This is a genomic window from Cedecea sp. NFIX57 (assembly GCF_900177785.1).
Classification (GTDB): Bacteria; Pseudomonadota; Gammaproteobacteria; order Enterobacterales; family Enterobacteriaceae; genus Cedecea; species Cedecea neteri_C.
Map to the genome: position 1 here is coordinate 1 of NZ_FXAS01000013.1, position 56974 is coordinate 56974.

The window sequence follows — 56974 nt, forward strand, 5'->3', positions numbered from 1 at the left end:
GCTGGTGACCATCCTGAATGCAATGCTTCGGGATAATAAAGAATGGGTGACGACATAGCGCCACCCTTGACTTTAAACACAGCTGCTCTCCCTTTTAGGGTTAGGGTGAGGGTAAAAACCAGAAGCGACGCTGCGGTTACAGTCAGTGCTGAACATAAAGCGAGGCACGGTTCCGGCTTAAATCCGCAGCCATACGGAACGTCCATTCGCTTCAGGTCTAACAGCCACGCCCTTGTCCCCGGCTCTCATCGCCCCCGGTTATGACCCAACTCAGGCGGGGTTGAGCTGTCGGGAACAGCGAAAGAGAGCGATCGTCGGGAACGAATCGCGAACGACCCCGAATGTTTGGGTGATAGCCGGTGAGTTTACCGCTTCAGCGGCGATGAGCTCGCCGGGCGCCGGGGGTTGTCAGGGGGCATGGCGTAATGCCCCCTGACACGTTCACTGTCTCTGGACATGTAGGGAAAACAGAGATACGGGTGAACGGAACTTAAGCCAAAGCTTCACAGAGGACCTCTGCCGTCCTGAAAGCAAACCCCGCCCCCAAGTTTTCATCACTTTATCGCATTGGATATATCGTATATTTATATGCAAAGCGCAATTTTGACTTTGTGAATTGAGATAACTCACCTAACGTAAATACACAGAGAAAAGTCGATAAAAAACACAATTACAGGGTACACACATGCAAAAAAAAGTTCTGCCATTACTGCTGCTGGCGGCGCTGTCTGCCGCTTCCCACGCTGCCACGCCGCCGGATACCCTGGTGGTTGCTCAAGGGCTGGATGACATCGTCAGCCTTGACCCGGCTGAAGCCAACGAACTCTCAAGTATTCAGACAGTACCAAGCCTTTATCAGCGCCTGGTGCAGGCAGACCGCACGGACCCGGCCAAAGTCGTGCCGATTCTGGCGGCAAGCTGGCAGGGTGATGCGGCCAATAAGAAGCTGACCATCAAGCTGCGCCCGGATGCTAAATTTGCCTCCGGTAACCCGCTGCGCCCGGAAGATGTGATCTTCTCCTACACCCGCGCGGTCACACTGAACAAATCCCCGGCCTTTATCCTGAACGTGCTGGGCTGGCAGCCGGACAACATCGCCAGCCAGTTGAAGAAAGTGGATGACCACACGCTGGAAGTGCACTGGACCGCGGACGTCAGCCCGGCGGTTGCACTGAATATTCTTTCCACGCCTATCGCATCTATCGTGGATGAAAAAGCGGTTGAGCCAAACGTGAAAGCCGGTGACTTCGGCAACGAATGGCTGAAAATGCACTCTGCCGGCAGCGGCCCGTTCAAAATGCGCGTTTATCAGCCGCACCAGGCTATCGTGCTGGATGCCAACCCGACTTCTCCGGGCGACGCGCCAAAAGTGAAAAACATTATTATTAAAAACGTGCCCGATCCAGCCGCTCGCCGCCTGCTGATTCAGCAGGGTGACGCCGATATCGCCCGCGATTTAGGGTCTGACCAGACCAGCGCCCTGGAAGGTAAACCGGGCGTGAAGGTGCTGAGCATCCCTTCCGCCGAGCAGAACTATCTGGTGTTTAACGTCGGCAACAACGCCAACCCGCTGCTGAAAAACCCGGCGCTGTGGGAAGCGGCTCGCTACCTGGTGGATTACCAGGGCATTACCAAGGATCTGCTGAAAGGCCAGTACTTCGTTCACCAGAGCTTCCTGCCGGTCGGCTTCGCGGGTGCGCTGGAAAACACCCCGTTCAAATTCGACCCGGCGAAAGCGAAAGAAATTCTGGCGAAAGCGGGCATCAAAGACGCGCATTTCTCGCTGGATGTGGAAAACAAACCGCCGTTTATCACCATCGCTCAGTCCATGCAGGCAAGCTTTGCCCAGGGCGGCGTGAAGGTGGATCTGCTGCCAGCTGCCGGTAGCCAGGTGTATGCCCGCGTGCGCGCGAAACAGCACCAGGCCGCCATTCGCCTGTGGATCCCGGATTACTTCGACGCCCACTCCAACGCCAGCGCGTTCTCCTATAACGACGGCAAAGCCAGCACCGTGGCCGGGCTGAACGGTTGGCAGATCCCGGAACTGAATAAACAAACGCTGGCTGCCGTCGCAGAAGCTGACCCGGCTAAACGCAAAGATCTCTATACCAAACTGCAGGAAGAGCTGCAGCGTAGCTCCCCGTATGTGTTTATTGACCAGGGTAAAACTCAGGTTGTGGTGCGCGATAACATCAAAGGCTACCAGCAGGGCCTGAATGCGGATATGGTGTATTACGATAACGTCACGAAATAACTGAACGGCCCCTCGCCCCGCCCTTTCCGTCGTGAAAGAGGCCGGTCGGGGGGTTAATCACCATTAGCGCATAAAAGAGTTACCCATGTCCGAAGTCTCGCCTTCGTCGCAGCGTCTGCGGCGTCCGCTGCTCACCCTGCTTCAGGGAATATTTACCCTTGCCCTGACCCTGATTGGCCTGCTGCTGATTACCTTTGCTTTGTCTGCGCTTTCTCCGGTGGACAGAGTGCTGCAAATCGTCGGCGACCACGCCAGCCAGTCAACTTACGATCAGGTTCGCCATCAGCTCGGGCTGGATCAGTCGCTGCCGGTGCAGTTCTGGCATTATCTGGTCAATCTCGCCCACGGCGATTTGGGCATAGCCAGCTCAACCGGCCAGCCGGTGCTGCATGATTTGCTTTCAGCTTTCCCCGCCACCCTGGAACTAGCCACCCTCGCGCTCATCGTCGGCAGCGTACTTGGCGTACTTTTTGGTGTGCTTTGCGCCCGGTTCGCCGGTTCGCCGCTGGATCTCGTGGTGCGCACTTTCACTCTGCTGGGCAACTCCGTGCCTATTTTCTGGCTAGGTTTGCTGATGCTGGCGCTTTTTTATGCTCGCCTGCAGTGGAGCGCCGGGCCTGGGCGGCTCGACGATATTTACCAGTACAGCGTCGAGGCTAAAACCGGCTTCGTGCTGATCGATACCTGGCTTTCCGGCGATAAAGGCGCGTTTCTCAACGCCATTAACCACCTGATTCTGCCGGTATTGCTGCTGGCCTATTATTCTCTCGCCAGCATCACCCGCCTGACCCGCACGGCCTGCCTGAGCGAAATGAACAAAGAGTACATCACGCTTGCCCGCGCGAAAGGCGCAGGCGACATGGCGATTCTGCTGCGCCATGTGTTGCCCAATATTCGCGGCACGCTGTTCACCGTGATCGCCCTGGCCTACACCAGTATGCTCGAAGGTGCCGTGCTGACAGAAACCGTCTTCTCCTGGCCGGGCATTGGCCGCTATCTCACTACCGCGCTGTTTGCCGGGGATACCACCGCAATCATGGGCGGTACGCTGTTGATTGGCGTGTCGTTTGTACTGATCAATAACCTGACCGACATACTGGTGCGTGCCACCGACCCGAGGATCCGCTGATGCCGTCTTCTCTTTTTCTGCGACGCATGCTGCGCTCCCCGGCGGCCCTTAGCGGGCTGATTATCATTGCCGGGCTGGTGCTTATCGCGCTGTTTGCGCCGTTGCTGGCTCCATTCGATCCTAACTGGCAGGATGCCGCCGCGCGCCTGCAGGCGCCCAACGCCCAACATCTGCTGGGCACCGACAGCTATGGTCGCGACCTGCTTTCTCGCCTGCTCTACGGCACTCGCCCGGCGCTGGGCCTTGTGCTGCTGGTGACCATCATTACCCTGCCGGTTGGGCTGCTGATTGGCATTCTGTCCGGCTATTACGGCGGCTGGCTGGAGCGTATTCTGATGCGCTTTACCGACGTGGTGATGTCGATGCCACGCCTGATCCTGGCCTTTGCCTTTGTGGCAATGCTCGGCCCAGGGCTGGTTAACGGCGCGCTGGCGCTGGCACTGACCACGTGGCCCGCCTACGCTCGCCAGGCAAGAAGTGAAATACAGCGCCTGCGCCACAGCGATTATCTCGCCGCCGCAGAAATGATGGGCATCAAAGGCTTGCGGCTGCTGGTCGGCCATATTCTGCCGCTGTGCCTGCCTTCCGCCATCGTGCGCCTGGCGTTGGATCTGGCCGGGATTATTCTTGCCGCCGCCGGTCTGGGTTTCCTCGGCTTAGGCGCCCGCCCGCCGATGTCCGAATGGGGTGCGATGATTGCCGACGGAATGCAGGTCATTTTCGACCAATGGTGGATTGCCGCCATTCCGGGCACCGCCATTCTGCTGAGCAGCCTGGCCTTTAACCTGCTGGGCGATGGCCTGCGCGACGTGCTGGAGCCGCAACATGACTAACAGAATTACCGTGTCCGGGCTGAATATCGACTACCCAGGCAGCCGCGTAGTCAGCAACCTCTCCTTCACGCTGGGCAATGAACGCCTGGCGCTGGTCGGCGAATCCGGCTCAGGAAAATCCATGACGGCTCGCGCGCTGATGGGGCTGGTGCGTAAACCAGGCAAAGTGAGCGCAGAGCAGCTCAGCGTGATGGGGCACGACCTGCTCGACATGAATGCCCGAAGCTGGAACCAGCTGCGCGGCAGCGATATCGCCATGGTGTTGCAGGACCCGCGCTATGCGCTGAACCCGGTCAAAAGCGTACAGCAGCAAATTGACGAAGCACTACGATTGCACCAGAAGCTCTCCTCAGCCGAACGCCGCGATCGCTGCCATGAACTGGTGCAATCCGTTGGTTTACCGGGCGCTGTGCTGCAGCGTTACCCTGGCGAGCTGTCCGGCGGTATGGGTCAGCGAGTGATGATCGCCATTGCGCTCGCCAATAATCCCAAAGTGCTGATCGCCGACGAACCCACGTCGGCGCTCGACGCCCGCCTGCGCAACCAAATCCTTGAACTGCTGGTAGCCCAGTGCGAAAAGCGGCAAATGGCGCTGCTGTTGATCAGCCACGATCTGCCGCTGGTAGCCGAACACTGCCACCGCGTGCTGGTGATGTACCAGGGCCAAAAAGTCGACGAAATGGCGGCAAGCGAGCTGCCGCAGGCCACGCATCCTTACACGCGCACTCTCTGGACATGCCGTCCAAATGCCGATACCTACGGGCAGATGCTGCCGACGCTGAACCGCAGTGAATTTCAGCCAGGAGAAACCTATGGCGATCGTTAAGGTTGATAATCTGAGCGTACAGTTTGCCGCCAAAGGCGGGATCAAAACCGCCGTCGCCGGGGCCAGTTTCGCCCTTGAACAGGGCGAAACGTTTAGCCTGATTGGCGCTTCCGGCTGCGGGAAATCTACCATTCTGCGCGTGCTGGCCGGGCTACAGCGTGACTGGAAAGGTGACGTAGAGCTGCTGGACAACCGCATTGCGGCAGGGAAGCGCTTCCAGGGCGCGCTGCGCCGCGAAGTGCAGATGGTGTTTCAGGATCCGTATGCCTCGCTGCACCCCAATCACACGATTTGGCGCACGCTGGCCGAGCCGTTGAAAATCCACGGTGAAAGCGAGATTGAAGCCCGCGTAGCGGAAGCATTAGAGCAGGTTGGACTGCCTGCAGACGCCGCAAAACGCTATCCGCACCAGCTTTCCGGCGGCCAGCGCCAGCGCGTGGCTATTGCTCGTGCGCTGCTGTTACGCCCGAAAATCCTGCTGCTCGACGAACCGACTTCCGCGCTGGATATGTCGGTCCAGGCTGAGATCCTCAACCTGCTCAACCGCCTGAAGCAGCAGCACGGCATGACCTATCTGCTGGTCAGCCACGATGCCGACGTGATTGCGCATATGTCCGACCGCGCGGCGTTTATGGCCAACGGGGTGATTGAGCGCAGCTTCGATCGCGCTGCGCTGGTGAATGGCGAACACAGGATGGCGCACGCGTAACGCGTTATGCCAGCGTGACCATTTCTTCGTCAGACAAAGCCAGAATGCAACGATTGCGGCCGGTGTTTTTGCCGTAATACATGGCTTTGTCTGCGCGACCAATCGCGCTGTGCAGGGAATCATCCGCGCTGACAAGCGTTAGTCCCCCGGTTACCGTCACGCGGATTGCCTGGTCGTCCACGCTGACGGGGTGGCTGGCTAAGTGCTGGCAAATGCGCTGCCCGGCCTGCCCGGCTTGCTCACGGCTGGTTGCTTCCAGCAGCATAATAAACTCCTCGCCGCCAAAGCGATAAATGCGCTCCTCATTGCGCGTAGCCCCTTTAAGAATGGACGCGACGCTGCGCAGGACATCGTCCCCCGCGTTGTGCCCCCAGGTGTCATTGATCGTTTTAAAACGATCGATATCCATAATCAGTAAATAAAGGCTGCGCTCCGCACGTTCGCAGCGAGAGCGTATCAGCGGAAATTCCTGATACATTAAATGGCGTAACGGCAGGCCGGTTAAAGCGTCATACAAATTACGGTAGGAAAAAAGGTACTCTTTATATTGGTCGATACTGGAAATAAACTTTTGCTGCGCTTCATTGTAATGATTCAGTAATTCTTCGCTAACCTGTCTGGCGATAATAGATAACATTAATGCCCGAGCGGCGTCGTGCATAGCGGTATGGTGCTTATCAATCAGCAGAATCAGCTCCCGGTCCAGGCTCACACCTTGTAAACGCTGGCCCAGCCAGCGGCTGAAACGGCAATGATGATGGGAATGCCGATCGTTGATTTCTTTATCGGGTTCACCGCCCAGCAGGCTGAGGCGCAGGCATTTATTTGCCCAATTATAATGATCGCGGATGGCAATATTCAGCTCTGATAAAGAGCTATCGATGTCCTTTATATTGATAGTCACGCTGTGCACACCTTGTGTTTAACGGGTCAAATTAATATCCACCACCTGATGATAACGAATATCGCGGGTTAATTTTCACGCCGAATCATAACTTAAACAAAGCCTAAACGATGAATCCATATTAAAAACTTTACGAATAAGGACATTTATTGTCATACGGTATTTCAGAATAAATAAGCATCTATTAACCATTAAGAAATGCTAAACAATAATAAGCCTCGTCTTTATTTTCCTTTTTGCGCCATACGGAAACATGCCGCCCCAAAATGGTGCAAATCTCTTCTCTCAAGGTCATGATCGCTCACTCGGCCTTCAGCATTAAAACACGCAAAATGTAATCTATTGTGATTAATTATTGCACAAACACACTCCTGCGGGCGTTTATCCCGATTTCACTTACGGCGCGCTACCTGGCGCAATCCCTGCAATACTTATTTTGTGTATCGCGTGATACGCCACACCCAGGAGCACATTTTGAACAGGTTACCTTCCAGCGCCTCGGCCCTTGCCTGTACGGCGCACGCACTGAACATTATCGAAAAGAAGTCACTTAGCCATGAGGAGATGAAGGCGCTAAACCGGGAGGTGATTGATAGCTTCCAGCAGCATGTTAATCCGGGTTTTCTTGAATACCGCAAGTCCGTTACCGCCGGCGGGGATTACGGAGCCGTAGAGTGGCAAGCGAGCAGTCTGAATACGCTTGTCGACACCCAGGGCAAAGAGTATATCGACTGTCTGGGTGGGTTCGGCATCTTTAACGTGGGGCACCGTAATCCAGTCGTTGTTTCCGCCGTCCAGCATCAGCTTGAAAAGCAGCCCCTGCACAGCCAGGAACTGCTCGACCCTCTGAGGGCGATGCTTGCCAAAACGCTTGCCACACTGACTCCGGGCAAACTCAAATACAGCTTCTTTAGCAACAGCGGTACCGAATCCGTGGAAGCCGCGATAAAACTGGCCAAAGCGTACCAGTCACCGCGAGGCAAATTTACCTTTATTGCCACCAGCGGCGCGTTTCACGGTAAATCGCTGGGTGCGCTTTCCGCCACGGCGAAATCCACTTTCCGCAAACCGTTTATGCCGCTGCTGCCGGGCTTCCGCCATGTACCATTTGGCAATATCGAGGCATTACGCACGCAGTTCAGCGAATGCCGTAAAACCGGCGATGATGTGGCCGCACTGATCCTGGAGCCAATTCAGGGCGAAGGCGGCGTGATCCTGCCGCCGCCGGGCTACCTGCCTGCGGTACGCCAGCTTTGCGACGAGTACGGCGTGCTGCTGATTCTGGATGAAGTACAAACCGGGATGGGCCGCACCGGCAAAATGTTTGCCTGCGAGCACGAAAACGTGCAGCCGGATATTCTCTGCCTTGCGAAAGCGCTGGGTGGCGGCGTGATGCCGATTGGCGCCACGGTTGCGACGGAAGAGGTGTTTTCCGTCCTGTTCGATAACCCGTTCCTGCACACCACCACGTTTGGCGGCAACCCGCTGGCCTGCGCTGCGGCGCTGGCGACGATTCACTATCTGCTGGAAGAAAATCTGCCTGCTCAGGCGGCGCAAAAAGGCCAACTGTTGCTGGATGGCTTCCGGGCGCTGGCCCGTGAGTTCCCGGATCTGGTTGTTGAGGCGCGCGGCCAGGGGCTGTTAATGGCGATTGAGTTCCGCGACAACGACATCGGCTACGACTTTGCCAGCCAGATGTTCCGCCAGCAGGTGCTGGTGGCCGGCACGCTGAATAACTCAAAAACCATTCGGGTAGAGCCGCCGCTGACGCTGACTATTGAGCAGTGCGAGCATGTGCTTGAGTGCGCGAAGCGCGCGCTTTACAGGCTAAGAGTGACACAGGATGAGACGGCAGAGGCGCAGGAAAGCTGATTGACCCTCACGCCAACCCTCTCCCTGGAAGGGAGAGGGAGCTATCCGTGTTTGCTGATCGCTTTTTTATCCCCTCGCCCCCGTGGGGAGAGGGTCAGGGTGAGGGGCATACCCTACGGCAGCAGCCCAATAAAACTCTGCTTCTTACGCGGCTCAGACATCATCTCATCCAGCTTCTCAACGCAGGCGAGATAGTGCGGGGTCTTCTTGTGCGCCAGCACCGCAGCCTCATCCTGATAAGCCTCGTAGATATAAAATCGCGTTGAAACCTCCGGGTCCTGCAGCACGTCAAAGCGTAAGTTACCGGGCTCTTTGATGGCACCTTCGTGATTCGACCGAAACACGTCCAGAAACTCGTCGACGCGCTCTGGCTTGATGTTGATCTCCACCAGCGTGACGTTCATGCCTTACCTCCCTGATGCTTCGCCTCAAGCCAGAACTGATAGGCTTCGCGGGCAGATGCTTTCTCGTGCACCACCTTCTTGACCGCCTGCAGCATCGCCAGTGGCGCTTCAGACTGGAAGATATTGCGCCCCATATCTACGCCGGATGCGCCCTGGTCTATCGCTTTAAAGCACATCTCCAGCGCCTCCTGCTCGGGCAGCTTTTTACCTCCGGCAATAACAATCGGCACCGGGCAGCTGGCGGCAACTTTCTCAAAACCTTCCTCAACGAAGTAGGTTTTTACAAACTGCGCCCCAAGCTCGGCGGCAATGCGGCTTGCCAGCGAGAAATAGCGCGCGTCACGGGCCATTTCTTTGCCTACGCCGGTGACGGCAAGCGTAGGAATACCGTAGCGCGTCCCCTCATCCACCAGCTTGATGATGTTGTTGATCGACTGGTGCTCATACTCGCTACCGATATATATCTGCGCGGCCACCGCGCAGGCGTTGAGGCGCAAAGCATCCTCCATCGTCACGGCGACGCTTTCGCGCGAGAGTTCGCTGAGGATCGAATTGCCGCCGGAGGCGCGCAGCACAACAGGTTTGTTGGTCGCAGGCGGGACCACGCTGCGCAAGATACCGCGGGTACACATCAGCACGTCGGTTTCAGGGAACAGCGGCGCAATGGAGAGGTCAATACGCTCCAGCCCGGTGGTCGGCCCCTGAAAATAGCCGTGATCGAAGGCCAGCATCACGGTGCGCCCGGTGTTGGGGTTAAAGATCCTCGCCAGCCGCGACTGCATGCCCCAGTCCAGCGCCCCGCTACCCTTCAGGTAAAACGCCCGGTTCTCCTGCGGCTGGCCAATACCGAAGTCTTTCCCGTCTTTAATATCATCCAGATCTGCCATGGTTTCCTCCCTCAGAAATCGTAATTGCCGATATTGTCTTTTGTGAACACCACGCGCGACGGCAGCAGCACAATCCCGTTGCCTTTCGCTTCATACTGGTAGCCCTGCACGCTGTTTGGCTCAACTTTTAGCGGGCCGATTTTCGCCACTTCCACACTGTCCCCAACGTTAAGATCGCCTTTCTTCAGCAGCGCATTGGCAACGTTGACCGCAATCTCGCCCTGCTGTACCACGTCCCACAGGCCAAACGCTTTTACCGTGCCACGCTCAACGTACGGACGCATGACGTTTGGCGTGCTAAACCCAACAATGGCGACATCACTCCGTTTCAGGTTTTCTGCCGCCTGGGCCGCGGCGGGCAGCGCGTTGGCATCCGGCGCGATAATCGCGTCCAGATCCGGGTAAGCTTTTAAAATTCCTTCGGCGGTTTGCAGGGACTTGGTGGCATCGTTATAGCCAAACTGCGTGGTCACGATTTGCCACTGCGGATGTTCTTTTTCAATCTTCGCTTTCGCCTCTTTCACCCACTGGTTCTGGTCGGTCACCGTCGGGCTTGAATAGAAAAAGGCCACCTTCGCCGCCGGCTTCGTGACCTGTTTTTCCGCCATTTCAACCAGCATGCCGCCGAGTTGTTGAGGCGTGCCCTGGTTGATATAAATGCTGCGGCAATCCGGCTTGGTATCTGAATCCCAGGTCAGCACTTTCACGCCTCGCTGCATCGCGCGCTTCAGCGCCGGGCAAAGTCCATCCGGCGAAACGGCAGAGACGATAATGGCGTTATAGCCCTGGTTAACGAAGTTGTTGATCAGCTGCACCTGCCCCGCCACGCTGGGCTCGGTCGGGCCGTCGTAGGTCACCGGCACGCCGAGATCCTTTCCGGCCTGCTGGGCGCCGTTACCACCGCTGGTAAAGAAGCCCACGCCAACCAGTTTTGGAATAAAAGCAATACGGTCTGCTGCCTGAGCCGCAGCGGCGCTGAGCACCAGCGCCAGCGCGCTTAGCTGCAGGATGCGTGTTGTTGCATGCTTCATACTTAAACCCCCGTTAGTTTTTTCTGCCCGCGCAGGCGACGCCAGGTCGCCCGGATCATTTCACGGTGTAAACTCAGCGAACGGCCAATCACCACCACAATCAACAACGCACCGGACAACGCGCTCGATACCTGATTGGGGATACCAACCATCTGTAATCCCTGCTGCAAATATCCCACCAGCAGCGCGGCCAGGGCGGTACCCAACATCGATCCTGACCCGCCGTAAATATTCGCGCCGCCTAAAACCGCCGCCGTCAGGGCCGGCATAAGCAAATCCCGTCCGAGATCGGAACGGGCAGAGCCAAAATAGGAAACCAGCACCACCGCCGCGATGGCCGAGGCCAACCCAACCAGCCCATAAACGCCGTACAGCATGCCGTTGACCGGCATAGCCGCATAGCGCGCCGCGCGTGGGTTCTGGCCGATTAAGAACACGTGACGGCCAAAGCGAGTGCGGTGTGCAAGCAGCCAGAACAGCAAAGTAATCACCGCGAATAACACCAGCGGCACCGGCAGTCCGAACAGCGTTTGGTTGGCGAAGTTAGTAAAAGCATCCGGGAAACCGCCAATGCCTTCATAGCCTGTTGCGCCTGCCATACCGGAAAGCAGCAGCGCCCCGCCGCCGTAGAGGTAAAGGGTGCCCAGCGTGATAACAAGCGGGCTAATACCGGTGTAGTGGATCAGCGCCGCGTTCAGGGCACCACACAGCAGCCCCAGCGCAAGCGTGAGCACCACGGCTACCGGCACGGGCAGCCCCGCCTGCAGCATCACGCCAAGCGCGATAGCGCAAAGCCCGATGGTTGACCCGAGAGAGATATCAATTCCGCCACTGACGATAGCCAGCGTTAGCGGCAAGGCGACGATGCCAATGCAGATAAAATCGCTGGTGCTGAACAGCAGCATGTTGATGTCCAACATGCGCGGGTTCAGAGCGCCAAACAGCAGAATTTCCGCCACCAGCAACAGGAGTAAAACGCTTTCCCAGTTAAGACGCAGCTTCATTTAAGCGACCTCTTTCTTTTTACGCGGAGGAAAGGGAGCCACATTTTTGCTCCCGTGCTGAGGGGGAACAAATCGCGCATATTTTTGCGCGCGCTGGTGGCGCATCAGCGCCTGCCGCAGGCGACCATCAAGCACCAGTACTCCCAGCAGTACGAGCCCGGCGATAAAATCATTCCACCAGGCCGGGAGCTTAAACAGCACCAGCACGGTGTCGATTTGGGTCAGAAAGAAAGCCCCCAAACAGGCGCCTACCAGCGTGCCTGTACCGCCGAGCAGCGAAATTCCCCCTAAAACGCAGGCAGCAATGGCCTTCATTTCAAGGCCGCTGCCGGTCTGGTTGGGCACAAAGCCTATCTGGGAGGCAAAAAGTACCCCGGCCAGCGCAGCCAGAAGCCCATTGAAGGTAAAGGCCAGCAGCCGGGTACGGTTCACCGATACGCCTAGTTGCCGGGCGGCGGCGAGATTGTCGCCCACGGCATAGAAATCACGCCCGAATGCGGTTTTCGCCAGCCCCCACGAGCCAAACGCCAGCAAAGCAATCACCAGTAGGCCAAAGAAAGAAACGCCGAGAACAAGCGGTTCGGACAAAGATTTGAGCGTCGCCGGTAGCCCTTCAATCCATTTCCCGCCCGTCCACAGCAGCATGCCCCCACGATAAAGCCCCAGTGTGCCGAGCGTGGCAACAATCGCCGGAATACGTAACCAGACCACCAGCACGCCATTAAAGAAGCCTGCCGCCGCACCCATCGCCAGCGCAAAAAGGATAGCCAGCGGCAGGCTGTAACCGGCATTCAACGCCACACCCACGGCAATCGCACAAAGCCCCACGGTAGATCCCACGGAAACGTCAATGTTTCTCGTCAGCATCACCAGCGTGGCTCCCATCGCCAGCAGGATCAGGATCTGCGCACTGGTGAAGATCATGCTGACGGTTTGCAGGCTAAAAGAGTCGTGGTTTAGCGCTACCAGCCCCACAAACAGCGCCAGAATCGCCAGCAGCGCGCTTAGTTCGCGGTTTTTCAGCAGCTTTCTCATGGTTTCCCCTCGCCAAATGCCATATTCATCATGCGATCCACGCTAATCGCCGGGCTGCGAATTTCGCCGCCGATTTCCCCCTGGTGCATCACCAGCACGCGATCCACCAGCGGCGCGAACTCGTCCAGATCGCTGGAGATCATCAGCACCGCCACATTTTGCTGCGCCACGCTTTTGATCAGTTGGTAAATATCCGCTCTCGCCGCCACATCCACACCCCGCGTCGGTTCATCCACGATCAACAACAGAGGATTAGCCTCCAGGCATCGGGCCAGCAGCACCTTTTGCTGATTTCCCCCGGACAGCGTGCGCACGGCCTGATCGACGTCGTGCAGTTTGATCCCCAACGCCCGGTGGTAACGCTCCACCACGGCTGCCTCACGCTTAGGCTGAAGCCAAAGGCCGGGTGCATTTAACGCCACCGTGTTCCAGCGAATAGGTGCGTCAAGAAATAACCCGGAAACCTGCCGATCCTCCGGTAAATAAACCAGCCCACGATCGAGCCGGGATTTCGTGCTGTTTTCGGTGATGTCAGCGTTTTCGAGAAAAACTCTCCCCCCTCTCGGTGGGCGCAGGCCGTACAACGTTTCTGCCAGCTCGGTTCGCCCGGAGCCAACCAGCCCCGCCAGGCCGACGATTTCTCCGGCATATATCTCAAAGTTCAGGTCGATAAAGCCTTCTCCGGTTAGCCCATCCACGCGCAATACCGGAAAGTCCTGTGGCTGAGTACGGCGGTTGCCGGGCAGTGACAGCCAAAGCTTTTGGGTATCGCTCAGCGTGTGTTCGCGGCTCCCCGGCGTCATTGCCGTAATCAGTTCGTGGTCGGTAAACGCCAGCGTTTCTCCCTGCAGCACAACCGCGCCATCCCGCATCACGGAGATATGGCTGGCGATCTGATGGATTTCCGGCAGCTTGTGGGAGATGAAAATAATGCCCACTCCCAGCGCCTGAAGGGCGCTGATTTGGCGGAATAGACGTGCCGTTTCTCCCGGCGTTAATGACGCCGTGGGCTCATCGAGGATCAATATTTTGGCTTCATGCATCAGGCCGCGCAGGATCTCCACCATCTGCTGATCTGCCACTTCCAGCGTATTCGCAGCGGCAGAGAGGGAGATGGTGCAGTCCAGTTGCTGCATCTTTTCCGCCAGCTTAGCCAGTAAGCTGCCCGTGCGCGGGAGGCGGAACAAAATGTTTTCCTGCACGGTTAAGTTTGGAAACAGCATGGGTTCCTGCGGCACCAGGTATATCCCCAGCTCATGGGCCTGAGCGGGTTTCAGCCTGTCATAACGCCTGCCGTGCAGCTCAAGCTCACCGCCGTCGGGCGTTTCAACCCCGGCGATAATTTTCATCAGCGTCGATTTGCCCGCGCCGTTACCTCCCATCAGGGCATGTACCTGGCCGGGCAGCAGCGTAAAGTCGATGCCTTTCAATACGCTAACGCCGGAGTACTGTTTCCGGATCTGATGAACCTGCAGCAGCGGCGTGGCGTTTAGCATCTGGACTCCACATTTGAACAAAAGAGAAATTGAATTAATAATGTTCAAAAGCGTAGACGGGGATATATGATTACAACCGGGCGGCGATCACAAAATTTTAAATAGATCGGCTAAATCATTCGGGAGTAATAAATGATCTTTTTTGCCGGGCGCTTCACATTTTATTTACGAGTAACCGCGAACATCTGATCTAAATTTTAATAAGAGTTCATCTATGAGCGAGAAACGTTCGACAGAAGAAAGTCAGTTCTCCGGGCTGCCGATGGCGGAAGAAGAGCTGCTGGCGCGAGTGGCCTGGTCCTATTACCACGACGGCCTGACTCAGAATGATATCGGTGAGCGGCTAGGGCTACCGAGGCTCAAAGTCTCACGGTTGCTGGAGAAAGGGCGCCAGTCTGGGGTGATTCGCGTCCAGATAAACTCCCGCTATGAAGGCTGCCTGGCGCTGGAAACGGCGCTGCAGTCGCGCTTTAGCCTGAAGTTAGCGCGCGTTCTGCCAGCCCACAGCGCACCGCCGATGAGCACGCGCCTCGGCATAGGTGCCGCGCAGTCGCTGATGGGGCTGTTAACGCCAGGGCAGCTGTTAGCGGTTGGATTCGGTGAAACCACCATGAGCTGCCTGCAGCACCTGAGCGGCTTTATCAGTTCTCAACAGATTGGCCTGGTCACGCTCTCAGGCGGCGTAGGGCCGTATATGACGGGCATCGGGCAGTTAGATGCGGCCTGTAACGTCAGCATGATCCCGGCGCCGCTGCGCGTGTCTTCCCCGCAGGTTGCCGAGATTTTAAGGATGGAATCCAGCGTTCGGGACGTGATCCTTGCGGCGATGGCGGCAGATGTTGCGGTGGTGGGAATTGGCGCTATCAACCAGAAGCGCGACGCCACCATCATGCGTTCCGGCTACATCAGTGAAGGCGAACAGCTGATGTACTCACGCAAAGGTGCCGTCGGCGATATTCTCGGCTACTTCCTGCAGGCCAATGGCGAAATGGTCGAAGGCCTGGAGATCCACCGAGAGCTGCTTGGGGTTCGCCTTAACGATCTGGCGCAATTACCCACCATCGTTGGCGTTGCGGGTGGGGAGGATAAAGCAGAGGCGATTTACGCCGCACTGTTGGGCCGCCACATTAACGGCCTAGTGACGGAAGAAGAAACCGCGCGGGCGGTGCTGAACCTGGCGAGTTAGTTTTAACGCGTCTCCGACCGCGCTCACAATGAGGAGAGGCGATGAGTTATCTACTTGCACTGGACGCCGGAACGGGCAGTATCCGCGCCGTGATCTTCGATACTTCTGGCCAGCAAATAGCCGTTGGCCAGGCCGAATGGAAGCACTTAAGCGTGACCGACGTGCCGGGATCGATGGAGTTCGATCTCGCCGTTAACTGGCAGCTCGCCTGCCGCTGCATCCGCGAAGCCCTGCACAAGGCCAACCTCTCCTCTTCGGCAATTAGCGCCGTTGCCTGTTGCTCTATGCGGGAAGGGATTGTGCTTTACGATCGCCACGGCGAGCCAATCTGGGCCTGCGCAAACGTGGATGCCCGCGCCAGCCGCGAAGTCAGCGAGCTGAAAGAGATCCACGACTTCCAGTTTGAGTCCGAGGTGTACCAGGTTTCAGGCCAGACACTGGCGCTGAGCGCCATGCCGCGCCTGCTTTGGCTGGCGCACCATCGGCCGGACATCTACCGCAAAGCCGCCACCATCACCATGATCAGCGACTGGCTGGCGGCCAAACTTTCCGGCGAGCTGGCGGTTGATCCTTCTAACGCCGGTACGACCGGCATGCTGGATCTGGCAACCCGCGACTGGCGGCCAGCTCTGCTGGATATGGCCGGGCTGCGCGCCGACATACTTTCCCCGGTCAAAGAAACCGGCACCGTGCTGGGCGGCATAACCCCGCAGGCGGCCGAAGAAAGCGGACTGCGGAAAGGCACACCGGTCGTGATGGGCGGCGGTGACGTCCAGCTTGGTTGCCTGGGACTGGGCATCGTCAGGCCCGGGCAGACGGCGGTGCTGGGCGGCACATTCTGGCAGCAGGTGGTAAACCTGCCGGCAATCAAAACCGACCCCGACATGAACATCCGCATTAACCCGCACGTCATCCACAACATGGTGCAGGCGGAGTCCATTAGCTTCTTCACCGGCCTGACGATGCGCTGGTTCCGGGACGCCTTCTGCGCGGAAGAAAAGCTGCTGGCCGAGCGCCTCGGCGTGGATACCTATGCGCTGATGGAAGAGATGGCGGGCCGTGTACCTGCGGGCTCCCACGGGGTGATGCCCATTTTCTCTGATGCCATGCATTTCAAACAGTGGTATCACGCCGCGCCGTCGTTCATTAACCTCTCCATTGACCCTGAGAAATGCAACAAAGCGACGCTATTCCGCGCCTTAGAGGAGAACGCGGCGATTGTCTCAGCCTGTAATCTGGAGCAGATTTCCGGCTTTTCTGGCGTGAAGTTCGACTCGCTCGTCTTCGCCGGAGGAGGTTCAAAAGGCGCACTGTGGAGCCAGATCCTGAGCGATGTCACCGGCCTGCCGGTGCGTGTGCCGGTGGTCAAAGAGGCAACGGCGCTGGGCTGCGCCATTGCCGCAGGCGTAGGTGCCGGGCTTTTCGATTCGCTGGCCAATACCGGCGAGCGTCTGGTGCAGTGGCAGCGGGAGTTCACGCCGAACCCGGCGCACCGCGAGCTTTACGACGAGATGAAGCGCAAGTGGCAAAAAGTGTATGCCGATCAGTTAACGCTGGTGGACAGCGGCCTGACGACGTCGATGTGGCAGGCGCCGGGGCTCGCGCCGAGGGCTGTAGGGTAATTTTCCCCTCACCCCGACCCTCTCCCCAAAGGGGAGAGGGGGAATTCAGAACTGAGTGGTTTGTTATCCCCTATCCCTAAAAGCCAGGGAGAAAACAAGCAACACGGAATATCTTTTATCCCCTCTCCCTTCCAGGGAGAGGGTTAGGGTGAGGGTAAAACAAGCCACTTTGTATCACACTGTATCTACGCCCCCGCCAGATACGCCGCCATGCAAAAAAAGCGGTTTGGAAAACACGCCGCCTACAATCCCGTGATGTGATAGCCGAACATTTTCTAATAGATTTGGAGAAAACATCATGTTCAACAAACTGACCCTGTCTGCGCTGATTGCCCCTCTTTCCCTCTCAGTGGTTTTCGCCTGCCAGGCAGAAGCGGCGGGTTTCGATGCTAATCAGATAAAACAGATTAACGCGGGCGTGCTGAACGTCGGCTATGTCGATCTTGGCCCGAAAGACGGGCAGCCGGTAATTCTGCTGCACGGCTGGCCCTACGATATCAACAGCTTTGATACGGTAGCGCCTGAGCTGGCAAAGCAGGGTTACCGGGTTATCGTGCCTAACCTGCGCGGCTTTGGCAGCACCCGCTTCCTTTCCCCTTCCACACCTCGTAATGGTGAACCTGCGGCGCTGGCTCAGGATACGGTGGCGCTGATGGACGCGTTACACATCAAACAGGCCATTTTCGCTGGCTACGATTGGGGTGCACGCACGGCGGATATCGTGGCAGCGCTCCACCCTGAACGTGTGAAAGCACTGGTGTCGGTCAGCGGCTATCTGATTAGCAGCCAGGAAACCGGGAAAAAACCGCTTCCGCCGCAGGCAGAACTGCAGTGGTGGTATCAGTTCTATTTTGCGACTCCGCGCGGCGCGGCTGGCTATGAGAAGAACACCCATGACTTCGCCCGACTGATCTGGCAGCAGGCTTCACCGGGCTGGAAGTTCAGCGATGAGACCTTTAACACCAGCGCCAAATCGCTGGATAACCCGGACCACGTCGCGATTACCTTAAGCAACTATCGCTGGCGCCAGGGGCTGGAAAACGGCGAGCAGAACTATGCGGCAGATGAGAAAAAACTGGCCGCGCTGCCGAACATCACCGTGCCAACTATCACCATTGAAGGCGACAACAACGGCGCGCCACATCCTGCCCCCGCAGCCTATGCGGCGAAATTTACCGGCAAATATGAACACCGAACCTTCAGCGGAAACATTGGCCACAACCCACCGCAAGAAGCGCCAGAAGCGTTTGTGAAGGCAGTGGTCGATGCGGGTAAGCTGTAGTAAAAAAGAAGCATAGCCGTTCACTAACAAGCGGCTATGCTAGTTTTAGCCTTCACTTTTAGCGCCGGGAGCCCCAGGTGGAACATATCGATCATATTCTCGTGGTGGACGACGACCGCGACATTCGCGAGCTAATCGTCAGCTATCTGGAAAAATCCGGCTACCGGGCCAGCGGCGCGGCCAACGGTAAGGAGATGCGTTCCATTCTGGATAAGCAGCACGTCGATTTAGTAGTGCTGGACGTGATGATGCCCGGCGACGACGGGCTGACGCTGTGCCGCCAGCTGCGCAGCGATAAGCACAAAGATCTGCCCATTTTGATGCTGACCGCCAGAAACGAAGACAACGACAGGATCCTCGGCCTCGAAATGGGCGCGGACGACTACGTGGTAAAACCTTTTGTCGCCCGTGAACTGCTGGCGCGGATCAAGGCGATCCTACGTCGCTTCCGCGCGTTGCCCCCCAATTTGCAGGTGACCGAAGCGGGCAGGATCATCGCTTTTGGCGTGTGGCAGCTTGATACTTCTGCCCGGCATCTGATTGATCCCCAGGGTACGATCGTTGCCCTGAGCGGGGCGGAATATCGCCTGCTGCGCGTGTTTTTGGATCATCCGCAGCGTGTTCTGACGCGCGATCAGCTGCTGAACCTGACTCAAGGCCGCGATGCAGAGTTATTTGAACGCTCGATCGATTTGCTGGTCAGCCGCGTTCGCCAGCGCCTGAACGAAGATGCCCGCACTCCGGCCTACATCAAAACCGTGCGTAGCAAAGGCTACGTGCTTTCTGTTCCCGTGACGATCGTCGAGGCGCGAGAATGAGGCTTTGGCCCCGAACTCTGCTTTCCCGCCTGTTTCTTATCGTTCTCGTCGGCCTGCTGCTGGCTAACGGCCTGACCCTGGCGCTCACCACGCTCGAGAGGATGAACAGCGCCCGCAACGTGATGCTGGATAACCTGCAAAACAACGTTTCTACTAGCGTCGCCATCCTCGACAAACTACCTGCCAATGAGCGACCGGCCTGGCTGGACCGGCTCGCCCGGGAGAATTATCACTACATTCTTGGACCAGGCACACCGGGTAAGCCGCCAGCCGATGAACGTTCGAAAGACGCCATTGCGTCCCTGAAAGAGGCGCTGGGCGAGCATTATCAGCTCGAGTTCACCGCCATTCCCGGTATGCGGTCCCATATTCAGGCGCATTTGACGCTGGCCGACGGCTCGCCGCTGACCATCGATCTCACACCGCGCATGCCGCCGATTGAAACCTGGCTGCCGGTAGTGATTGCCATTCAGCTTGTCCTGCTGGCGCTTTGCGCGTGGTTTGCCGTGCGCCAGGTGGTGCTGCCGTTTACCCGTTTTACTCGCGCCGTTGAAGCGCTGGAACCCGCCAGCTCAAGCCCCGTGGACATGCAGGAAAGCGGCCCGCTGGAAGTGGAACACGCAGCCAAAGCGTTTAACGCGATGCAAGCGCGAATCCAGGGGCACCTGAAAGAACGCACGCAAATTCTGGCGTCCATTTCGCATGATTTACAGACGCCGATTACCCGCATGAAGCTGCGCCTGGAGATGAGCGACGAGCCGGAACTGCGCGACAAGCTGATGCAGGATCTGGACAACATGACGCACCTCGTCCGCGAAGGCATCGCCTACGCACGGTCGTCGGAAAGTCTGGAAGAAACGCCTCAGCGTATTGAGTTGAGGGCGTTTGTGGACAGTATTACCTGCGATTATCAGGACGTCGGCAAAGCAGTGACGTTTGCCGCGCCGGAAGTGCCACTCCCGCTTTCGACCCGTCCCCAGGCGCTGCGCCGTATTCTGACCAACCTGCTGGATAACGCGCTGAAGTTTGGCTCTGCCGCAGAAGTCAGCCTGACGGCGAGAGCCAGCCAGATAACGCTGGCAGTGTGCGATAACGGGCCGGGGATCCCCGAAGAGGAACTGGACGCCGTGTTGCAGCCTTTTTACCGCGTGGAAAGCTCCAGAAACCGCGACACCGGCGGCACCGGGCTTGGGCTGGCGATAGCCGCCCAGCTTGTCGGCCAGTTAGGCGGAAAACTAACGCTGATCAACCGGCCACAGGGCGGTTTGCAGGCCAGCATCACGCTACCTGTAGCCTGATTGTATCGCTCTGTATGCGGCTGAGTCGCCGACAAACAAACTGACAATCAGGCCGGTTTTCCCACACATCACGAACACATCAGGCGGGTTAAATACCCCGAAATCATCCTGTAACCGTGAGGTGTGTTATGCCCGTTCTGATTGCCTTTCTTGGCGGTATGCTCAGTTTATTAAGCCCCTGTACGCTGCCCGTTATTCCTTTGCTTTTCGCTGCATTTCGCGGGAAAAAACGCCAAATCATCGCCCTGCTTGCCGGCATGGTGACCATGTTCACCGCCGTGGCTTTGCTGGTCGGCGCTGCCGGAGAGTGGATCGTGCGCGCCACGCTGGTTGGCCGCTGGGTAGCCCTGGCGATGCTGGCGCTTGCCGCGCTCACGCTCATCTTCCCCGCACTTGCTGAACGGCTGATGCGCCCGGCGGTGCAAATGGGGAATGCCATCAACAACCAAAGCTACCGTGCACGCGGCACGCTGTCGGCTTTTCTGGCAGGGCTGGCGGTGGGGCTGCTTTGGTCGCCCTGTGCGGGGCCGATTTTGGGGGCCATTCTCGGCCTCGGGTTGTCCGGCTCTTCGGCTGTCACCACCGGCCTGCTGCTGGCGGCCTACGGCAGCGGCTGCGCGCTGATGCTGGCGCTGCTGTGGCTCTGCGGTCACCGGCTGCTGGCTCGCCTGCGTGAGAAAATGGCGCTGATGGCACAGTTGCGTCGCGCGGCGGGTGTGGCAATGCTGGCCACGGTGGCATTTATCGCCTCCGGCACCACGGCGGTGCTGCAAAATGCCAACGGTTTCGGCGCGAAGCTGGAGCAACGCCTGCTGGCTTTCTCTCCTTCCACCGCGCCAGCGCCTAAGCTGCAGCCTATTGTGGACCCCGCCCCCACCAGCGCGATGCCGTCGCTTTCCGGGGGAACCGCATGGATTAATAGCCCGCCGCTGACGCCAGAGGCGCTGAAAGGCAAAGTCGTGCTTGTCGATTTTTGGACCTTCGATTGCATTAACTGCCAGCACGCGCTGCCGCACGTCCGGGAATGGGCCAACAAGTATAAAGATCAGGGCCTGGTGGTGATTGGCGTGCATACGCCGGAGTACCCGTGGGAGAAAGATCTGGATTCGGTGAAAAAGGCGGTAGGCAAGTGGCAGCTGCCGTACCCGGTCGTCACCGACAATAACTACCAGATCTGGAATGCCTTCGGTAACCAGTACTGGCCAGCGCATTACTACTTCGACGTTCGCGGGCAGCTGCGCAATGTCTCTTTCGGCGAGGGGAACTACGAGCAGCAGGAGCAGGTTATTCAGAAGCTACTGAAGGAGGCTCGCGCCTGATTTGCCTTCCGGGGAGGCGGGAATATGACCCTCATCACATTCGCCGCACTCCCCTTTTCCCTTTTGCCCCGCGACGGCTAAATTAGAACTCATCCGACCACATAACAATAATTTTACAAACTGGAACCGATTATGAGCTACTCGTCGCTGCTTACCCCGCTGGATCTTGGCTTCACCACTTTGAAAAACCGCGTGCTGATGGGCTCGATGCACACCGGGCTGGAAGAGCTGCCGGATGGCGCTGAGCGCCTTGCCGCTTTCTATGCCGAACGTGCCCGGCACGGCGTGGCGCTGATTGTCACCGGCGGGATCGCCCCGTCGGCTTCCGGCGTGACCGTTGCCCACGGCGCGGTGCTGAACGACAAAAGCCAGCTGGCGCATCATCAGATTGTGACTGATGCAGTTCACCGCGAAGGCGGCAAGATTGCCCTGCAGATCCTGCATACCGGGCGCTACAGCTACCAGCCGAAGCTGGTCGCTCCGTCGGCCATTCAGGCGCCGATCAACCCGTTTAAACCCCACGAGCTGAGCCACGAAGAAGTGTTAACGCTGATTGAGGACTTTGCCCATTGTGCAAGTCTGGCGCGTGACGCCGGGTATGACGGCGTGGAAATCATGGGCTCAGAAGGCTACCTGATTAACCAGTTTTTGGCCGCCCGGACCAATCAGCGCGACGATGAATGGGGCGGAGACTACGAACGCAGAATGCGCTTTGCCGTTGAAGTTGTTCGCGCCGTAAGGGCTCGCGTTGGCAAAGAATTTATTATTATTTACCGCCTGTCGCTGCTCGACCTCGTCGAAGGCGGCGGCAACTTTGAGCAGGCGGTCACGCTCGCCAAAGCGATAGAAAAAGCAGGTGCGACGCTGATTAATACCGGCATCGGCTGGCACGAAGCCCGTATTCCTACCATCGCGACCTCCGTGCCGCGCGGCGCGTTTAGCTGGGTAACCCAAAAACTGAGAGGCCACGTCGCGCTGCCGCTGGTGACCACCAACCGCATCAACACCCCGGAAACCGCCGAGCAGATCCTGGCCGACGGCGATGCCGATATGGTGTCGATGGCGCGCCCTTTCCTGGCTGACGCCGAGTTTGTTTCTAAGGCCGCTGCGAATCGCGCCGATGAAATTAATACCTGCATCGGCTGTAACCAGGCCTGCCTGGATCAGATCTTCGTGGGCAAAGTCACCTCTTGCCTCGTCAACCCGCGCGCCTGCCATGAAACCAAAATGCCGGTTGTACCCGTTTCACAACCGAAGCGCCTTGCGGTGGTAGGTGCTGGCCCCGCCGGGCTGGCTTTTGCGGTCAACGCCGCCGGACGCGGCCATAGCGTCACGCTGTTTGACGCTGCGGCGGAGATCGGCGGGCAGTTTAATATCGCCAAACAGATCCCCGGCAAAGAAGAATTTTTCGAAACGCTGCGCTACTACCGCCGGAAGCTGGCCCTCACCGGCGTGGACGTTCGCCTGAATCAGTACGTTACCCCGGAGATGCTGCACGACTACGACGAAGTGATTCTGGCCTGCGGGATTGAGCCGCGCCTGCCGGAGATTGACGGCATCGGGCATCCGAAGGTACTGAGCTATGTTGATGTGCTGCGCGACAAAGCCCCGGTGGGCGAACGCGTGGCGGTGATTGGCGCGGGCGGGATAGGGTTTGATACTTCGATGTACCTGAGCCAGGAAGGGGCGTCCACCAGCCAAAGCATCGCCGAGTTCTGCGTGGAATGGGGGATTGATACCAGCCTGCAAACGTCAGGTGGCCTGCGCCCGGAAGGGCCGCATCTGCATAAAAGCCCGCGCACTATCTTCCTGCTGCAGCGTAAAACCAGCAAGCCGGGGGAAGGCCTGGGCAAAACGACGGGCTGGATCCACCGCACTACGCTTGCCGCGCGTGGCGTGAAAATGATGGCTGGCGTGAGCTACGATCGCATTGATGATGCCGGGCTACATATCACCGTGGGCGGGGAGCCACAGCTGCTGGATGTGGATAACGTGATTATTTGCGCCGGGCAGAATCCGCGCCGCGAGCTGGCTGAGCCTTTACAGGCTATGGGCAAAACCGTGCATTTGATTGGCGGGGCCGATGTGGCAATGGAGCTGGATGCCCGACGCGCGATTGCGCAGGGCACCCGTTTAGCGCTGGAGATTTAGCGGCGACGACCTAACTTCACGGCTTTCAGCACCACAAACTTGTTGTTCGTTGCCACCGTGGTGCAGTTACCGAAGATCTTCTTCAGCTTGCGGAAGTAGTCGAGGTGGCGGTTGGCCACAATGTACAGCTCGCCGTTGATTTTCAGGCAGCGGCGAGCGTGGTGGAACATCTCCCACGCGATCTGGTCCGTCAGGGCATGCTGCTGGTGGAACGGCGGGTTGCACAGTACGGCGTTAAAGCGGAAAGGCTCCACGCCGGACAGCGCGTTGTTAATCATAAACTCACAGCGGTCGATGTCACCCGGCAGGTTGGTTTCAACGTTCAGGCGCGCGGAAGCCACCGCCATCGGCGATTCATCCACAAACACCACCTGCGCCAGCGGGTTTTTCTCCAGCAGAGTCAGGCCAATCACGCCGTTACCGCAGCCCAGATCGACGATCTCGCCTTCCAGATCCGACGGCAGACTTTCGAGGAAGAAACGCGCGCCGATATCCAGCCCGGTGCGGGAGAAAACGTTGGCGTGATTGTGAATCGTCCACTCGGTGCCGTCCAGCTTCCAGCTCAACGTTTCCGGCACATCCGCCAGCTCCGGTTGGGTGAAGGTTGGGTTAATCAGACGCGCTTTTTTCCACGCCAGCGTGGTCGTGGTTGGCCCTAAAATCTTTTCAAACAGCTCCAGCGTCGAGTTGTGAATATCCCGCGCTTTCGCGCCCGCAATGATGCGGGTTTCCGGCGTCACGACTTTGCGCAGCGCACGCAGCTGCTGCTCAAGCAGGGCCAGAGTTTTAGGAATTTTAATCAGCACCAGCCCCGGCGCCTGCGGGTAAGCCGCGGTGCTGTCGAGGAAGGTGACGCTGTTTTCCGGGATTTCGTTCTCGCGCAGGTTTTCACGCGTGGCCAGCTCGCTTAAGTACGAGTCGCCAATGCTGTAAGGCTTGTGTTCGGCCAGCACGCAGGCCAGCGCGCCGAAGGTATCGTTAAAAACAAGAACGGGGCCGACTGGCTCAAGTTCGTCTACCTGCTGCAACAGGTATTCATCTGCCGCTTCCCACGCCTGCAGCGGGTTTACGTCGTCCGTTTCCGGAAAACGCTTCAGCGTCAGTGAACGAAAACCGTTGTCTAATTGGCTCATCGGCCCTCCTGGATGGTAAAGTTTGGTGATATCCCCATAGCGGGGGCGAGAGTATACCTTTTTTTCCTTCAACCTGAGACAAGCATGAGCGAACTGATTTATTTAAGCGGCTATCCGGAGCATTTGCTCTCGCAGGTGCGCAGCCTGATTAGCGAGCAGCGCCTGGGCGCGGTGCTGGAAAAACGCTACCCGCAGGGGCACAACATCGCGACCGATAAAGCGCTTTATGCTTACACTCAGGAGTTGAAAAACCAGTTTCTGCGCAATGCGCCCCCGATAAATAAAGTCGCTTATGACAATAAGATCCACGTGCTGAATAACGCGCTGGGGCTGCATACCGCGATTTCTCGCGTGCAGGGCAACAAATTAAAAGCTAAGGCGGAGATTCGTGTGGCGACCGTGTTTCGCACCGCCCCAGAAGCTTTTTTACGCATGATTGTGGTTCACGAGCTGGCGCATCTTAAGGAGAAGGATCACAACAAAGCGTTTTACTCCTTGTGCTGTCATATGGAACCGCAGTATCACCAGTTAGAATTCGATACACGACTTTGGCTTACCCAGCTGGCGCTTAACGGCGCGGCTTGATAAAGCCCCGATTTATTGATTATCGACTTCCGGAGAACGCACCCGTTTATGATACGTTTCGCTGTGATTGGAACCAACTGGATCACCCGCCAGTTCGTGGATGCCGCCCATGAGAGCGGCAAATATAAGCTGACTGCGGTGTATTCCCGCAGCCTCGAACAGGCGCAAAGCTTCGCCAACGATTATCCGGTGGAACATCTGTTTACTTCGCTGGATGAGCTGGCGAAGAGCGATGTTATCGACGCGGTGTATATCGCCAGCCCGAACTCACTGCACGGCCCGCAGAGCCTGCTGTTCCTGAGCCACAAAAAACACGTTATTTGCGAGAAGCCGCTGGCGTCTAATCTGGCCGAAGTTGAAGCGGCCATCGCCTGCGCCCGCGAAAATCAGGTGGTGCTGTTCGAGGCGTTTAAAACCGCCAGCCTGCCGAACTTTATTGCCCTACAGCAGGCGCTGCCGAAGGTGGGGAAAATTCGCAAGGTGCTGCTCAACTACTGCCAGTACTCTTCCCGCTACCAGCGTTACCTGGACGGTGAAAACCCGAACACCTTTAATCCGGCGTTTTCTAACGGCTCGATCATGGACATCGGTTTCTACGTGCTGGCCTCGGCGGCGGCATTGTGGGGCGAGCCGCAAGCCGTTCACGCAACGGCTTCCCTGCTGGACAGCGGCGTAGACGCGCACGGCACAGTGCAGCTGCACTACGGCGATTTTGACGTGACCCTGCTGCATTCCAAAGTGAGCGACTCGACGATCCCAAGCGAAATTCAGGGTGAAGCCGGATCGCTGGTGATCGAAAAAATCTCTGAATGCCAGCGGGTGACGTTTATCCCACGCGGCGGCAAACCGCAGGATCTGAGTCTGCCGCAGCATATCAACACCATGCTGTACGAAGCGGAGACGTTCGCGCGCCTGGTGGAAGAAAATGAGGTTAATCACGCCGGGCTGGTGACATCGCGCATCACCTCAGCGCTGGCGACTGAGATCCGCCGCCAGACCGGGGTGAAGTTCCCGGCGGACGACGTGGGCCAGCAGGCCACGGCATAATGGAAAAACGGCTGATAATTCAGCCGTTTTTTTTTACTCAATATCGGCGTGGCGCCGCTTCATGCCTGGCCCACTTTCCCCCAGATCGTTCATCAAGGTCAGCACTATGCTGTCATAAACCAGCAGCGAAGCCTGTTCAAACAGCGTGCCCATCGGCTGCTCAGATCCCGCCCCGGCAGGAAGCGTGACAACACAATCTGCAAGCTGCTCAAGCGTAGAACCCGCGCTGCAGGTGATCAGCGCCAGCCGAACCTGGTTCTGCCGCGCGATCTTCGCCTGATTGACCAGACGCTGCGTCTCGCCCGAGCCTGAGCCAACGATCATCAGATCGCCCGGTTTCGAGTGCGGGGAACTGATTTCGCCGATAACGCTTACCGAAAAACCCAGATGCATCAGCCGATTGGCAAAGGCATTGATCATCAGCCCCGAGCGCCCTGCTCCCGCAAGAAAAATGTGACTCGCCGGTTTGATCTCCTCCACCAGCGCCTGGAGTTGCGTTTCGTCAATCGCCTGCTGCAGCGCGGTAATTTCCTTCACTATCTTTGCAAGATTCGTCATCACACGGGTTACCTTTTTGGGGTGCACGCGCCCCTTAAATTACTCGATGTTGAGCTGCTGCTTAATAAAAGCGACGGTCGCCTGCTCGTCAAGCGTTCGGCAGCGGCTGACAAACTCCACTTCCTGGAACAGCGTAAACAGCCTGCGCAGAATAGCCATATGTTGATCGCTGGTCGCGAAAGCGAGGTTAAACAGCGCGCCGCACTCCACCGTGAGATCCGCATCTTCCATCTGACCAAACGCGACGGGTTTTGCAAACCGCACGATGCTAATGCTGTTGGTATTGACCAGTTGGTAATCCGCATGGGGGATGGCGAGCCCTTCGCCGTTAGCCATCATCAGCCCGGTTGGGTAGCTTTTTTCGCGGGTCAGGCAGGCGGCGATGTACTCCGGCTGAATGTACCAGCGCTCGAGCAGTTGGTTTCCAGCAAAGGTAATCGCCTGTTCCCAGGTGGCAATCTCCTGCCCAACGTCATTGACCAGAATTTCAAACTTCATCATGCGTCCTGTTTTTCCAGCTCTTCTTTTACTGCCGCGAAAATTTCATCTTCGCCAAGGCCCGTGAGCAGCCCAGCCCCCACAATGACGCGGGTAGTGATTTCCGGGTTATCCAGCTTGGTGGAGGAAACCACCAGGTCGTAGCTGTTAAACGTGTCGGCTGTACAGGCCATCAGGGAGGATTTATCCACCTGCGCGTCCATGCGTTCTTCTTTCAGGAAGTCCTGAAGGATGGAAACCATGATGGACGAAGAGGCAATACCGTTCCCGCAAACAACGAGGATCTTTTTCATTGGTTATCTCCAGTTTTTAACTGTTTATTCTGCGCCCGCCTGAAGCTGGCGACGGGATTTCTGTTTCAGCAAATAGCCCACCGAAATCAACAGCACGCCAACCAGCGCGTAACCGACGATGCCGACGTGGCTCATGGCAGCGAACAGGCCGGTGAACGGGTTCGCTGACGGGTTCAGGGAGGTGTACATCACGCTGGCATCCGGGTTGGTGCCGAATTTCTGGAACACTTCGTTGGTCGCCGGCGCCATCCAGGACGCAATGTACAGGCCGCCACCAAACAGGAAGATGGAAGTCACCCAGGTGCGGATAATGTTGCCTTTAAATACCGGCACCATGCAGGCGATGAAAAACACAAACTGCGACAGGTCGCCAAGCGGCATTACGCGGTTGCCCGGCAGGATCACCGCCAGAATGACAATCACCGGGATCAGCAGCAGCGCCGGGGCGATGACCGAAGGGTGACCGACGATAAGCGCCGTATCCATGCCCACCGTGATTTCGCGGTTCGGGAAGCGTTTGACCAGTTTTTTACGCGCGACGTTAGAGAGCGGCACCAGCCCTTCCATCATGATGGAGGTCATGCGCGGCAGCAGCAGCATCACGGCGGCCAGGTACATCCCCAGTTGCAGGCTGGCGATGATGGTGTGATACGGGCTTTCCCAGCCGTAGCCGCAGAAGCCCAACAGAATGCCAATAATAAAGCCGACAATCGTTGGGTCGCCCAGCACGCCAAAGCGCTTCTGGATGGATTCGGCGGTCACATTCAGGTTACGGAAGCCGGGAATACGGTCGTAAACCCAGTTAAAGGGATAAGCGAACAGCAGGTAGGTGTTTGCCACCGGGTGTGAAATCGCCACACCTTTTGGCAGATTAAAGAACTGTTCGTTATTCTTCGCGCCGATATCCGCGGCGATCAGCGCCCAAACGTGGAACAGCGCGGCAGTTAGTACGCCGTAGAAGAAGTTGCCGGAGTAAGCCGCAACAATCGCGCCCATTGAGGCATTTTGGTGCAGGTTGAAAACATCCACGTTGACGCAGTCGGTCAGGCGAGCAATCAGCATGATGACGTTGACCGCCACGCAAAGTGGAATAATGATCGCCCCCATGCTGGAGCCGAAGCCCATCACTGCGGTGGCGGCCCCGCCCACGTCAATGGCGCTGAGCGATGAGCCGGTGGCCTCAGCCAGGCCCGTGACCGCAGGCTGCATCTTCTCCAGCATAAATTTGATGGTCATGGTCAGGGCGATAAAACCGATCCCGACCTTGATCGCCGATGAAATACATTCCGACAGCGGGCGCCCGAGCAGCGCCATTAGCCCGAGGAAAATCACCGGGATAAAAATGAAGTTCCCTAAATCATTGATAAATTGCGTTATCATTTCCATGATTAGCGTGTCCCAGGGTTGTCAGTATCGGGTTTGAAGCCCATGTTCCAGGCAACAAACGACGGCCTGGTCAGTAAAGCGTTATCGCTGCGTTCGGCTTCCAGCAGGTTTTTCTTTGAGTTTTCACGGGCGGAGGCAAAATCAAACGCGTTGTCATACCAGGCGTCGACGATCATTTTGGTGTATTCGAGATCGTTAACCCGGCAACCCAGGCCGATGATTTGCGCATTGTTGCTTAACCGCGCCCGTTTGGCTGAGTAAGGGTTGGTCACCGCCACCGCACGGATCCCCCAGTGTTTGTTGGCCTGGCATGTGAAGCCGATGCCGGTGCCGCAAATGTAAATTCCCAACCGACAGGCATCTTTCTGGATCAATTCCGCCATTTCATTCGCCAGAGAGGCGAAGGTGTTTACCCCATCCTGCGGCGTTTTCACCGGATCAAAGACCACTTCGGCCAGTTTCTCCTCTTCCAGGTAGCGTTTGATCGCCTCTTTGCGTTCAAAGCCAATATCATCACAAGCGATAGCAATTTTGGTTTTCATCTTCATTTCACTCTGCAACCTCAACATAAGCCAATTATTAAGTTGGCAAATATTGGTTGTCAATTGTGATTTAAATCACAAAAATCATAACAAATTGATTTTAATGAAATTAAAAACCAATAAAAACAAACAAAATGATGTTTATATCGCAAAAAAAGCACTCATTACGCCGCTACCAGGCATTTTAATCGAGTAGAATCCAGGCTTGCATGCCTTAAAATACAAGCATTACCAATCAAAACAAACCCGATATATTGCAAGCTTCGTAGAGCAACATATATGATTGAGCCATATCATTTTTTACGCGCCCGTCTCCGGCTGGCCACTTACGAGGATCGAAATGTTGCTGATTGATGAGAGGCGAAAGCTGATTTTTGAAGAGCTGGTCACCGAAGGCACCGTGTATGTCAGCAAGCTGGCAAAGCAATACGACGTGACCTACGAAACGATCCGCAAAGATCTCACTTATCTGGAGCAAAAAGGGCTGCTGATTAAAAGCCACGGCGGCGCCACGCTGAAGCAGGGCGCTATCGAAAACCCGTTCCACGTGCGTGAAAAAGAGAACATCAGCTACAAGAAAGCGATCGCTAAAAAAGCGCTGGAGCTGATTCCTGCGGGCAGCTCGATGATCGTGGGCACCGGCAGCAGCACGCTGGAACTGGCCAACCTGCTAAGCCTGAGATCGGGCTTTAAGATCTTCACCGATTCACTGCCCGTTGCCAGCGTACTGCTGCAGTCGGACAACCAGGTATTCCTGTTCGGCGGCGAGCTGCGTAAGAAAAGCTCGTCGGTATTTGGCGGCTGGGCGGTGTCGATGATTCAGGATGTGAAGGTCGACATGTGCTTCCTAGGCACCGACGGCTTTAGCAATCTGAGCGGGCCTTCGACGCCCTCTTCGTCTGACGCCTTTGTGGATAAGACGATCATTGCCCATGCCGAAAAGAAATACATTCTCGGCGATCACACCAAGTTCCAGCGCAGCAGCCTGTTTAAGATCTGCGACTGGGCGGACATCACCGCGCTGATCACCAACCCGGCGGCCGATGCTGAAGGGGTTGCGCGCGTTGCATTACAGACTTCAGTACTGTTCAGCGAGTAAACGCGTAAATCTGTGTAAACTTTAGCGGGAAGACAATTGACGTCAGCAACGCGCTGTCATATTTTGTTACCTGCAAAGGGGAGTAACTTCATTGCCGGTTAATCGTCATTACGATGCGCAAGCATCCGGTTGCCGGGCGACGTGAAAACGTCGTAAGTGAGACCTTGCCGGAAGGCGAGATCCCTGTTGCAAGCGAAAGCGGCTGGCGTCTTCTGATGTTGGCCGTTTTTGTTTTCAAGGAATCTCATTATGCATACTGTCGGTACCCCGCTGCTCTGGGGCAGCTTCGCCGTCGTGGTCGCCATCATGCTGGCGATCGATCTGCTGGTTCAGGGCCGCCGCGGCTCGCACACCATGTCAATGAAACAGGCGGCCGTCTGGTCGCTGGTCTGGGTTTCACTTTCCCTGCTGTTTAACCTCGCTTTCTGGTGGTATCTCAGCGGCACTGCTGGCCGTGAAGTCGCCGATACTCAGGCGCTGGCCTTCCTCACCGGTTACCTGATTGAAAAAGCGCTGGCGGTCGATAACGTCTTCGTCTGGCTGATGCTGTTCAGCTACTTTGCCGTGCCTGCCGCGCTGCAGCGACGTGTGCTGGTTTACGGCGTGCTGGGCGCCATCATTCTCAGAACCATCATGATCTTCGGCGGCAGCTGGCTGATTACCCAGTTCGAATGGCTGCTGTATGTGTTCGGCGCTTTCCTGCTCTTCACCGGTGTGAAAATGGCGCTCGCAAAAGAGGACGATACCGGTATCGGCGATAAGCCGCTGGTTCGCTGGCTGCGCGGCCACCTGCGCATGACGGACAAAATTGAGAACGAGCGCTTCTTCGTGCGTCAGAACGGCCTGCTGTACGCGACACCGCTGCTGCTGGTGTTGATTCTGGTCGAGCTGAGCGACGTGATTTTCGCGGTAGATAGCATTCCGGCAATCTTCGCGGTGACCACCGACCCGTTCATTGTGCTGACGTCGAATCTGTTCGCGATCCTCGGCCTGCGCGCCATGTACTTCCTGTTGGCGGGTGTGGCAGAGCGTTTCTCGATGCTGAAATATGGTCTGTCAGTGATCCTGGTGTTTATCGGTATCAAGATGCTGATCGTCGATTTCTACCATATTCCTATCGCCGTTTCGCTGGGCGTGGTGGGCGGTATCCTGGCAGGAACGCTGATTATCAACGCCTGGGTTAACCACCGTAACGACCAGAAGAAGTCGGCTGAGTAATCCACCGTTCGAAAACGTAAAAGGGGCGTAATGCCCCTTTTACGTTCTGGCAATCTGCCATCGCATCAAATTGCTGAATATGTCACATGAATGTTAATGATCAGTTGCGAAATCTAACACTTAACGCAATTCCAGCTTGAAATGCTTTTTCCTTCCCCGCTTTTCCTTATACTCACCGGGCAAACACATTTTCTTACAACCGCAAAGACGTAGCTCACTACGCACGCGGCACAGCACGACATCACTGAAACACAGGAAGGTATTCATGAGTTCGCAAGCTTCTGGACTACTGCAGCGCATTGCCCGCGGCAGCCTCGTAAAACAAATTCTCGTTGGTCTGGTGCTGGGCATTCTGCTCGCGCTGGTCTCAAAACCTGCCGCTATCGCAACCGGCCTGCTCGGCACGCTGTTCGTTGGCGCATTGAAAGCCGTGGCGCCGGTGCTGGTACTCACGTTGGTAATAGCCTCCATTGCTAACCACCAGCACGGCCAAAAAACCAATATTCGCCCTATCCTGGTGCTGTATTTGCTGGGCACCTTCTCCGCCGCGCTGACCGCCGTCGTCGTTAGCTTTATGTTCCCTTCCACGCTCCACCTGACCAGCAGCGCCACGGATATTTCGCCACCTTCAGGTATCGTCGAAGTGATTCACGGCCTGCTGATGAGCACTATTGCCAACCCGATACACGCCCTGCTGAACGCTAACTACATCGGTATTCTGGTGTGGGCAGTAGGCCTCGGCTTTGCGCTGCGCCACGGGAACGAAACCACTAAAAACCTGGTGAATGACCTGTCTGACGCGGTGACCTTTATCGTGAAGGTGGTGATCCGCTTCGCCCCTATCGGCATCTTTGGCCTGGTCGCCTCCACGCTTGCCACCACCGGTTTCTCCACGCTCTGGAGCTATGCCCAACTGCTGCTGGTGCTGCTGGGCTGTATGTTCGGCGTGGCGCTGATCATCAACCCGCTGCTAGTGTTTATTACCACTCGCCGTAACCCGTACCCGCTGGTGCTGACCTGCCTGCGCGAAAGCGGCGTGACCGCATTCTTTACCCGCAGCTCCGCGGCGAATATTCCGGTTAACATGAGCATGTGCCAGAAGATGAACCTGGATCGCGATACTTATTCGGTGTCGATTCCGCTGGGGGCAACGATCAATATGGCCGGAGCGGCCATCACCATTACGGTGCTGACGCTGGCGGCCGTTCATACCCTGGGCGTGCCGGTGGATCTGCCGACTGCGTTGCTGCTGAGCGTGGTGGCTTCACTTTGCGCCTGTGGGGCTTCGGGCGTGGCGGGCGGTTCGCTGCTGCTGATCCCACTGGCCTGCGGCATGTTCGGCATACCGAACGAGATTGCCATGCAGGTGGTGGCGGTCGGCTTTATCATTGGCGTGTTGCAGGATTCCTGCGAAACCGCATTGAACTCTTCTACCGACGTTATCTTTACTGCCGCCGTTTGCCAGGCAGAAGATGCTCGTCTGGCGAAGGCCGATTTGTTACGCGGTTAATATTAACGAGCCCTGCTGGGTGTTCGGCACTGACTTAAACTGCAGCATCGTTTCTGGTTTTTACCCTCACCCTAACCCTCTCCCTAAAAGGGAGAGGGGATAGATTAGAGAAGGCATTCACAACGTAACGCCACTTTTAAACAGCGCCAGCTCGCGAAAATCATTTTTCTCGTTGCAGGTTGGCGCACCATTCACTTTCTCCACGATCGTCTCAATAAACTGCGCCAGCAGCTCGGGCATCGTGCTGCCATGCAGCAGCCTGCCCGCGTCAAAGTCTATCCAGTGTGGTTTCTTCGCGGCTAACTCGCTATTGGTAGCAATTTTTAGCGTCGGCACAAAGCCACCATACGGCGTCCCTCGCCCGGTGCTGAACAGCACCATATGGCAGCCAGCTCCCGCCAGCGCGCTGGTGGCGACCGCATCGTTGCCGGGCGCACTCAGCAGGTTTAAACCGGCCTGTTTTAGCCTTTCACCGTAGCGAAGGACATCAACCACCGGGCTTTCACCGGCTTTTTGCGTACAGCCGAGGGATTTCTCCTCAAGCGTGGTGATCCCGCCCGCTTTATTCCCCGGCGACGGATTCTCGTAGATGGGCTGCTGGTGTTCGATGAAGTAGCGTTTGAAGTCGTTAACCATCGCTACCGTTTTTTCAAACGTAGCTTCGTCCCGACAATGGCTCATCAACAGCCGCTCCGCGCCGAACATTTCCGGCACTTCCGTCAGCACCGTGGTACCACCGTTCGCCACCATATAGTCAGAGAATCGGCCCAGCATCGGGTTGGCGGTAATACCGGAGAGGCCGTCCGAGCCGCCGCATTCCAGTCCGAATTTCAGCTCACTCAGTTTGCCCGGTTCACGCCTGTCGTGGCGCATGATTTCATACAAGGCGTGGAGATGCTCAAGCCCGGCTTCAACCTCATCGTCCTGCTGCTGAAGCGCCATGAAATGGACGCGTTCGGAGTCGTACTCCCCTAAGGTTTCTCGGAATGCACTGATCTGATTGTTCTCACAGCCCAGCCCCACCACCAGCACCGCGCCCGCGTTCGGGTGATGCACCATATTTTGCAGCATGGTGCGGGTGTTGAGATGGTCGTCCCCCAATTGGGAACAGCCAAACTGGTGGCTGAACAGCCAGGCTCCGTCGATACCCGGGGCGTTATTGGTTTCCTGCAGGAAGCGGCTCAGCATCTGGCGAGCCATGCCGTTCACGCAGCCAACGGTCGGCAGGATCCATAACTCGTTACGAATGCCGACTGCGCCGTTGCTGCGGCGATAGATGTTGACTTCCCGGTCGCCAAAAGGCTTCGCCGCTGGCACGACTTCCGGCTGATAACGGTATTCATCGACGTCATTAAGGTTGGTGCGCAGGTTATGGGAATGAAGATGTTCACCTGCGGCAACATGGCAAAGCGTGTGGCCAATAGGCAAGCCATACTTCACGACGTTTGCGCCTTCGGAAATCGCCTGGAGCGCAAACTTGTGGCCCCGCGCGACCGGCTGGCGTAGCCTGAAAGCTTCCGGCGGAGTGCCTACCTCTTCGCCTTCCGCCAGGTCGACCAGCGCGACAGCAACGTTATCCAGCGCATGGATCCTGATATATCGCATCGCGGCCTCAGTTCAGCTCAATAGCAAAGTAGTCGCGGGCGTTGTTGAAGCAGATATTTTTCACCATCTCCCCCAGCAGCGGCATATCTTCAGGCACTTCGCCCGCCTGAACCCAGTGACCAAGCATGCGGCACAAAATGCGACGGAAATATTCGTGGCGCGTGTAGGAGAGGAAACTGCGGCTGTCGGTCAACATACCGACAAAGCGGCTCAGCACCCCAAGCTGGGCGAGCTGAGTCATTTGCCGCTCCATGCCGTCTTTCTGATCGTTAAACCACCAGCCGGAGCCAAACTGCATTTTGCCTGGCATCCCTTCGCCCTGGAAGTTACCGACCATCGTGCCAATCACCTCGTTATCCCGAGGATTGAGGCAGTAGAGAATGGTTTTCGGCAGCAGGTTCTCTTCATTTTGCTTGCTTAACAGTTTCGACAGCGGCTCAGCCAGCGGGCGATCGTTGATGGAATCAAAGCCAACGTCCGGCCCCAGCAGGCGGAACTGGCGCTGGTTATTGTTGCGCAGCGCGCCGATGTGGTACTGCTGCACCCAGCCGCGACGGGCGTATTCCGTGCCAAGCCAGGCCAGCACCGCCGTTTTAAACTGCGCGACTTCGGTATCGTTAACCGCACCACCCGCCAGGCGACGGGCAAGAATGGCATCCAGCGTTGTTTCATCCGCTTCGGCAAAGACCACCACATCAAGCGCGTGATCGGCCACCTTGCAACCGTGGGCAGCAAAATGATCGAGCCTTTTGCTCAGCGCCGCCTGGAGATCGCTAAAACGGCGGATGTCGGTATCAGACACGGCGGCCAGCGTCGAAATATAGTCGGTAAACGTCGCCTGTTCGATATTAAAGGCTTTGTCCGGCCGCCAGCTCGGCAGCACTTTGATGTCGAAGCTGCCGTCTTTGGCCACGGCGGCGTGGTGCGCCAGAGAGTCCACCGGATCGTCAGTGGTGCCGACCATTTTCACGTTCATCTGCTGCATGATGCCGCGGGCGGTGAACGAATCTTGCTCCAGCAAGGCGTTGCATTGCTGCCAGATTTCCTCGCCCGTTGCCGGCGAGAGTAACTTGCCGGTAATGCCAAACGGGCGGCGCAGCTCCAGGTGCGTCCAGTGATAAAGAGGGTTGCCGAGGGTGTGCGGCACGGTGGCAGCCCAGGCGTCAAACTTTTCACGGTCGCTGGCATCACCGGTGCAAAGCCGCTCAGCCACGCCGTTAGTCCGCATCGCACGCCACTTGTAGTGATCCCCTTTCAGCCAGATGTCATACAGGTTTTTAAAGCGATAGTTGTCGGCAATTTGCTGCGGCGGCAGATGACAGTGGTAGTCAAAAATGGGCTGTGATTTTGCGTAGTCATGGTACAGACGGCGGGAAACTTCAGTATCAAGGAGAAAGTCATCAGTCATAAAAGGGGTCATAGGAGATTTCCTCTGCAGATAACGGTGCTATGTATTCGCATCATTATGGCACAAAGTTATCACACCAATTTTTATGCAAAGACCTCAAATTTGCGTCAGTGGTCACAAAACAAACACATAAATTCCATCTTCATGTGCATAGAACGGACTAAATCCCGCGTCGATACTGACCTGAGAGCAAGATATAGCCCAACGTTACGTGAAAATGCTTTTGTGATATCACTCAACTTATAAAGGTGTATGACAAGTTATCGTTCAAACCGTCGCAGTACCTCTTGCCGGGCAACGCTTGCCGCGGCCCATGGGTGACAAGAGCAGGAACGGAAACCGATTTATCGGAAACAACGTTCACAATAAAGACGGGATGGGGTTAGAAATGCGAAAAATAAAAGGTTTACGCTGGTACATGATAGCGCTGGTGACGCTGGGCACCGTGCTGGGCTATCTGACCCGCAACACGGTGGCCGTCGCGGCTCCCACGCTGATGAGCGAACTGAATATCACCACGCAGCAATACTCGTGGATCATCGCCGCCTATTCAGCTTGTTATACCGTTATGCAGCCTGTCGCGGGCTACCTGCTTGACGTGCTGGGCACCAAAGTAGGCTACGCGGTGTTCGCCGTCGCCTGGGCTATTTTCTGTGGCGCAACCGCACTGGCGGGCAGTTGGGGAGGTCTCGCTCTTGCCCGTGGCGCAGTCGGTGCCGCCGAAGCGGCGATGATCCCCGCAGGGCTAAAGGCCAGCAGCGAGTGGTTCCCCGCCAAAGAGCGCTCTATTGCGGTGGGGTATTTCAACGTCGGCTCTTCCATTGGAGCCATGATTGCCCCCCCGCTGGTGGTCTGGGCCATTGTGATGCATAGCTGGCAGATGGCGTTCATGATAACCGGCGCACTTAGCTTTATCTGGGCCATGATCTGGCTGTGGTTCTACAAAAACCCCCGCGACCAGAAAAAACTCACCAGCGAAGAACGCGAGTACATCATTAGCGGCCAGGAAGCCCAGCACCAGACCGATAACACGAAAAAGATGTCGGCGTGGAAAATCCTGCGTAACCGCCAGTTCTGGGGTATCGCCTTACCGCGCTTCCTCGCTGAGCCCGCGTGGGGCACGTTCAATGCCTGGATCCCGCTGTTCATGTTTAAAGCCTACGGCTTCAACCTGAAAGAGATCGCGATGTTCGCGTGGATGCCCATGCTGTTCGCCGATTTTGGCTGCATTCTTGGGGGCTATTTACCGCCGCTGTTCCAGCGCTGGTTTGGCGTTAACCTGATTGTTTCGCGCAAGCTGGTGGTCACTATGGGGGCCATCCTGATGATTGGGCCTGGCACGATAGGCCTGTTTACCAGCCCTTACGTGGCGATTGCCTTGCTCTGCGTGGGTGGGTTTGCTCATCAGGCCCTGTCCGGGGCATTAATAACGCTTTCTTCCGACGTTTTTGGCCGGAACGAAGTCGCCACGGCGAACGGACTGACTGGCATGGCAGCCTGGACCGCCAGTACCTTGTTTGCCCTGGTTGTCGGTGCTCTGGCCGACACAATGGGCTTCAGCCCGCTTTTCGCGGCGCTTGCTGTGTTCGATCTTCTCGGCGCGATTGTTATCTGGACGGTGCTGAAAAACCAGCCTGCCAGCGAACTCGTGGCCGTTGCTCCCGCTCCGGCTGTCGTGACAGAGTCCTGATGTAAAGCTGCCGCCTTCGGGCGGCAATTCTCACGTTGGTTGCTAGAGCGTCACCGGGAAAAGTGGTATAACAAATTTATTCACTTACCCCCCCTCTTCCGGAGCAACTTATGGATGCCTTAGAACCCCGCCGCCTTTATCAGCAGCTTGCCGCCGAATTAAAACAACGTATTGAAACCGGTGTTTATCAGGTCGGGGAAAAACTGCCTGCGGAGCGGTTTATCGCCGAAGAAAAAAACGTCAGCCGTACCGTCGTTCGTGAAGCGATCATCATGCTGGAAGTGGAAGGCTACGTTGAAGTTCGCAAGGGTTCAGGCATTCACGTCATGTCTAACCAGGCAAAATACATGACCGTGCCGGATGAGCGCTTTGAGTTTGCCAATTATGGCCCTTTCGAGCTGCTGCAGGCGAGACAGCTTATCGAAAGTAATATCGCGGAATTCGCCGCCACCCAGGTCACCAAGCAAGATATTGTGAAACTGATGGAGATCCAGGGAAAAGCGCGAAAAGAGCAAACTTACCGTGATTCTGAGTGGGATCTTCAGTTTCACGTCCAGGTTGCGCTGGCGACACAAAACGGCGCACTGGCGACCATCGTTGAAAAAATGTGGAGCCACCGCATTTACAACCCGTACTGGAAGAAACTGCACGAACACATCGATATGCGGCCGGTCGACAACTGGTGCGATGATCACGATCAGATTCTTAAAGCCCTGATACGTAAAGATCCTCACGCCGCAAAACTGGCAATGTGGCAACATCTTGAAAACACTCGCCAAATGCTATTTAACGCCACCAGCGATGATTTTGAATTCAATGCCGACCGCTATTTCTTTGCAGAAAATCCGGTCATTCACCTTGATACAGCCGCAAACGGTCAAAAATAGTCATTTTTCCCGCCGAGGGTAAGCAAACCATAAATAGTGTCAGCGTTTGTAAATACCCTCGCCAGCCTCTCCCCCAGTAAGCAAAATCATTGCTCAACGAACTGCAAATACTGTGACGTATAACGCGTAGTTTTGTTACAATTAGATGCAATTTCACCGTCTGTGTGGGTTTTATGCCCCCTCGCTGTCGTTTCAGGTCATGTTGTTTCGACTCAGCGGCGCGGGCGGTGAGTTGTAGCCAGCAAATGATAATAACAACCATGCTGCATTCTGCTCATCCGTTTACACCGGCGACCTAAACGAAGTGCCAGGAACCCTGAATGGAACTACTGACTCAACTGCTCTCCGCACTCTGGAGCCAGGATTTTGAAACACTCGCCAATCCGTCGATGATTGGCATGCTCTATTTTGTACTGTTCATGATTTTATTTCTTGAGAACGGCATACTGCCGGCGGCGTTCTTACCCGGCGACAGTTTGCTCGTGCTGGTTGGCGTTCTCATTGCTAAAGGCGCAATGGGTTTTCCCGAAACCGTCGCACTGCTGACCATCGCCGCAAGCCTCGGCAGCTGGCTGGGTTATATCCAGGGGCGCTGGCTGGGAAATACCCGCCTCGTCCAAAACTGGCTGTCACACCTGCCGGCCCATTATCACCAGCGTTCACACCAGCTTTTCCATAAACATGGGCTGTCTGCGTTGCTCATTGGGCGCTTTATTGCTTTTGTTCGTACCCTGCTACCAACTATTGCCGGATTATCGGGTCTTAATAGCGCACGCTTTCAGTTCTTCAACTGGATGAGCGGCCTGCTGTGGATATTGATTCTGACCACCCTGGGGTATTTGCTGGGCAAAACACCGGTCTTCCTTAAGTACGAAGACGCTTTGATGTCGTGCCTGATGCTGATCCCAGTGGTGCTCCTGGTTATCGGTCTGGTCGGTTCGTTAATCGTGCTTTGGCGTAAAAAACGTAGCCAAAGTCGCTAGAGGAATTCGATGAAATTAGCTTTCACTCGCCGCCTGAGGGCGGCGCTGCTTGTTGGTGCCCTGTCCATTGCGTCGCTGATGGTGTGGTCCGGCATGCAGAATAAGGATTCCACCCTTGAGATCCGTGCCTCACGGCAGGGCGGGAGTATTCCCGACGGCTTCTATGTCTGGCACCACCTGGATGCCAACGGCATTCGTTTTAAAAGTATTACGCCGCTCAATAACACCCTATTGGTCACGTTTGATTCCAGTGCACAGAGTGAGGCGGCAAAAGAAGTCCTCAACCGCACGCTGCCCCAGGGATATGTTATTGCTCAACAGGATGGAGACAAAGACGCTCTGGCCTGGCTTTCTATTCTGCGCCCTGACCACAATCATCTCGGCTGATCCCTTTCCTTCAGTCTGAATTTGCTACCATCTTCTGGGTTTTTAGCCGATTCATGACTATGCTTTACCCGTTTTCATCGCTATTTATCAGTGTTTTTCACCACAATGGAACGACGCATGGAGTATGATCGCCTGATACTTTTATGATTCGTCTTAACAAACAATGGAAGGTTTAACCATGAATTACCGCACCGTACTGGCACTGGCTTTACTCACGCTCGCCTCCGCCGCACAGGCAAATACTTTGTGCAGCGAAAAAGAGCAGGATATTCAACGCGAGATTGGCTATGCGGAAAAACACAATAACCAGCACCGTATTGATGGCCTGAAAAAGGCCCTGAGCGAAGTGCGTGAAAACTGCAGCGACGCAGGCCTGCGCGCTGAACATCAAAAGAAAATCGCAAAGCAGAAAGCTGAAATCGAAGAGCGTAAAGCCGATCTCATCGAAGCCCGTCAGAAGGGTGACCCGGAAAAAATCACCAAACGCGAGAAGAAACTTGCGGAAGCAGAAGATAGCCTCAAAGCTTTAGAGAAGCGTGATTACTGATTGTGTAGTCGCAGACTTTAAGGATCCATCTCAAACACTCGGAGAGAACTATGTCAAAAGATACTACGTCAGAACATTTACGCGCTGAGTTGAAATCCCTGGCAGATACGCTTGAAGAAGTCCTGAGTGCGTCCACGGATAAGTCAAAAACTGAACTGGACAAGCTGCGTGCCAAAGCGGAAAAAACGCTAAAAGAGAGCCGCGATCGCCTGGGTGAAACCAGCGAAGCCATCGCCAAACAGACCCGTGAAGCGGCTGCCAAAGCGGATGATTATGTCCGCGAGAACCCGTGGACCGGCGTAGGCATTGGTGCGGCGGTCGGCGTCGTGCTGGGTGTGCTGCTGGCTCGTCGCTAATATGGCGGATTCTCACCAAAGCCAGGGGCCGGGCAAAAGCGTGCTCGGCGTTGGCCAGCGGCTGGTGACGATTCTGGTCGGCATGGTCGAAACCCGTGTGCGTCTTGCCGTCGTCGAGCTGGAAGAGGAAAAAGCACATATCGTCCAGCTGCTGCTGATGCTCGGCCTGACCATGCTGTTCGCCGCCTTTGGCTTAATGAGCCTGATGGTGCTGGTTATCTGGGCCGTTGATCCGCAGTATCGTCTTAACGCCATGATTGCTACCACGGTCGTCCTGCTGTCGCTGGCATTGATCGGCGGAATCTGGACGCTGCGAAAGTCCCGTCAATCAACCCTGCTGCGCCACACTCGGCGCGAGCTGGAAAACGACAGGGCCCTGCTGGAAGAGGATAAGCGATGAGCGATGCAGAACGTGATAAACGTAAAGCCTATCTGCTCAGCCAGGTTCAGCAGCAGCGGCTCGATCTCAGCGCCGCAAAACGCGACTGGCTGCAGGTCACCAGCCCCTACGATCGCGGCTGGAATACCTTAGTCAGCCTGCGTAGCTACGCGATGATCGCCAGCAGCGTGTTGGCAATCTGGACGGTGAAGCATCCCGGTAAATTTATGCGCTGGGCAAAACGAGGATTTGGCGCCTGGAGCACCTGGCGGCTTATTCGTAATACGCTGAACCTCCCCTCGCGTTAACCTTGAAACACCGCCTCTGGCGGTGTTTTTTTATTTTTGCCCCGACGCTTCAATACCGGGTATTTTTACTTTCCTGACTTAGTTTCCTCAGGATATTTGAAGAAGTTAGACAGTTTTCCTTGCTAACAATCTTTTTCCACCCCGTCTATCATCCTCCCCATCGACAGCAAACATCGGTAATTACTGGAGTTTGCGCACCTTTTAAGCCCTGGCCGAGTAAGCCGGAAAAGAAGAACCGCTGGAGAGTAAAATGAAAAAATTAGAAGATGTTGGCGTACTGGTTGCTCGTATTCTGATGCCAATCCTGTTTATTACCGCAGGCTGGGGCAAAATCACCGGTTATGCAGGCACACAGCAGTACATGGAAGCCATGGGCGTGCCGGGTGCACTACTGCCGCTGACCATTCTGCTTGAGTTCGGCGGCGGTCTGGCCATCCTGTTCGGTTTCCTGACCCGTACAACCGCGCTGATCACCGCGCTGTTTACCGTACTGACCGCGTTCCTGTTCCACAGCAACTTCGCGGAAGGCGTGAACTCCATTATGTTTATGAAGAACCTCACCATTGCGGGTGGCTACCTGCTGCTGGCAGTCTTCGGCCCAGGCGCAATCAGCCTTGACCGCGTCCTGAATAAAAAATGGTAAGCGTTCTATACTGATGAACACCGAGAAAGCGAAGACACCGTCTTCGCTTTTTTGCTATTGAGGAGGAGAAAAAATGGGACAACTCATCGACGGCGTCTGGCATGACGTCTGGTACGACACCAAATCGACCGGCGGCCGCTTTAAACGTTCGGAATCCGCCTTTCGCAACTGGCTGACTGCCGACGGCGCAGCGGGCCCCTCCGGCAAAGCAGGATTCGCCGCAGAGAAAGACCGCTATCATCTGTATGTGTCTCTCGCCTGTCCCTGGGCGCACCGCACGCTGATTGTACGTAAGCTGAAAGGCCTCGAGCCCTTTATCTCCGTTTCCGTCTTAAACCCGCTGATGCTGCAAAACGGCTGGACGTTCGCGGAGGATTTCCCGGAGGCTACCGGCGACACGCTTTATCACCATGACTTCCTGTATCAGCTTTATCTGCAGGCCGATCCCCATTACACCGGCCGCGTGACGGTACCTGTACTTTGGGATAAGAAAAATCAGACAATCGTCAGCAACGAGTCCGCAGAAATCATTCGTATGTTTAATACGGCCTTTGATACCCTCGGTGCGCGAGCAGGAAATTATTATCCTGAAGAGCTCAAAAGCGAGATTGATGAGCTGAACGGCTGGATTTATGACACGGTGAACAACGGCGTGTACAAAGCGGGCTTTGCCACTTCTCAGGAAGCCTACGATGAAGCCGTTGAAAAAGTCTTTGTCTCCCTGGCGCGCCTGGAGCAGATTCTTGGTCAGCATCGCTACTTAACCGGTTCGCAGCTAACCGAGGCAGACATTCGCCTGTGGACGACCCTGGTCCGTTTTGACCCGGTCTATGTTACCCACTTTAAGTGCGATAAATACCGCATCAGTGACTACCCTAATCTTTACGGCTTCCTTCGCGATATTTATCAAATACCCGGCATTCGTGAAACGGTGAGTTTCCCGCATATTCGTACTCACTATTATCGCAGCCACAAAACGATCAACCCAACCGGCATTATTTCCATCGGCCCTGCTCAAGATTTAGACGAGCCGCACGGGCGAGATGAGCGGTTTAGGAAGAGTTAAGAATATTCAGCACAACAACGATTTACGGCCTATGCATTCACGACTATTCTTGAATCGATCGCTTACCGTTCAGGTGATTGTCGGATAATCAAGGCAGGCCTTAAATGGATTGGTATTTCAAAGTATTAAGAAATTACATTGGGTTCGGCGGGCGTGCTGAGCGTGCTGGATAAAATGCTTGGACTGCACATCGCCAAAGATGAAGGGGCGCTCACCACGATTTATACCGTTCTGGTTTTCCTGCCGCTTTGGGCAGTCCAGTTTCGTCGCCTGCACGACACCGACCGCTCAGCCTGGTGGCTGTTGCTGCTGTTAATCCCGATTGTTGGCTGGCTGATTATTCTGGCATTCAACTGCCAGGACGGCACGCCGGCAACCAACCGCTTCGGGCCAGATCCTAAAGCCCCTGAGCTTTATTAAACAAAAAGGGCGCTCCACCAGGGGCGCCCTTTTTCTCATCAGGCTCTGCGTTTAAAACGCTTGCTCACGCTGCTGTTCAGCTTTCTTCGCCAGACCATCCAACAATTTTTGATGAATACCGCCGAAACCACCGTTGCTCATGACCAGAATATGGTCTCCCGGTTGCGCCGTTTTCACTACCATCTCCGCGAGCGTGTCCACATCTGCACTCCAGTGCGCTGGCTGCACGCAGGCTTCCGCCACTTCTGCAACCTGCCACGGAATGTGCTGCGGCTGAAGCAGGAACACTTCGTCCGCGCGCCCCAGAGAAGGTGCCAGATCGTCTTTGCAGACGCCCATTTTCATGGTGTTAGAACGAGGCTCCAGCACGGCCAGAATGCGGGCGGTGCCGCCCACTTTGCCGCGCAGGGCAGCAAGCGTGGCCAGAATCGCCGTCGGGTGATGAGCAAAGTCATCATAAACGGTGACGCCATGCGCTTCACCGCGCAGCTCAAGACGACGGCGCGCGTTCACAAAGCTACCTAACGCCTGAGCTGCGTCCGCCGGAGTAACGCCAACATGGCGGGCCGCGGCAATGGCCATCAGGCCGTTATGCATGTTGTGTTCGCCGACCAGTTGCCAGTTCACGGTGCCCACGCATTCGCCGTCCAGGTAAACTTCCCACTGCGAAGCATCGGTCGTCAGCTTCTTCGCCTGCCAGTGGCCCTGATCGCCCACCAGCTCCTGCTCGCTCCAGCAGCCCATCGCCAGGGTTTGCTTCAGATTGACATCGTTTTCCGGCCAGATAATTTTGCCCTGCCCTGGGACGATGCGAACCAGATGATGGAACTGCTTCTGGATCGCTTTCAGATCGTCAAAGATATCCGCGTGATCGAACTCCAGGTTGTTGAGGATCAGCGTCCGTGGGCAGTAATGGACAAATTTGGAGCGTTTGTCGAAGAACGCGCAGTCATATTCATCGGCTTCAATGACGAAGAAGGGGCTATCGCCCAGGCGCGCAGAGACTTCAAAGTTACCCGGTACGCCACCGATAACAAAGCCTGGCTTGTAGCCACAGGCTTCCAGAATCCAGGTGGCCATTCCGGCTGTCGTGGTTTTTCCGTGCGTCCCCGCGACCGCAATCACCCAGCGGTCGCGAAGCACAAAGTCATGCAGCCACTGCGGGCCGGACATATACGGAATGCCCTGCTCCAGAACGGCTTCCACGCACGGATTACCGCGCGTCATCGCGTTGCCGATGATCACCAGATCCGGGTGTGGGTCGAGCTGGCTGGCGTCATAACCTTCGATTAACGAGATCCCCTGCTCTTCGAGCAGCGTACTCATCGGTGGATAAACATTGGCGTCTGAGCCCGTCACTTCATGCCCTAAAGAGCGTGCCAGCATCGCCAGGCCGCCCATAAAGGTGCCACAGATCCCTAGAATATGAATGCGCATACGAAACTATCCTTTCTTTGTTTGGCGCACATTCTAACCGCATGGCTGCGGAGGCGAAACGCATTTCAGGATATTCCTTATCTTGCTGGCGCGATTCACCTGTGCGCGACAATTTGAAAATTTGTTAAGATTGTTGCGATCGCTTTATCCAACATAATGATGCAGGGAAAGTGTTATGAAAACGTTAGGTGAATTTATTGTCGAAAAGCAGCATGAGTTTTCCCATGCTACCGGTGAGCTCACGGCTTTACTGTCGGCAATAAAGCTGGGCGCTAAAATCATCCACCGCGATATCAATAAGGCCGGTCTGGTCGATATCCTGGGGGCGAGCGGTGCCGAAAACGTGCAGGGCGAAGAGCAGCAAAAACTCGACCTGTTCGCGAATGAAAAATTGAAGGCAGCGTTAAAAGCGCGCGGTATTGTGGCCGGTATCGCCTCCGAAGAAGAAGACGAAATCGTGGTCTTTGAAGGCGCCGAGCAGGCAAAATATGTCGTGCTGATGGACCCGCTTGACGGATCGTCTAACATCGATGTCAACGTCTCCGTTGGCACCATTTTCTCTATTTACCGCCGCATTACGCCAGTCGGCACGCCGGTCACCGAGGAAGACTTCCTCCAGCCGGGTAACCAGCAGGTTGCCGCAGGCTATGTGGTTTACGGCTCATCAACGATGCTGGTTTATACCACCGGCTGCGGCGTACACGCCTTCACCTACGATCCTTCTCTCGGCGTGTTCTGCCTGAGTCAGGAACGTATGCGCTTCCCGGAGAGAGGCAACACCTACTCCATTAACGAAGGCAACTACATTAAATTCCCGACCGGCGTGAAGAAGTACATCAAGTTCTGCCAGGAAGAAGATGCCGCCAGCAAGCGCCCGTACACCTCGCGCTACATTGGCTCCCTGGTCGCGGACTTCCACCGCAACCTGCTGAAAGGCGGGATTTATCTCTACCCAAGCACCGCCAGCCACCCGGAAGGCAAGCTGCGTTTGCTGTATGAGGGCAACCCAATGGCGTTCCTCGCGGAACAGGCCGGCGGGAAAGCCAGCGACGGGAAAGAGAGAATTCTGGATATCATCCCAACCACGCTGCACCAGCGCCGCCCGTTCTTCGTCGGCACGAAACACATGGTCGATGACGTAGAGCGCTTTATTCGCGAATACCCGGACGCCTGATTTACCCAGCACAATACGCCTCTCCTTTATGGGAGAGGCGTGATGAGATTAATAGCGGAAGGAAGCCATCGCGGCGACCAGCTGCTGCGACTGTTCTTCAAGAGAATGCGTTGCCGCAGTGGACTGCTCAACTAAAGCCGCGTTCTGCTGTGCCGCTTCATCCATCTGGCTTACCGCAATGTTCACCTGCTCAATACCGTGGCTTTGCTCGTTAGACGCGTTGGCGATTTCGCGAACCAGTTTGGTCATGCGCATAATTTCTTCGGCGATTTCGTCCATGGTTTCCCCGGCTTGCTGCGCCAGTTCGCTGCCCTCACCCACGTGAGTTTGCGAATCAGAAATCAACGTGCGGATCTCTTTTGCCGCTTCAGCACTGCGGCTTGCCAGAGTACGAACCTCACCGGCTACCACGGCAAAACCACGGCCTTGTTCACCCGCGCGGGCGGCTTCTACCGAAGCGTTAAGCGCCAGAATATTAGTCTGGAAAGCGATCCCATCGATAACGCTCAGGATGTCGGCAATACGTCCTGCGCTGCCGGAAATATCGCGCATTTTCTCAATCACGTAGCAAACCATTTCGCTGCCGCGGTCGGCGGTATCGGAGACCACTTTCGCCAGCTTGTGCGCCTGCTCGGCGTTATCGGCGTTTTGCTTCACCGTCGCGGTGATTTGCTCCATGCTGGCTGCCGTTTCCTCCAGCGAAGTTGCCGTAGACTCCGTGCGCTGGGAAAGATTGAGGTTACCTGCCGCCAGCTCACGGCTGCCGGTATCAATCTGGGAAGAAGCATCCCGCACGCGACTGACCGACTCAACCAGCGAGGTTCTCATCGCCACAATCGCGCTGGCAAGACGGCCAAATTCGTTTCTGCCCGTTTGCGGGAGCGGCTGGGTCAGGTCGCCATCGGCCACGTACTCCAATTGATGAATAGCCTCATCCAGCGGCTTCAACAGCAGGTGGCGCAGCGCCAGCCAGACCAGCACAATAATCGCGGCGGTCAGCAGCGCGGCAAAAATAATAAAGCCCAGCACAATAGTTTTGTGCAGCTGAACGGCAGCTACTTCGCTGTTTCCGCGCGTTTCACCCCAGCGCTGGAAAGTCTGCACGTCATTATCAAACTTCTGCCCCAGCGGGATCAGGCTTTTTTCCAGCAGATCGTAATAGTCGTCCGGGCTTTGCTTTTGCAGCGCGGCCAGCATCGGCGTAATGCCCTGCGTCTGATAAGTACCAAAGCTTTGCGCCAGGCCGGTAAGCAAGGCGTTGCCCTGGTCGTCGTTCACGCCGCTGTCGATGACGGACTTCAGGTTTTTCTGCGCCAGCCCAACTTCCCCCACGATCTTCTGCGTGGCTTTTGTCGCGTCGTCCAGCATGCCAATTTCCATCTGGCGTACCGCCTGGCTTGCCTCATTGCGGGCACGAAGCAGCAGAATATAGCCATCGCTAATACGCACCATTTGCTCGCCCTGCAGGCGGTTGATGCGCTCAAGAGAAGCAGAACTTTGCTGCAGGGCATAAATGCCGATGCCGCTTACAACCAACAGCAAGAACGTCATAACCGCTAACAGCGTCAGCAGCCCCGTACGAATCGACAAATTTCTCAACATGCTTAATTCCCGGTTTAACGATGGCTCATGAATAAAGTAGTGAGCGTGTTATCGGCAATTTTCGGAAAATGTTTAATCAATTTGCGTTATTTACGTTCGTTAAGTGCTTGTTGCCATGATGTTTAACTCAATTATGACAATGAAATGACTCAAGATTTGAGTAGCCTGAAGCGGGGCATTTGGCCCATATGGGGGTTAGCGGTCAAAAAACAGCAAAAGACATTTAATCGCAGTTGGCTATAATATCGGGCACTTGAAATACACCAGGTTAAAGGAAACAGACATGAGCTTACTCAACGTCCCAGCGGGTAAAGATCTGCCGGAAGACATCTACGTTGTTATCGAAATCCCTGCTAACGCCGATCCAATCAAATACGAAGTAGACAAAGAGAGCGGCGCGCTGTTTGTTGACCGTTTCATGTCTACCGCGATGTTCTACCCGTGCAACTACGGTTACATCAACCACACCCTGTCTCTGGACGGTGACCCGGTTGACGTGCTGGTCCCAACCCCATACCCGCTGGAGCCAGGTAGCGTGATCCGTTGCCGTCCAGTTGGCGTTCTGAAAATGACCGACGAGTCTGGCGAAGACGCAAAACTGGTTGCGGTTCCGCACACCAAACTGAGCAAAGAGTACGATCACATCAAAGATGTGAACGACCTGCCAGAACTGCTGAAAGCGCAGATCACTCACTTCTTCGAGCACTACAAAGATCTCGAGAAAGGCAAATGGGTGAAAGTTGACGGTTGGGATAACGCCGAAGCGGCTAAAGCTGAAATCATCGCCTCTTTCGAACGCGCTGCTAAGAAGTAAGTTAGCCAGCCTGAAAGAAAAAACACCGCCCAAGGGCGGTGTTTTTGTTTCTGCCCCCCACCTCATCAGGCAGACAGGCAAAAAAACGGCCACGTGTTGGCGTGGCCGCTTAGGTGTGCTTAATACTTTTCTCGATCCAGCCAGTTCCCGCTGTCGATACGGGTTAACCCCTCGACAGGACGCTGATACACATACATCCACGCGCCGCCGTAAGGGGTCTGAATCAGCTGACGGCTGTACTCTCCCCCTTTGGTACGCAGCGCGTCCAGCTCAGAAAGCGTAGAGGCGTCTATCCGGTAAACTTCGCCGGAAACCACGCCATCACCCGGCACGGCGCCTGGATAATGCCCAAGGCTATACAACACGTAGTTTTCCTGCGTGTGGTCGCCCAGCCACTGAGCGTTGGTCATCCAGTGGCTGTTGCCTTGTTTGCGTCGTAAACTGCCGTAAACAAATATTCGCATTGCTAAAACTCAAACTGATAGAGCAGATCTAGTGCCTGATCTACGCCAGACACCGCTTCCAGATACAGCTTAGGCATCAGACGATAACGTAGCGTTAACGTCGCCAGAGAGTCAAAAATACCTACGCCATATTTAACCTGTAGATTCGGCAGTACATAGCCGCTAACCACCACCTGAGAGGAATCACCCACCCCCGCGGTGTCGAGCGCCAGATTGCTTACGCCAAATGTCTCGCCGATTTTACCCACAACCTGACCACTTTGTGCAACCCCCAGACCCACAAGCATCGACGTCATCGCGTCGCCGTCGTTACCAGAAGTGTCTAAACCCTGGCCGCGAAGCAGGTAGGACAAGGCGTCTTGCTGGGACATCGCCGGATCAGAGAATATTTCAGCTTTGGGTTCATCTGCCGGGCCCGTCACACGTACACCGGCCGTGACGTTGTTTTCTGTCGAGTCCGGGTTACGGATGGCTTCAATATTCAGGTACGGGTTGTCCGGCGGGCCGGAGAACAGCAGTTCGCCTTTGCGGACGATAAGATCCTGACCGTAAGCATGGAAGCGCCCCTGAGGAATGTTGATCTGGCCGTTGAGGCCGAGCCCCTGCTTGTCCTGTACCATTTTCAGGTCACCGGTCAGGCGTGCTTTCAGGCCAAAGGCATCAAGCTGCACATTGTTGCCGACGTGAATGGTCAGGTTGCTGTTGATCGGGATCCCGGCGGATTTAGGGTTAATCGGCTTCAGATCTTGATCCAGCATCACTTCATCACTGGAGACGCCTACAGCGCTGTCCGGCACATCATGCACCACGATACGCGCCCACGGTACATCAACGTTCCCGTTGAGGGTAAACAGGCTTGGCGTGGCCACAAATTCGATATCCGGTGAAACGTCCAGGCGCACCATCGGAGGCACGGTAATACGTACTTTGCTGCCCTTCGCCGCTATGCGCGCCCGCCAGTTATCGATTTGCGTCCAGTCGGCATCACCGCTTAATACAATCTGCCCTTGTTTCGTGCGCACCACGCCCTGCAGCGTGGAGTTCATCCCGTTGAAGTTCATGGCAATCTGGCTCGGCTGCATGTCGAACGGCATAAAGTTACCCGCGACATCAACGCCATTAAGCTGCATTTGCCCGAACATCTGCGGCCGCTCAAGGTTGCCGCCGAGGCGTAAGTTTGCGTTCAGCGTACCGTCTGCCTTTTCACCTTTCGAGAAGATGGCATTGGCAATCGCCAGGGAGAAGTTGCGAATATTGACGTTGCCGCCAAGGTTACGCCGCCCCTGCGGATCGGTGATTTGAACCTGGCCGTCAAACTGCCCGTTATTCGCCACCTTCACCAGCCAGCCAAGCTGGGCACGGTTATTTTTCAGTTCGGCGTTGAGGTTCAGCGTGTCGAAGGCAACCGGCAACATATTGCCGTTCACCACCTGCGCCACCTTCACGCCGCGCCCGCTGAGCGTCACCTGCCCCTGCGGTAAACCACCGGCTTCACTGTCCCAGCTCACGTCGGCCTTGCCGGTAAACACGCCGCTGGCCTGGGTATCCGCCGGCATCACCGGTTTCAGCATGGCAAGATCGAAGCGATTGAGATTCACCAGTGCCCGGCCTTTTGCCCCGGCGTCGATAGTTTGCGGCACGCAAAGCTCGGCGTTCGGGTTCACCCAGCAATGCGGGCCAATGGCGATTTTCTGTTCTTTATTGCGGAAGTCCAGCGTCAGCTCGCGGTTGAGCGCCCACGGCCCTACCGGCGTATCAAAACGGGTGTCGCTTAGCTTGCCGCGCCAGCGCTCTTCGTTACGGTCGAAGCTGCCGCTCAGGTTAAGGCGCCCGGAAACGGGTTCACCCTGAATACGCAGTTGAAGCTGGTGCTGCTTCTCATCACCTTTCGCGTCCAGCGTGACCAAATCAACTTTTACACCCGGCTGAGCCACGCGCTCTACGCGCAGGTTCAGGTTACCAGCGATTTGCTCGCTCGATTTCACATCGCCTTTCAGCAGAACACGGGCAATCGTCAGCTCCTGCCAGCGCAGGCCGTTTGCCGTCAGGTCAGCCAGCAACTGCGGTGCTTTCACGTCGCCGCGAACCTTCACGATACCCTTCGCCGTTCCGCCTAAACCAGGCAAGGCATTATCCAGATTCGGGGCATTAATATTGGCGTCCAGGTTGAGATCTTTTTCGCCCAGCTCGCCTTTCACGTCCACCGTATTGCGGCCCAGCTCCAGATGCAGACCCGGCACTTTCCACTGCATATAGCTGTTGCCCTGCAGCGTACCCTGCACGTTGACCTTGTTCTGCTTCACGTTGCCGGCAAGCTTCAGCTCGGGAATATCCAGCTGCCAACTGCCGCCATATAGGCTACCGCGCGTTTTAATGTTACCGTCCAGCTTGGCGGGCCAGTCCGGGAACTGCTTCGCCGTGTTGAGGCCGGCCAGCGTTAATTCACCTTGCCAACTGATAGCTTTGCTCCAGTCCACCAGCGCTTTCAGATCCGTATTGCCCTGCAAAGCAGCCACGCGCAGTTTATCGAGGCTAAACTGCTGCTCGTTGCCTTTGCCATCCAGCGTGATGGTGGCAGGCGGAACCTGATCGCCCTTCACGGCGGTGCTAAAGGCCAGCTTGTAGTCGGTCATTTTGCCGGTCAGACGCAGTTTCAGATTGTCAGCCTGATACTGCTTCTCGCCGGTCAGCGGCCAGGAAAGCTGCTTGCTGTCTATTTCGACGTTGAGCGGCAGCCCTGCTTCAGCCAGGCGGGTTTGGGCATTCAACTGCATCCCCACCGGCCCTGACAGATTGACGCCCACTTTGAGCTCGTCGCGCAGCGCACCGCCCACGGTCATCTTCACCTTTTCGCCTTTCAGCGGGTCGATGTTCAGCGTGCTGTTAAGCGTTAAATCAACCGGCCAGTTGTCGCGCAGCTGAGCGCTACCGGTGGCGTTCACCAGCCCCTGCGAGGAGTCCACATCCAGCGCATCCAGCTTCAGGTTGCCGTCGATGCTGCTCACTTTCAGCAGCAGCGAGTTGACCAGCAAATCGGTATCGCCGGTCAGGCGCAGGCGCGCCCCGCGAAATTCCTGAATATTCAGATTCACCGGCAAATTAACGTCGGTCATTTCCGGCAGAAGCGGCTTCTCAAACAACTTTTTCAGCGTTTCCCCGAGAGGCGCTTCTTCCGGCTGAGGGTTTTGAATTTTCGGCTCAACAATCTCTTCTTTGGCTACCTGCGCGGCTTTCGGCAACGCAATCAGCAAACCTTCCAGCGATGTCGGGGTTAGCGTCAGGTTGCGCTGCTCCCAGGTCAGGCCGCTGGAGAAATCCATCACCGAAACGGTGGTGTCGTCGATTTTCACGTTGACGTTGTTCAACGCCACGCGGCTAAGGGTGATTGGGTACGGCGTGGAGAGATTCAGCGGGCCGCTGTCCTCTTCCTGCACCGGGGCTGACGGCGGCATTTTTTTCGTGTCGACCGCAACATCCACATCTTTTAGCGAGAAATCATTCACGCAAAGGCTGCTGTGCCACAGGCAGTTTAGCTTCACCGCGAGGTGAATCTCTCCCGCACGCACTGCGACGCCCGGCTGCTCGTAGCGCAAGTTCTTTAACGTCAGATTACGCCAGCCGCCGTCGACCTGAGCGATATTCAGCCCCGGTACCCAGCGATTAGCGCCTTTAAACAGCAAATGCAGGCCCGGCGTCGTCCCCACAAGGAAACCGACCGCCGCGATTAGCAGCACAATCACAGCCAGCACCGCGAGGCTTATTTTCTTCCAGCGACTCATAGTTCAGGCCCCAAACCGATGTAAAACTGTAAACCGTGCTCTTCCTTGTCACCCACCGGTACGGCGAAGTCGAGCTTGATAGGCCCAACCGGGGATTGCCAGCGCACGCCAACGCCCGCACCGGTTTTGAAGTTGCTGCGTTTGATGTCATTCACCGCTTCACCGGAGTCAACAAACGCCGCGCCCCACCATTTTCCGGTCACGTTGTACTGGTACTCCAGCGAGCCGGTCGCCAGTTTGGAGGCCCCCGTCAGCTTACCGTTGCTATCCTCCGGCGATATCGATTTGTATTTATAGCCACGAATGCTGCGGTCGCCGCCGGCGAAGAAACGCAGATCCGGCGGCACTTTTTTGAAGTCGTTGGTTTCGATCCATCCCACATTGCCGCGCACGATAAAGCGGTGTTTTTCATACAGCGAACGGATCCAAACGTTTTGTGCCTGGAACACGCCGAAATCGACGCCAGAACCCCAGGCCGTATTAGAGACATCAATCGAGTAACGCTGTGAGTCACCCCAGGTGGGCATCAGGCCCCCGCGCGAGCGGGTACGGTTCAGGCTGACGCCGGGGTAAAGCAGCATGGTCGTGTTGGTAACATCTGCCTGGGTAAAGTGGTCGAGGCTCCAGCGCAGGTTAACGGCACGCTGCCAGCCGCTGGACATATCCCAGTAGCGGGACAGCGCAACGGTAGTGGAGTCCGATTTTGTGTCGTTGAGATCGGTTCGCTTAAAACCGCCCTGCACCAGGTAATACTGCTCCAGCGGGCTTTTTAACAGCGGCACTTTGTAGCTGAAGTCGAGCGTTTGCTCAGGCCCGGAAAGGCTGGTGCTGGTTGTCAGGCTGTGACCGTAGGAGTTCATCCACGGTTTTTTCCAACTGGCCTTCACGCGCGGCCCTACGTCCGTGGAGTAGCCCACCCCGGTTTCAATGGTGTTTTCAGTGCGCGGCGTCACCACGCCCTGTAGCGGTAACACTTTTGTCTGGCGTGATTTTTCAAACTCAGGCGCCACCACCACGGAGTTAAACCAGCCGGTAGCCGACAGGCGGCGGTTCAGCTCGGCCAGGTCGCTCGACTGGTAGTAATCTCCCTGCTTAAAAGGCACAAGGTTTTGCAAATACTCTTCGCGAATTTGGGAGCCCTGAAAGGTCACCGCGCCGAAGCGATACCGTTCGCCGCTGTCGTAGTCGATATCCCAGAACGCCTGATGTCTTTCCAGAGAGACGCCAAGCTGGCTCTTACGGAAATCACTGTCGAAGTAGCCCTTACGCAGCGCAATGCTGGAGAGGCTTTTTTTGAAGTTATCGTAGTCAGCGTGGTCGAGCACGGTGCCGATTTTGGGCCGCTTGGGCAGCAGCGCGAGATAGTCTTTATCGGTCCGCGCGCCACCACGTAAAATGACGTCGGTGCCGCCAATTAACACTGGTTGCCCGGCGTCAACCTGCGCCAACAGAACCTGACGCCCTCCGTTCTGCGGCGGCGGTTTAAGCGTGAAATTAATGGTGGGTTCGTAGTAACCCAGAGCTTTCAACCCTACACGAATGGCGTCATCGACGCGCGCCTGGAAGCGACGATCCGGCGTCACTTCATCGCTTTCGATGGTGGAAAGCTGAGCACGTACGTTTTTTTGCAGTTCGCCGCTGAGTCCCTCAACCTGCAAACGCACGCTCGCGGCGTTAGCCCATGTGCTAGCGACACACAGGCCTGTAATACATAAAGTACGGATTACTGGCACGTTTTCTCCTGAATATCCTTGTTCCCACCCCTGGAAGGAAACGTCATTCCCGCTCCGCGGATTAACAAAACCCTAACATCGAGGGTTGAAAATAACTCACTCGCCTAAATCTTTCTTATATGTAATGTAGTCTGTAACTCGGATGTATTGTCTGCAATTGCAGGTCTGATGACAACCGCTCGCTTTTTTGCCGATTTTCGGGAGATCCAACACCATGTCATTCTTCGACAAAACTCACACTGTGACGCAGGCCGATGCTCTGCCAGGCCGCAACACGCCGATGCCGGTGGCCACACTTCACGCGGTTAACGAACACTCAATGACAAATGTACCCGATGGAATGGAAATCGCGCTGTTTGCGATGGGGTGCTTTTGGGGCGTAGAACGCCTGTATTGGGAGATTCCGGGCGTTTACAGCACGGCAGCTGGCTACAGCGGTGGCTATACGCCCAACCCAACCTATCGCGAAGTTTGCAGCGGCCAGACCGGCCATGCTGAAGCCGTGCGCGTGGTTTATGATCCGAAAGTGGTTAGCTATGAGCAGCTTTTGCAGGTGTTCTGGGAAAATCACGACCCGGCTCAGGGAATGCGCCAGGGCGGGGACGTCGGCACCCAGTACCGCTCGGCAATTTACCCGCTCACGCCGGAACAGGACAAAGCCGCCCGCGCCAGCCTTGAGCGTTTCCAGGCCGCAATGAATGCCGCCGGTGATAAACGCCAGGTCACCACTGAAATCGCTAACGCGGGCCCGTTCTACTACGCGGAAGACGACCACCAGCAGTATCTGTACAAGAATCCGCACGGCTACTGCGGCATTGGTGGCATCGGCGTTTGCCTGCCGCCTCAGTAAACTCACCCTGAAAGCCAGTCATCGACTGGCTTTTTCTTTAGCGTTGTTAACCAAAGCCAACCCACGCTTTCTGATTATTCACATCCAGCGTCGCGGAAGTATGTCCATTCCCGAGGCTGGCCATACTGATGTTATTTGCCACACCATGTTTGTTCAGCGCCGCCAGCATCGCCCGCACGTTACCCGCCGATCCCTGATCGTTAGCCCCGACCAGGAATACCTCGGTTTTACGCGCTGACGGATGCAAATGCCGGGACAGCATCTCTTCCAGAGGCATCCCTCCTGAGCCACTGCGCTGCGGGTTATCCATATGCAACGCCAGGCTTTTGCCATCCTGAACAATCATCGCCGCCAGGCAGGGTGCCAGGTCGGTTGTGAACAACGCAGTTTTCTGTCTGGGTGGCTGATGAATCACCTGCGCGCGGTTATTGCCCTGGGCAAAAAACTGCAGTTTGTACCCTTCATCCGCAAAACGTTCATGCGAGCGACGAAACGGTACGCCCTGGTTGTGCT

Annotated in this window: 52 protein-coding genes and 1 pseudogene (1 of these 53 cut by a window edge); 32 read left to right on the top strand and 21 right to left on the bottom strand. The window is 56.2% G+C overall.

Features of this window, described 5'->3' with window-relative positions; genetic code table 11:
• The first annotated feature begins 685 nt into the window (after window positions 1-685).
• The 5 genes from B9Y90_RS12680 (at window position 686) to B9Y90_RS12700 (ending at window position 5751) form a co-directional block, all read left to right on the top strand.
• Window positions 686-2254 (top strand): ABC transporter substrate-binding protein, encoded by a 1569-nt coding sequence (locus B9Y90_RS12680; RefSeq protein WP_085541426.1) that lies wholly within the window; start codon window positions 686-688, stop codon window positions 2252-2254.
• Window positions 2255-2339: 85 nt separating this feature from the next.
• On the top strand, window positions 2340-3383 hold the full coding sequence (locus B9Y90_RS12685; protein ID WP_039289883.1) for an ABC transporter permease: 1044 nt from the start codon (window positions 2340-2342) through the stop codon (window positions 3381-3383).
• Window positions 3383-4216 (top strand): ABC transporter permease, encoded by an 834-nt coding sequence (locus B9Y90_RS12690; protein ID WP_085541427.1) that lies wholly within the window; start codon window positions 3383-3385, stop codon window positions 4214-4216. The genes B9Y90_RS12685 and B9Y90_RS12690 overlap by 1 nt, the downstream gene beginning before the upstream one ends.
• Window positions 4209-5042 carry an ABC transporter ATP-binding protein gene (locus tag B9Y90_RS12695; RefSeq protein ID WP_085541428.1) on the top strand — a complete coding sequence of 278 codons (834 nt, stop codon included), beginning with the start codon at window positions 4209-4211 and terminating at the stop codon, window positions 5040-5042. The genes B9Y90_RS12690 and B9Y90_RS12695 overlap by 8 nt, the downstream gene beginning before the upstream one ends.
• Window positions 5029-5751 carry an ABC transporter ATP-binding protein gene (locus tag B9Y90_RS12700; protein WP_085541429.1) on the top strand — a complete coding sequence of 241 codons (723 nt, stop codon included), beginning with the start codon at window positions 5029-5031 and terminating at the stop codon, window positions 5749-5751. The genes B9Y90_RS12695 and B9Y90_RS12700 overlap by 14 nt, the downstream gene beginning before the upstream one ends.
• Window positions 5752-5755: 4 nt before the next feature.
• Here the strand turns inward: B9Y90_RS12700 and B9Y90_RS12705 are convergent, their stop codons facing one another.
• Complete coding sequence (locus B9Y90_RS12705) at window positions 5756-6655, bottom strand: diguanylate cyclase (RefSeq protein ID WP_085541507.1); 900 nt, start codon at window positions 6653-6655, stop codon at window positions 5756-5758.
• Window positions 6656-7129: 474 nt separating this feature from the next.
• On the opposite strand from B9Y90_RS12705, the gene ygjG reads away from it, so the two are divergent.
• Window positions 7130-8527, top strand: coding sequence for a putrescine aminotransferase (ygjG, locus tag B9Y90_RS12710; protein WP_172744008.1), 1398 nt, complete (start codon window positions 7130-7132; stop codon window positions 8525-8527).
• Between the two features lie 113 nt (window positions 8528-8640).
• Here ygjG and lsrG read toward each other — a convergent pair whose 3' ends face one another.
• From lsrG to lsrA, 6 genes are read right to left on the bottom strand one after another with little or no spacing between them, the layout of a single operon-like run.
• On the bottom strand, window positions 8641-8931 hold the full coding sequence (gene lsrG / locus B9Y90_RS12715; protein ID WP_085541430.1) for a (4S)-4-hydroxy-5-phosphonooxypentane-2,3-dione isomerase: 291 nt from the start codon (window positions 8929-8931) through the stop codon (window positions 8641-8643).
• Window positions 8928-9818 carry a 3-hydroxy-5-phosphonooxypentane-2,4-dione thiolase gene (gene lsrF, locus B9Y90_RS12720; RefSeq protein WP_085541431.1) on the bottom strand — a complete coding sequence of 297 codons (891 nt, stop codon included), beginning with the start codon at window positions 9816-9818 and terminating at the stop codon, window positions 8928-8930. Before lsrF ends, lsrG begins: the two co-directional genes overlap by 4 nt.
• An 11-nt stretch (window positions 9819-9829) precedes the next feature.
• On the bottom strand, window positions 9830-10849 hold the full coding sequence (gene lsrB / locus B9Y90_RS12725) for an autoinducer 2 ABC transporter substrate-binding protein LsrB (protein ID WP_039289864.1): 1020 nt from the start codon (window positions 10847-10849) through the stop codon (window positions 9830-9832).
• 2 nt (window positions 10850-10851) lie between these two features.
• Window positions 10852-11853 carry an autoinducer 2 ABC transporter permease LsrD gene (lsrD, locus tag B9Y90_RS12730; RefSeq protein ID WP_039289860.1) on the bottom strand — a complete coding sequence of 334 codons (1002 nt, stop codon included), beginning with the start codon at window positions 11851-11853 and terminating at the stop codon, window positions 10852-10854.
• Window positions 11854-12888: an autoinducer 2 ABC transporter permease LsrC gene (gene lsrC / locus B9Y90_RS12735; protein WP_085541432.1), complete on the bottom strand. Its 1035-nt coding sequence runs from the start codon at window positions 12886-12888 to the stop codon at window positions 11854-11856. It abuts the gene before it with no gap.
• The gene (gene lsrA, locus B9Y90_RS12740) at window positions 12885-14384 is read right to left on the bottom strand and encodes an autoinducer 2 ABC transporter ATP-binding protein LsrA (RefSeq protein WP_085541433.1); all 1500 of its coding nucleotides are present in this window, start codon (window positions 14382-14384) and stop codon (window positions 12885-12887) included. The genes lsrC and lsrA overlap by 4 nt, the downstream gene beginning before the upstream one ends.
• A 214-nt stretch (window positions 14385-14598) precedes the next feature.
• Here lsrA and lsrR point away from each other — a divergent pair, with 214 nt between their 5' ends.
• The 7 genes from lsrR to B9Y90_RS12775 all read left to right on the top strand — a co-directional run bounded on the left by lsrR (window position 14599) and on the right by B9Y90_RS12775 (window position 24060).
• Window positions 14599-15570 carry a transcriptional regulator LsrR gene (gene lsrR / locus B9Y90_RS12745; protein ID WP_085541434.1) on the top strand — a complete coding sequence of 324 codons (972 nt, stop codon included), beginning with the start codon at window positions 14599-14601 and terminating at the stop codon, window positions 15568-15570.
• A gap of 41 nt (window positions 15571-15611) precedes the next feature.
• The gene (gene lsrK / locus B9Y90_RS12750; RefSeq protein WP_085541435.1) at window positions 15612-17192 is read left to right on the top strand and encodes an autoinducer-2 kinase; all 1581 of its coding nucleotides are present in this window, start codon (window positions 15612-15614) and stop codon (window positions 17190-17192) included.
• 298 nt (window positions 17193-17490) lie between these two features.
• Window positions 17491-18474, top strand: coding sequence for an alpha/beta fold hydrolase (locus B9Y90_RS12755; RefSeq protein WP_085541436.1), 984 nt, complete (start codon window positions 17491-17493; stop codon window positions 18472-18474).
• A 77-nt stretch (window positions 18475-18551) separates the two neighbouring features.
• On the top strand, window positions 18552-19292 hold the full coding sequence (locus B9Y90_RS12760; RefSeq protein WP_085541437.1) for a response regulator: 741 nt from the start codon (window positions 18552-18554) through the stop codon (window positions 19290-19292).
• Window positions 19289-20590: a sensor histidine kinase gene (locus B9Y90_RS12765; RefSeq protein ID WP_085541438.1), complete on the top strand. Its 1302-nt coding sequence runs from the start codon at window positions 19289-19291 to the stop codon at window positions 20588-20590. Before B9Y90_RS12760 ends, B9Y90_RS12765 begins: the two co-directional genes overlap by 4 nt.
• A 128-nt stretch (window positions 20591-20718) precedes the next feature.
• On the top strand, window positions 20719-21909 hold the full coding sequence (locus B9Y90_RS12770; protein WP_085541439.1) for a cytochrome c biogenesis protein DipZ: 1191 nt from the start codon (window positions 20719-20721) through the stop codon (window positions 21907-21909).
• A 132-nt stretch (window positions 21910-22041) separates the two neighbouring features.
• Entirely contained in the window at window positions 22042-24060 is a 2019-nt protein-coding gene (locus B9Y90_RS12775) for an NADPH-dependent 2,4-dienoyl-CoA reductase (RefSeq protein WP_085541440.1), read from the top strand.
• On the opposite strand, the gene rlmG is transcribed toward B9Y90_RS12775, so the two are convergent.
• Window positions 24057-25193, bottom strand: a complete 1137-nt coding sequence (gene rlmG / locus B9Y90_RS12780; protein ID WP_085541441.1) for a 23S rRNA (guanine(1835)-N(2))-methyltransferase RlmG — start codon at window positions 25191-25193, stop codon at window positions 24057-24059. The genes B9Y90_RS12775 and rlmG overlap by 4 nt on opposite strands.
• A gap of 84 nt (window positions 25194-25277) precedes the next feature.
• Between rlmG and B9Y90_RS12785 the strand changes: the two genes are divergently transcribed.
• The gene (locus tag B9Y90_RS12785) at window positions 25278-25778 is read left to right on the top strand and encodes a M48 metallopeptidase family protein (protein WP_085541442.1); all 501 of its coding nucleotides are present in this window, start codon (window positions 25278-25280) and stop codon (window positions 25776-25778) included.
• A gap of 48 nt (window positions 25779-25826) precedes the next feature.
• On the top strand, window positions 25827-26825 hold the full coding sequence (locus B9Y90_RS12790) for a Gfo/Idh/MocA family protein (protein ID WP_085541443.1): 999 nt from the start codon (window positions 25827-25829) through the stop codon (window positions 26823-26825).
• Window positions 26826-26858: 33 nt separating this feature from the next.
• On the opposite strand, the gene hxlB is transcribed toward B9Y90_RS12790, so the two are convergent.
• From hxlB to B9Y90_RS12815, 5 genes are read right to left on the bottom strand one after another with little or no spacing between them, the layout of a single operon-like run.
• Entirely contained in the window at window positions 26859-27383 is a 525-nt protein-coding gene (gene hxlB / locus B9Y90_RS12795) for a 6-phospho-3-hexuloisomerase (RefSeq protein ID WP_085541444.1), read from the bottom strand.
• A gap of 39 nt (window positions 27384-27422) precedes the next feature.
• On the bottom strand, window positions 27423-27881 hold the full coding sequence (locus B9Y90_RS12800; protein ID WP_085541445.1) for a PTS sugar transporter subunit IIA: 459 nt from the start codon (window positions 27879-27881) through the stop codon (window positions 27423-27425).
• Complete coding sequence (locus B9Y90_RS12805; protein WP_039289819.1) at window positions 27881-28174, bottom strand: PTS sugar transporter subunit IIB; 294 nt, start codon at window positions 28172-28174, stop codon at window positions 27881-27883. The genes B9Y90_RS12800 and B9Y90_RS12805 overlap by 1 nt, the downstream gene beginning before the upstream one ends.
• 24 nt (window positions 28175-28198) lie before the next feature.
• Window positions 28199-29560 (bottom strand): PTS galactitol transporter subunit IIC, encoded by a 1362-nt coding sequence (locus tag B9Y90_RS12810; RefSeq protein WP_039289816.1) that lies wholly within the window; start codon window positions 29558-29560, stop codon window positions 28199-28201.
• A gap of 2 nt (window positions 29561-29562) precedes the next feature.
• Window positions 29563-30102 (bottom strand): RpiB/LacA/LacB family sugar-phosphate isomerase, encoded by a 540-nt coding sequence (locus B9Y90_RS12815; RefSeq protein WP_085541508.1) that lies wholly within the window; start codon window positions 30100-30102, stop codon window positions 29563-29565.
• A gap of 340 nt (window positions 30103-30442) precedes the next feature.
• On the opposite strand from B9Y90_RS12815, the gene B9Y90_RS12820 reads away from it, so the two are divergent.
• The 3 genes from B9Y90_RS12820 to sstT all read left to right on the top strand — a co-directional run bounded on the left by B9Y90_RS12820 (window position 30443) and on the right by sstT (window position 33929).
• On the top strand, window positions 30443-31201 hold the full coding sequence (locus B9Y90_RS12820; protein WP_085541446.1) for a DeoR/GlpR family DNA-binding transcription regulator: 759 nt from the start codon (window positions 30443-30445) through the stop codon (window positions 31199-31201).
• A gap of 249 nt (window positions 31202-31450) precedes the next feature.
• On the top strand, window positions 31451-32419 hold the full coding sequence (locus tag B9Y90_RS12825; protein ID WP_085541447.1) for a TerC family protein: 969 nt from the start codon (window positions 31451-31453) through the stop codon (window positions 32417-32419).
• 265 nt (window positions 32420-32684) lie between these two features.
• Entirely contained in the window at window positions 32685-33929 is a 1245-nt protein-coding gene (gene sstT / locus B9Y90_RS12830) for a serine/threonine transporter SstT (protein ID WP_085541448.1), read from the top strand.
• Between the two features lie 117 nt (window positions 33930-34046).
• On the opposite strand, the gene B9Y90_RS12835 is transcribed toward sstT, so the two are convergent.
• Both B9Y90_RS12835 and uxaC read right to left on the bottom strand, forming a co-directional pair.
• A complete protein-coding gene (locus tag B9Y90_RS12835) occupies window positions 34047-35534 on the bottom strand; it encodes a UxaA family hydrolase (RefSeq protein WP_085541449.1) in 1488 nt (495 codons plus the stop codon).
• 7 nt (window positions 35535-35541) lie between these two features.
• Window positions 35542-36954, bottom strand: coding sequence for a glucuronate isomerase (gene uxaC / locus B9Y90_RS12840; RefSeq protein WP_085541450.1), 1413 nt, complete (start codon window positions 36952-36954; stop codon window positions 35542-35544).
• 376 nt (window positions 36955-37330) lie between these two features.
• Here uxaC and B9Y90_RS12845 point away from each other — a divergent pair, with 376 nt between their 5' ends.
• The 11 genes and pseudogenes from B9Y90_RS12845 (at window position 37331) to B9Y90_RS12895 (ending at window position 44608) form a co-directional block, all read left to right on the top strand.
• On the top strand, window positions 37331-38632 hold the full coding sequence (locus B9Y90_RS12845) for an MFS transporter (protein WP_085541451.1): 1302 nt from the start codon (window positions 37331-37333) through the stop codon (window positions 38630-38632).
• A gap of 110 nt (window positions 38633-38742) precedes the next feature.
• Window positions 38743-39519, top strand: a complete 777-nt coding sequence (gene exuR, locus B9Y90_RS12850) for a transcriptional regulator ExuR (protein ID WP_085541452.1) — start codon at window positions 38743-38745, stop codon at window positions 39517-39519.
• 320 nt (window positions 39520-39839) lie between these two features.
• On the top strand, window positions 39840-40502 hold the full coding sequence (yqjA, locus tag B9Y90_RS12855) for a DedA family general envelope maintenance protein YqjA (RefSeq protein ID WP_039289794.1): 663 nt from the start codon (window positions 39840-39842) through the stop codon (window positions 40500-40502).
• Window positions 40503-40511: 9 nt separating this feature from the next.
• Window positions 40512-40889 (top strand): EnvZ/OmpR regulon moderator MzrA, encoded by a 378-nt coding sequence (mzrA, locus tag B9Y90_RS12860; protein ID WP_085541453.1) that lies wholly within the window; start codon window positions 40512-40514, stop codon window positions 40887-40889.
• A gap of 178 nt (window positions 40890-41067) precedes the next feature.
• The gene (locus tag B9Y90_RS12865) at window positions 41068-41436 is read left to right on the top strand and encodes a DUF1090 domain-containing protein (protein ID WP_039289788.1); all 369 of its coding nucleotides are present in this window, start codon (window positions 41068-41070) and stop codon (window positions 41434-41436) included.
• Window positions 41437-41486: 50 nt separating this feature from the next.
• The gene (locus B9Y90_RS12870; RefSeq protein WP_008460461.1) at window positions 41487-41792 is read left to right on the top strand and encodes an ElaB/YgaM/YqjD family protein; all 306 of its coding nucleotides are present in this window, start codon (window positions 41487-41489) and stop codon (window positions 41790-41792) included.
• 1 nt (window position 41793) lies between these two features.
• On the top strand, window positions 41794-42192 hold the full coding sequence (locus B9Y90_RS12875; RefSeq protein WP_085541454.1) for a phage holin family protein: 399 nt from the start codon (window positions 41794-41796) through the stop codon (window positions 42190-42192).
• A complete protein-coding gene (locus B9Y90_RS12880) occupies window positions 42189-42479 on the top strand; it encodes a YqjK-like family protein (protein WP_039289781.1) in 291 nt (96 codons plus the stop codon). The genes B9Y90_RS12875 and B9Y90_RS12880 overlap by 4 nt, the downstream gene beginning before the upstream one ends.
• 250 nt (window positions 42480-42729) lie before the next feature.
• Window positions 42730-43122: a DoxX family protein gene (locus tag B9Y90_RS12885; protein ID WP_039289778.1), complete on the top strand. Its 393-nt coding sequence runs from the start codon at window positions 42730-42732 to the stop codon at window positions 43120-43122.
• 73 nt (window positions 43123-43195) lie between these two features.
• The gene (locus B9Y90_RS12890) at window positions 43196-44188 is read left to right on the top strand and encodes a glutathione S-transferase family protein (RefSeq protein WP_085541455.1); all 993 of its coding nucleotides are present in this window, start codon (window positions 43196-43198) and stop codon (window positions 44186-44188) included.
• Between the two features lie 104 nt (window positions 44189-44292).
• A pseudogene (locus B9Y90_RS12895) lies at window positions 44293-44608 on the top strand (DUF805 domain-containing protein).
• Between the two features lie 51 nt (window positions 44609-44659).
• Here B9Y90_RS12895 and mpl read toward each other — a convergent pair.
• Window positions 44660-46045 carry a UDP-N-acetylmuramate:L-alanyl-gamma-D-glutamyl-meso-diaminopimelate ligase gene (gene mpl, locus B9Y90_RS12900; RefSeq protein WP_085541456.1) on the bottom strand — a complete coding sequence of 462 codons (1386 nt, stop codon included), beginning with the start codon at window positions 46043-46045 and terminating at the stop codon, window positions 44660-44662.
• A 175-nt stretch (window positions 46046-46220) separates the two neighbouring features.
• Between mpl and fbp the strand changes: the two genes are divergently transcribed.
• Complete coding sequence (gene fbp, locus B9Y90_RS12905) at window positions 46221-47219, top strand: class 1 fructose-bisphosphatase (RefSeq protein WP_008460446.1); 999 nt, start codon at window positions 46221-46223, stop codon at window positions 47217-47219.
• Between the two features lie 48 nt (window positions 47220-47267).
• Here fbp and B9Y90_RS12910 read toward each other — a convergent pair whose 3' ends face one another.
• Entirely contained in the window at window positions 47268-48821 is a 1554-nt protein-coding gene (locus B9Y90_RS12910) for a methyl-accepting chemotaxis protein (RefSeq protein WP_085541457.1), read from the bottom strand.
• A 283-nt stretch (window positions 48822-49104) separates the two neighbouring features.
• On the opposite strand from B9Y90_RS12910, the gene ppa reads away from it, so the two are divergent.
• The gene (gene ppa / locus B9Y90_RS12915; RefSeq protein WP_008460444.1) at window positions 49105-49635 is read left to right on the top strand and encodes an inorganic diphosphatase; all 531 of its coding nucleotides are present in this window, start codon (window positions 49105-49107) and stop codon (window positions 49633-49635) included.
• Between the two features lie 119 nt (window positions 49636-49754).
• On the opposite strand, the gene B9Y90_RS12920 is transcribed toward ppa, so the two are convergent.
• The 3 genes from B9Y90_RS12920 to tamA are packed head-to-tail and all read right to left on the bottom strand — an operon-like array spanning window position 49755 to window position 55611.
• A complete protein-coding gene (locus tag B9Y90_RS12920) occupies window positions 49755-50099 on the bottom strand; it encodes a gamma-glutamylcyclotransferase family protein (RefSeq protein ID WP_008460443.1) in 345 nt (114 codons plus the stop codon).
• A 2-nt stretch (window positions 50100-50101) separates the two neighbouring features.
• Window positions 50102-53878, bottom strand: coding sequence for an autotransporter assembly complex protein TamB (gene tamB, locus B9Y90_RS12925; RefSeq protein ID WP_085541458.1), 3777 nt, complete (start codon window positions 53876-53878; stop codon window positions 50102-50104).
• Window positions 53875-55611 (bottom strand): autotransporter assembly complex protein TamA, encoded by a 1737-nt coding sequence (gene tamA, locus B9Y90_RS12930; protein WP_039289760.1) that lies wholly within the window; start codon window positions 55609-55611, stop codon window positions 53875-53877. The genes tamB and tamA overlap by 4 nt, the downstream gene beginning before the upstream one ends.
• 214 nt (window positions 55612-55825) lie before the next feature.
• Between tamA and msrA the strand changes: the two genes are divergently transcribed.
• Window positions 55826-56461 carry a peptide-methionine (S)-S-oxide reductase MsrA gene (msrA, locus tag B9Y90_RS12935; RefSeq protein ID WP_039289757.1) on the top strand — a complete coding sequence of 212 codons (636 nt, stop codon included), beginning with the start codon at window positions 55826-55828 and terminating at the stop codon, window positions 56459-56461.
• Between the two features lie 46 nt (window positions 56462-56507).
• Here msrA and B9Y90_RS12940 read toward each other — a convergent pair whose 3' ends face one another.
• Window positions 56508-56974, bottom strand: partial view of a leucine-rich repeat domain-containing protein gene (locus tag B9Y90_RS12940; protein ID WP_085541459.1) — the 3' portion only. Its footprint extends 382 nt past the window's final position; only the last 467 of its 849 coding nucleotides appear in the window; its start codon lies beyond the right edge, outside the window; the stop codon is at window positions 56508-56510.

What these genes read in the sequence shown, in the direction of transcription:
- B9Y90_RS12680 (WP_085541426.1), top strand. Translation starts at nt 686, where the DNA reads ATGCAAAAAAAAGTTCTGCCATTACTGCTGCTGGCGGCGCTGTCTGCC.
- B9Y90_RS12685 (WP_039289883.1), top strand. Translation starts at nt 2,340, where the DNA reads ATGTCCGAAGTCTCGCCTTCGTCGCAGCGTCTGCGGCGTCCGCTGCTC.
- B9Y90_RS12690 (WP_085541427.1), top strand. Translation starts at nt 3,383, where the DNA reads ATGCCGTCTTCTCTTTTTCTGCGACGCATGCTGCGCTCCCCGGCGGCC.
- B9Y90_RS12695 (WP_085541428.1), top strand. Translation starts at nt 4,209, where the DNA reads ATGACTAACAGAATTACCGTGTCCGGGCTGAATATCGACTACCCAGGC.
- B9Y90_RS12700 (WP_085541429.1), top strand. Translation starts at nt 5,029, where the DNA reads ATGGCGATCGTTAAGGTTGATAATCTGAGCGTACAGTTTGCCGCCAAA.
- lsrG (WP_085541430.1), bottom strand. Translation starts at nt 8,931, where the DNA reads ATGAACGTCACGCTGGTGGAGATCAACATCAAGCCAGAGCGCGTCGAC.
- lsrF (WP_085541431.1), bottom strand. Translation starts at nt 9,818, where the DNA reads ATGGCAGATCTGGATGATATTAAAGACGGGAAAGACTTCGGTATTGGC.
- lsrB (WP_039289864.1), bottom strand. Translation starts at nt 10,849, where the DNA reads ATGAAGCATGCAACAACACGCATCCTGCAGCTAAGCGCGCTGGCGCTG.
- lsrD (WP_039289860.1), bottom strand. Translation starts at nt 11,853, where the DNA reads ATGAAGCTGCGTCTTAACTGGGAAAGCGTTTTACTCCTGTTGCTGGTG.
- lsrC (WP_085541432.1), bottom strand. Translation starts at nt 12,888, where the DNA reads ATGAGAAAGCTGCTGAAAAACCGCGAACTAAGCGCGCTGCTGGCGATT.
- lsrA (WP_085541433.1), bottom strand. Translation starts at nt 14,384, where the DNA reads ATGCTAAACGCCACGCCGCTGCTGCAGGTTCATCAGATCCGGAAACAG.
- lsrR (WP_085541434.1), top strand. Translation starts at nt 14,599, where the DNA reads ATGAGCGAGAAACGTTCGACAGAAGAAAGTCAGTTCTCCGGGCTGCCG.
- lsrK (WP_085541435.1), top strand. Translation starts at nt 15,612, where the DNA reads ATGAGTTATCTACTTGCACTGGACGCCGGAACGGGCAGTATCCGCGCC.
- B9Y90_RS12755 (WP_085541436.1), top strand. Translation starts at nt 17,491, where the DNA reads ATGTTCAACAAACTGACCCTGTCTGCGCTGATTGCCCCTCTTTCCCTC.
- B9Y90_RS12765 (WP_085541438.1), top strand. Translation starts at nt 19,289, where the DNA reads ATGAGGCTTTGGCCCCGAACTCTGCTTTCCCGCCTGTTTCTTATCGTT.
- B9Y90_RS12770 (WP_085541439.1), top strand. Translation starts at nt 20,719, where the DNA reads ATGCCCGTTCTGATTGCCTTTCTTGGCGGTATGCTCAGTTTATTAAGC.
- B9Y90_RS12775 (WP_085541440.1), top strand. Translation starts at nt 22,042, where the DNA reads ATGAGCTACTCGTCGCTGCTTACCCCGCTGGATCTTGGCTTCACCACT.
- rlmG (WP_085541441.1), bottom strand. Translation starts at nt 25,193, where the DNA reads ATGAGCCAATTAGACAACGGTTTTCGTTCACTGACGCTGAAGCGTTTT.
- B9Y90_RS12785 (WP_085541442.1), top strand. Translation starts at nt 25,278, where the DNA reads ATGAGCGAACTGATTTATTTAAGCGGCTATCCGGAGCATTTGCTCTCG.
- B9Y90_RS12790 (WP_085541443.1), top strand. Translation starts at nt 25,827, where the DNA reads ATGATACGTTTCGCTGTGATTGGAACCAACTGGATCACCCGCCAGTTC.
- hxlB (WP_085541444.1), bottom strand. Translation starts at nt 27,383, where the DNA reads ATGACGAATCTTGCAAAGATAGTGAAGGAAATTACCGCGCTGCAGCAG.
- B9Y90_RS12800 (WP_085541445.1), bottom strand. Translation starts at nt 27,881, where the DNA reads ATGAAGTTTGAAATTCTGGTCAATGACGTTGGGCAGGAGATTGCCACC.
- B9Y90_RS12805 (WP_039289819.1), bottom strand. Translation starts at nt 28,174, where the DNA reads ATGAAAAAGATCCTCGTTGTTTGCGGGAACGGTATTGCCTCTTCGTCC.
- B9Y90_RS12810 (WP_039289816.1), bottom strand. Translation starts at nt 29,560, where the DNA reads ATGGAAATGATAACGCAATTTATCAATGATTTAGGGAACTTCATTTTT.
- B9Y90_RS12815 (WP_085541508.1), bottom strand. Translation starts at nt 30,102, where the DNA reads ATGAAAACCAAAATTGCTATCGCTTGTGATGATATTGGCTTTGAACGC.
- B9Y90_RS12820 (WP_085541446.1), top strand. Translation starts at nt 30,443, where the DNA reads ATGTTGCTGATTGATGAGAGGCGAAAGCTGATTTTTGAAGAGCTGGTC.
- B9Y90_RS12825 (WP_085541447.1), top strand. Translation starts at nt 31,451, where the DNA reads ATGCATACTGTCGGTACCCCGCTGCTCTGGGGCAGCTTCGCCGTCGTG.
- sstT (WP_085541448.1), top strand. Translation starts at nt 32,685, where the DNA reads ATGAGTTCGCAAGCTTCTGGACTACTGCAGCGCATTGCCCGCGGCAGC.
- B9Y90_RS12835 (WP_085541449.1), bottom strand. Translation starts at nt 35,534, where the DNA reads ATGCGATATATCAGGATCCATGCGCTGGATAACGTTGCTGTCGCGCTG.
- uxaC (WP_085541450.1), bottom strand. Translation starts at nt 36,954, where the DNA reads ATGACCCCTTTTATGACTGATGACTTTCTCCTTGATACTGAAGTTTCC.
- B9Y90_RS12845 (WP_085541451.1), top strand. Translation starts at nt 37,331, where the DNA reads ATGCGAAAAATAAAAGGTTTACGCTGGTACATGATAGCGCTGGTGACG.
- exuR (WP_085541452.1), top strand. Translation starts at nt 38,743, where the DNA reads ATGGATGCCTTAGAACCCCGCCGCCTTTATCAGCAGCTTGCCGCCGAA.
- yqjA (WP_039289794.1), top strand. Translation starts at nt 39,840, where the DNA reads ATGGAACTACTGACTCAACTGCTCTCCGCACTCTGGAGCCAGGATTTT.
- mzrA (WP_085541453.1), top strand. Translation starts at nt 40,512, where the DNA reads ATGAAATTAGCTTTCACTCGCCGCCTGAGGGCGGCGCTGCTTGTTGGT.
- B9Y90_RS12865 (WP_039289788.1), top strand. Translation starts at nt 41,068, where the DNA reads ATGAATTACCGCACCGTACTGGCACTGGCTTTACTCACGCTCGCCTCC.
- B9Y90_RS12870 (WP_008460461.1), top strand. Translation starts at nt 41,487, where the DNA reads ATGTCAAAAGATACTACGTCAGAACATTTACGCGCTGAGTTGAAATCC.
- B9Y90_RS12875 (WP_085541454.1), top strand. Translation starts at nt 41,794, where the DNA reads ATGGCGGATTCTCACCAAAGCCAGGGGCCGGGCAAAAGCGTGCTCGGC.
- B9Y90_RS12880 (WP_039289781.1), top strand. Translation starts at nt 42,189, where the DNA reads ATGAGCGATGCAGAACGTGATAAACGTAAAGCCTATCTGCTCAGCCAG.
- B9Y90_RS12885 (WP_039289778.1), top strand. Translation starts at nt 42,730, where the DNA reads ATGAAAAAATTAGAAGATGTTGGCGTACTGGTTGCTCGTATTCTGATG.
- B9Y90_RS12890 (WP_085541455.1), top strand. Translation starts at nt 43,196, where the DNA reads ATGGGACAACTCATCGACGGCGTCTGGCATGACGTCTGGTACGACACC.
- mpl (WP_085541456.1), bottom strand. Translation starts at nt 46,045, where the DNA reads ATGCGCATTCATATTCTAGGGATCTGTGGCACCTTTATGGGCGGCCTG.
- fbp (WP_008460446.1), top strand. Translation starts at nt 46,221, where the DNA reads ATGAAAACGTTAGGTGAATTTATTGTCGAAAAGCAGCATGAGTTTTCC.
- B9Y90_RS12910 (WP_085541457.1), bottom strand. Translation starts at nt 48,821, where the DNA reads ATGTTGAGAAATTTGTCGATTCGTACGGGGCTGCTGACGCTGTTAGCG.
- ppa (WP_008460444.1), top strand. Translation starts at nt 49,105, where the DNA reads ATGAGCTTACTCAACGTCCCAGCGGGTAAAGATCTGCCGGAAGACATC.
- B9Y90_RS12920 (WP_008460443.1), bottom strand. Translation starts at nt 50,099, where the DNA reads ATGCGAATATTTGTTTACGGCAGTTTACGACGCAAACAAGGCAACAGC.
- tamB (WP_085541458.1), bottom strand. Translation starts at nt 53,878, where the DNA reads ATGAGTCGCTGGAAGAAAATAAGCCTCGCGGTGCTGGCTGTGATTGTG.
- msrA (WP_039289757.1), top strand. Translation starts at nt 55,826, where the DNA reads ATGTCATTCTTCGACAAAACTCACACTGTGACGCAGGCCGATGCTCTG.